This is a genomic window from Micromonospora sp. NPDC051196 (genome assembly GCF_040682415.1).
Taxonomy (GTDB): Bacteria; Actinomycetota; Actinomycetes; order Mycobacteriales; family Micromonosporaceae; genus Micromonospora.
On the sequence record NZ_JBFBAY010000012.1, the window covers coordinates 2,294 to 59,964 of the forward strand.

The 57,671-nt window shown below is 71.3% G+C and carries 43 protein-coding genes and 1 pseudogene (1 of these 44 cut by a window edge); 19 read left to right on the top strand and 25 right to left on the bottom strand.

Features of this window, described 5'->3' with window-relative positions:
• The first annotated feature begins 105 nt into the window (after positions 1–105).
• Entirely contained in the window at positions 106–1,140 is a 1,035-nt protein-coding gene (locus tag AB0M35_RS21675; protein ID WP_363747376.1) for a LacI family DNA-binding transcriptional regulator, read from the top strand.
• 120 nt (positions 1,141–1,260) lie between these two features.
• On the top strand, positions 1,261–2,850 hold the full coding sequence (locus tag AB0M35_RS21680) for an alpha-amylase family glycosyl hydrolase (RefSeq protein ID WP_363747377.1): 1,590 nt from the start codon (positions 1,261–1,263) through the stop codon (positions 2,848–2,850).
• A gap of 128 nt (positions 2,851–2,978) precedes the next feature.
• On the opposite strand, the gene AB0M35_RS21685 is transcribed toward AB0M35_RS21680, so the two are convergent.
• The 3 genes from AB0M35_RS21685 to xylA all read right to left on the bottom strand — a co-directional run bounded on the left by AB0M35_RS21685 (position 2,979) and on the right by xylA (position 7,187).
• Positions 2,979–4,403: an MFS transporter gene (locus AB0M35_RS21685; RefSeq protein WP_363747378.1), complete on the bottom strand. Its 1,425-nt coding sequence runs from the start codon at positions 4,401–4,403 to the stop codon at positions 2,979–2,981.
• Between the two features lie 158 nt (positions 4,404–4,561).
• The gene (gene xylB / locus AB0M35_RS21690) at positions 4,562–5,989 is read right to left on the bottom strand and encodes a xylulokinase (protein ID WP_363747379.1); all 1,428 of its coding nucleotides are present in this window, start codon (positions 5,987–5,989) and stop codon (positions 4,562–4,564) included.
• A 10-nt stretch (positions 5,990–5,999) separates the two neighbouring features.
• The gene (gene xylA / locus AB0M35_RS21695; protein ID WP_363747380.1) at positions 6,000–7,187 is read right to left on the bottom strand and encodes a xylose isomerase; all 1,188 of its coding nucleotides are present in this window, start codon (positions 7,185–7,187) and stop codon (positions 6,000–6,002) included.
• Positions 7,188–7,263: 76 nt separating this feature from the next.
• Between xylA and AB0M35_RS21700 the strand changes: the two genes are divergently transcribed.
• Positions 7,264–8,496 (top strand): ROK family transcriptional regulator, encoded by a 1,233-nt coding sequence (locus AB0M35_RS21700; RefSeq protein WP_363747381.1) that lies wholly within the window; start codon positions 7,264–7,266, stop codon positions 8,494–8,496.
• Between the two features lie 137 nt (positions 8,497–8,633).
• Positions 8,634–10,298 (top strand): PP2C family protein-serine/threonine phosphatase, encoded by a 1,665-nt coding sequence (locus AB0M35_RS21705; protein ID WP_363747382.1) that lies wholly within the window; start codon positions 8,634–8,636, stop codon positions 10,296–10,298.
• Positions 10,299–10,342: 44 nt separating this feature from the next.
• Here the strand turns inward: AB0M35_RS21705 and AB0M35_RS21710 are convergent, their stop codons facing one another.
• Positions 10,343–10,894 carry a MarR family winged helix-turn-helix transcriptional regulator gene (locus AB0M35_RS21710; RefSeq protein ID WP_363747383.1) on the bottom strand — a complete coding sequence of 184 codons (552 nt, stop codon included), beginning with the start codon at positions 10,892–10,894 and terminating at the stop codon, positions 10,343–10,345.
• Between the two features lie 93 nt (positions 10,895–10,987).
• Between AB0M35_RS21710 and AB0M35_RS21715 the strand changes: the two genes are divergently transcribed.
• Positions 10,988–12,115, top strand: coding sequence for a PP2C family protein-serine/threonine phosphatase (locus AB0M35_RS21715; protein WP_363747384.1), 1,128 nt, complete (start codon positions 10,988–10,990; stop codon positions 12,113–12,115).
• 9 nt (positions 12,116–12,124) lie between these two features.
• Here AB0M35_RS21715 and AB0M35_RS21720 read toward each other — a convergent pair whose 3' ends face one another.
• The 7 genes from AB0M35_RS21720 to AB0M35_RS21750 form a co-directional block, all read right to left on the bottom strand.
• On the bottom strand, positions 12,125–13,612 hold the full coding sequence (locus AB0M35_RS21720; protein WP_363747385.1) for a sugar transferase: 1,488 nt from the start codon (positions 13,610–13,612) through the stop codon (positions 12,125–12,127).
• Between the two features lie 206 nt (positions 13,613–13,818).
• Positions 13,819–15,582, bottom strand: a complete 1,764-nt coding sequence (locus tag AB0M35_RS21725; protein ID WP_363747386.1) for a substrate-binding domain-containing protein — start codon at positions 15,580–15,582, stop codon at positions 13,819–13,821.
• Positions 15,583–15,727: 145 nt separating this feature from the next.
• On the bottom strand, positions 15,728–16,765 hold the full coding sequence (locus AB0M35_RS21730) for a lactonase family protein (protein ID WP_363747387.1): 1,038 nt from the start codon (positions 16,763–16,765) through the stop codon (positions 15,728–15,730).
• A gap of 95 nt (positions 16,766–16,860) precedes the next feature.
• Positions 16,861–17,463, bottom strand: a complete 603-nt coding sequence (locus AB0M35_RS21735; RefSeq protein ID WP_363747388.1) for an ATP/GTP-binding protein — start codon at positions 17,461–17,463, stop codon at positions 16,861–16,863.
• Positions 17,444–17,833 (bottom strand): DUF742 domain-containing protein, encoded by a 390-nt coding sequence (locus tag AB0M35_RS21740; RefSeq protein WP_363747389.1) that lies wholly within the window; start codon positions 17,831–17,833, stop codon positions 17,444–17,446. Before AB0M35_RS21740 ends, AB0M35_RS21735 begins: the two co-directional genes overlap by 20 nt.
• A complete protein-coding gene (locus AB0M35_RS21745; protein ID WP_363747390.1) occupies positions 17,823–18,242 on the bottom strand; it encodes a roadblock/LC7 domain-containing protein in 420 nt (139 codons plus the stop codon). The genes AB0M35_RS21740 and AB0M35_RS21745 overlap by 11 nt, the downstream gene beginning before the upstream one ends.
• Complete coding sequence (locus tag AB0M35_RS21750) at positions 18,242–21,061, bottom strand: nitrate- and nitrite sensing domain-containing protein (RefSeq protein ID WP_363747391.1); 2,820 nt, start codon at positions 21,059–21,061, stop codon at positions 18,242–18,244. Before AB0M35_RS21750 ends, AB0M35_RS21745 begins: the two co-directional genes overlap by 1 nt.
• 347 nt (positions 21,062–21,408) lie before the next feature.
• Between AB0M35_RS21750 and AB0M35_RS21755 the strand changes: the two genes are divergently transcribed.
• The 3 genes from AB0M35_RS21755 to AB0M35_RS21765 all read left to right on the top strand — a co-directional run bounded on the left by AB0M35_RS21755 (position 21,409) and on the right by AB0M35_RS21765 (position 23,532).
• A complete protein-coding gene (locus AB0M35_RS21755; protein WP_363747392.1) occupies positions 21,409–21,999 on the top strand; it encodes a hypothetical protein in 591 nt (196 codons plus the stop codon).
• A gap of 10 nt (positions 22,000–22,009) precedes the next feature.
• Complete coding sequence (locus tag AB0M35_RS21760; protein WP_363747393.1) at positions 22,010–22,933, top strand: hypothetical protein; 924 nt, start codon at positions 22,010–22,012, stop codon at positions 22,931–22,933.
• Between the two features lie 215 nt (positions 22,934–23,148).
• The gene (locus AB0M35_RS21765) at positions 23,149–23,532 is read left to right on the top strand and encodes a hypothetical protein (protein ID WP_363747394.1); all 384 of its coding nucleotides are present in this window, start codon (positions 23,149–23,151) and stop codon (positions 23,530–23,532) included.
• A gap of 135 nt (positions 23,533–23,667) precedes the next feature.
• Here AB0M35_RS21765 and AB0M35_RS21770 read toward each other — a convergent pair whose 3' ends face one another.
• Positions 23,668–25,464, bottom strand: coding sequence for a glycoside hydrolase family 6 protein (locus AB0M35_RS21770; RefSeq protein ID WP_363747395.1), 1,797 nt, complete (start codon positions 25,462–25,464; stop codon positions 23,668–23,670).
• Between the two features lie 524 nt (positions 25,465–25,988).
• On the opposite strand from AB0M35_RS21770, the gene AB0M35_RS21775 reads away from it, so the two are divergent.
• Both AB0M35_RS21775 and AB0M35_RS21780 read left to right on the top strand, forming a co-directional pair.
• Positions 25,989–27,053 (top strand): hypothetical protein, encoded by a 1,065-nt coding sequence (locus tag AB0M35_RS21775; RefSeq protein ID WP_363747396.1) that lies wholly within the window; start codon positions 25,989–25,991, stop codon positions 27,051–27,053.
• A 1-nt stretch (position 27,054) separates the two neighbouring features.
• Positions 27,055–27,735 carry a class F sortase gene (locus tag AB0M35_RS21780; RefSeq protein WP_363747593.1) on the top strand — a complete coding sequence of 227 codons (681 nt, stop codon included), beginning with the start codon at positions 27,055–27,057 and terminating at the stop codon, positions 27,733–27,735.
• A gap of 68 nt (positions 27,736–27,803) precedes the next feature.
• Here the strand turns inward: AB0M35_RS21780 and AB0M35_RS21785 are convergent, their stop codons facing one another.
• The gene (locus tag AB0M35_RS21785; protein WP_363747397.1) at positions 27,804–32,858 is read right to left on the bottom strand and encodes an NAD-glutamate dehydrogenase; all 5,055 of its coding nucleotides are present in this window, start codon (positions 32,856–32,858) and stop codon (positions 27,804–27,806) included.
• A gap of 289 nt (positions 32,859–33,147) precedes the next feature.
• On the opposite strand from AB0M35_RS21785, the gene AB0M35_RS21790 reads away from it, so the two are divergent.
• Positions 33,148–35,097, top strand: a complete 1,950-nt coding sequence (locus tag AB0M35_RS21790; RefSeq protein WP_363747398.1) for a penicillin-binding transpeptidase domain-containing protein — start codon at positions 33,148–33,150, stop codon at positions 35,095–35,097.
• 703 nt (positions 35,098–35,800) lie between these two features.
• Here the strand turns inward: AB0M35_RS21790 and AB0M35_RS21795 are convergent.
• The 6 genes and pseudogenes from AB0M35_RS21795 to AB0M35_RS21820 form a co-directional block, all read right to left on the bottom strand.
• Positions 35,801–36,709, bottom strand: a pseudogene (locus AB0M35_RS21795) (arginase family protein); the annotation flags it as partial.
• A gap of 122 nt (positions 36,710–36,831) precedes the next feature.
• The gene (locus AB0M35_RS21800) at positions 36,832–37,761 is read right to left on the bottom strand and encodes a tetratricopeptide repeat protein (RefSeq protein ID WP_363747399.1); all 930 of its coding nucleotides are present in this window, start codon (positions 37,759–37,761) and stop codon (positions 36,832–36,834) included.
• 100 nt (positions 37,762–37,861) lie between these two features.
• Complete coding sequence (locus AB0M35_RS21805; RefSeq protein WP_363747400.1) at positions 37,862–39,550, bottom strand: methylmalonyl-CoA mutase family protein; 1,689 nt, start codon at positions 39,548–39,550, stop codon at positions 37,862–37,864.
• A 98-nt stretch (positions 39,551–39,648) separates the two neighbouring features.
• Positions 39,649–40,053: an Asp23/Gls24 family envelope stress response protein gene (locus AB0M35_RS21810; protein WP_363747401.1), complete on the bottom strand. Its 405-nt coding sequence runs from the start codon at positions 40,051–40,053 to the stop codon at positions 39,649–39,651.
• 225 nt (positions 40,054–40,278) lie between these two features.
• Positions 40,279–41,283, bottom strand: coding sequence for a methylmalonyl Co-A mutase-associated GTPase MeaB (gene meaB / locus AB0M35_RS21815; protein WP_363747402.1), 1,005 nt, complete (start codon positions 41,281–41,283; stop codon positions 40,279–40,281).
• A gap of 173 nt (positions 41,284–41,456) precedes the next feature.
• On the bottom strand, positions 41,457–42,656 hold the full coding sequence (locus AB0M35_RS21820; RefSeq protein ID WP_363747403.1) for an acetyl-CoA C-acetyltransferase: 1,200 nt from the start codon (positions 42,654–42,656) through the stop codon (positions 41,457–41,459).
• A gap of 60 nt (positions 42,657–42,716) precedes the next feature.
• On the opposite strand from AB0M35_RS21820, the gene mce reads away from it, so the two are divergent.
• From mce to AB0M35_RS21835, 3 genes are all read left to right on the top strand, one after another.
• Positions 42,717–43,193 carry a methylmalonyl-CoA epimerase gene (gene mce, locus AB0M35_RS21825; protein ID WP_363747404.1) on the top strand — a complete coding sequence of 159 codons (477 nt, stop codon included), beginning with the start codon at positions 42,717–42,719 and terminating at the stop codon, positions 43,191–43,193.
• 806 nt (positions 43,194–43,999) lie between these two features.
• Positions 44,000–45,262: a DivIVA domain-containing protein gene (locus AB0M35_RS21830; RefSeq protein ID WP_363747405.1), complete on the top strand. Its 1,263-nt coding sequence runs from the start codon at positions 44,000–44,002 to the stop codon at positions 45,260–45,262.
• A 174-nt stretch (positions 45,263–45,436) separates the two neighbouring features.
• Entirely contained in the window at positions 45,437–47,707 is a 2,271-nt protein-coding gene (locus AB0M35_RS21835) for a hypothetical protein (RefSeq protein ID WP_363747406.1), read from the top strand.
• A 368-nt stretch (positions 47,708–48,075) separates the two neighbouring features.
• Here the strand turns inward: AB0M35_RS21835 and AB0M35_RS21840 are convergent, their stop codons facing one another.
• A complete protein-coding gene (locus AB0M35_RS21840; RefSeq protein ID WP_363747407.1) occupies positions 48,076–48,435 on the bottom strand; it encodes a hypothetical protein in 360 nt (119 codons plus the stop codon).
• Between the two features lie 493 nt (positions 48,436–48,928).
• On the opposite strand from AB0M35_RS21840, the gene AB0M35_RS21845 reads away from it, so the two are divergent.
• The 3 genes from AB0M35_RS21845 (at position 48,929) to AB0M35_RS21855 (ending at position 51,242) form a co-directional block, all read left to right on the top strand.
• On the top strand, positions 48,929–49,729 hold the full coding sequence (locus AB0M35_RS21845) for a helix-turn-helix transcriptional regulator (RefSeq protein ID WP_363747408.1): 801 nt from the start codon (positions 48,929–48,931) through the stop codon (positions 49,727–49,729).
• Entirely contained in the window at positions 49,720–49,902 is a 183-nt protein-coding gene (locus tag AB0M35_RS21850; protein WP_363747409.1) for a DUF397 domain-containing protein, read from the top strand. Before AB0M35_RS21845 ends, AB0M35_RS21850 begins: the two co-directional genes overlap by 10 nt.
• 89 nt (positions 49,903–49,991) lie before the next feature.
• Positions 49,992–51,242, top strand: a complete 1,251-nt coding sequence (locus AB0M35_RS21855; RefSeq protein ID WP_363747410.1) for an AI-2E family transporter — start codon at positions 49,992–49,994, stop codon at positions 51,240–51,242.
• 38 nt (positions 51,243–51,280) lie between these two features.
• On the opposite strand, the gene AB0M35_RS21860 is transcribed toward AB0M35_RS21855, so the two are convergent.
• From AB0M35_RS21860 to AB0M35_RS21875, 4 genes are all read right to left on the bottom strand, one after another.
• Positions 51,281–52,090: an alpha/beta hydrolase gene (locus tag AB0M35_RS21860; RefSeq protein WP_363747411.1), complete on the bottom strand. Its 810-nt coding sequence runs from the start codon at positions 52,088–52,090 to the stop codon at positions 51,281–51,283.
• Between the two features lie 79 nt (positions 52,091–52,169).
• Positions 52,170–52,466, bottom strand: a complete 297-nt coding sequence (locus AB0M35_RS21865) for a hypothetical protein (RefSeq protein WP_363747595.1) — start codon at positions 52,464–52,466, stop codon at positions 52,170–52,172.
• Positions 52,467–52,590: 124 nt separating this feature from the next.
• On the bottom strand, positions 52,591–54,225 hold the full coding sequence (locus tag AB0M35_RS21870; RefSeq protein WP_363747412.1) for a 3-hydroxybutyryl-CoA dehydrogenase: 1,635 nt from the start codon (positions 54,223–54,225) through the stop codon (positions 52,591–52,593).
• 130 nt (positions 54,226–54,355) lie between these two features.
• Entirely contained in the window at positions 54,356–54,787 is a 432-nt protein-coding gene (locus AB0M35_RS21875) for an FHA domain-containing protein (protein WP_363747413.1), read from the bottom strand.
• A 252-nt stretch (positions 54,788–55,039) separates the two neighbouring features.
• Between AB0M35_RS21875 and AB0M35_RS21880 the strand changes: the two genes are divergently transcribed.
• Positions 55,040–56,542, top strand: a complete 1,503-nt coding sequence (locus AB0M35_RS21880; RefSeq protein ID WP_363747414.1) for an aldehyde dehydrogenase family protein — start codon at positions 55,040–55,042, stop codon at positions 56,540–56,542.
• Here the strand turns inward: AB0M35_RS21880 and nucS are convergent.
• Positions 56,539–57,198: an endonuclease NucS gene (gene nucS / locus AB0M35_RS21885; protein ID WP_102660226.1), complete on the bottom strand. Its 660-nt coding sequence runs from the start codon at positions 57,196–57,198 to the stop codon at positions 56,539–56,541. The genes AB0M35_RS21880 and nucS overlap by 4 nt on opposite strands.
• A gap of 71 nt (positions 57,199–57,269) precedes the next feature.
• Here nucS and AB0M35_RS21890 point away from each other — a divergent pair, with 71 nt between their 5' ends.
• Positions 57,270–57,671, top strand: partial view of a DUF4126 domain-containing protein gene (locus AB0M35_RS21890; protein ID WP_363747597.1) — the 5' portion only. The gene runs 219 nt beyond the window's last position; 402 of the gene's 621 nt are visible here — the first part of the coding sequence; its start codon is at positions 57,270–57,272; the stop codon falls past the right edge of the window.

The window sequence follows — 57,671 nt, forward strand, 5'->3', positions numbered from 1 at the left end:
GGCGGGGGCGGCGACCCAGGAGATCCGGGTGACCTACAGCGACTACGGCAACGCGACCGCCGCCGCGCAGGCGGCGGCACCACACGGGTCGTGAGCGGGGTTACCGTGACGAGGATCGACGATGTCGCCCGGCTGGCCGGAGTCTCCACGGCCACCGTCTCCCGGGCGCTGCGCGGACTGCCCACCGTGTCGGCGGCGACCCGCCGACGGGTGCTGGCCGCCGCCGAACAGTTGCAGTACGCCGTCTCGCCGAGCGCGTCGCGCCTGGCCGGCGGCCGCACCGGCGCCGTCGCCGTGGTGGTCCCCCGGATCACCCGGTGGTTCTTCGGGGTGGTCGTCGAGGCGGTCGAGGACTTCCTCCACCAATCCGGCTACGACCTGCTGCTGCACAACCTGGGCGGGCGGGAACAGAACCGACAGCGCCTGCTGCACACCGCCAACCTGCACAAGCGGGTGGACGCCGTCATGCTGGTCGCCACTCCGTTGCGGCCCGCCGACCTGAGCGCCCTGGCCGCGTTGGACCTGCCCGGAGTGACCGTCAGCTCCGGCACCGACGTGCCGGACTGGCCCTGCGTACGCATCGACGACGTGGCCGCCGCGCGGACCGCCACCCGGCATCTGCTGGACCTCGGCCATCGACGCATCGCGCACATCTCCGGCGACCCCGACGACGAACTCGCCTTCACCGCGCATCTGGACCGACGACGTGGCTACCAGGAGGCGCTGCGCGCGGCCGGACTGCGACCGGACCCGAGCCTCGACGTGGAGTCCGGGTTCGACATCGCCGGCGGCACCCGGGCCACCGAGGAACTACTGCGTCGAGGTGACCCGCCGACGGCCATCTTCGCCGCCTGCGACGAGATGGCGATGGGCGCGCTGACCGCGCTGCGCGACGCCGGTCTACGCGTACCGCAGGATGTCAGCCTGATCGGCATCGACGACCACGCCCTCTCCGGTGTGCTCGGCCTGAGCACCATCGCCCAGCCGGCGGCCGAGCAGGGCCGGCTGGCCGCCGAGATGCTGCTCGACCCGCTCCTCGGGCGGGCCGGCGCGTCCCGCGGCGGCGCGGCCGGGTCACCGGTGATCCTGCCCACTCGGCTGGTCGTGCGGGACTCGACCGCACCACCGCGGGCAAACTGAACCACGGGTCACCGGCGCCCGCCGCCCACCCCGATCGGACCATGGGAGTACGCCCTGAACGACAACCCGACCCCCCAGACCACGCCCGCCGTAGCGGCCACCGCATGGTGGACCGAAGCGGTGATCTACCAGATTTACCCGCGCTCGTTCGGTGACTGCAACGGCGACGGGATCGGCGACCTGCCCGGCATCACCGCCCGCCTGGATCACCTGCGGGAGTTGGGGGTCGACGCGATCTGGCTCTCCCCGTTCTACCCGTCGCCCCAGGCCGACGCCGGGTACGACGTGGCCGACTACCGGGACGTCGAGCCGCTGTTCGGCACGCTGGCCGACGCCGACGACCTCATCGCCCAGGCACACGCCCGCGGGCTGCGGGTGATCGTCGACCTCGTGCCGAACCACACCTCGTCGGCCCACCGGTGGTTCCAGGACGCCCTGGCCGCCGGGCCGGGCAGCGCCAAGCGACAGCGCTACGTCTTCCGCGACGGCCGGGGACCCGACGGCGCCGAACCGCCGAACGACTGGCAGAGCGTCTTCGGCGGCCCGGCCTGGACCCGCGTCGCCGACGGCCAGTGGTACCTGCACCTGTTCGACACCGCCCAGCCCGACCTGAACTGGGACAACCCCGAGGTGCGCACGGAGTTCCTGGACGTGCTGCGGTTCTGGCTGGACCGTGGCGTCGACGGCTTCCGGGTCGACGTGGCGCACGGCCTGATCAAGCAGGCCGACCTGGCCGACTGGCAGGAGCCGCAGGAGATCCTGTCCGGGCAGGAGGTGGACAAGCCCCGCCCGCCGATGTGGGACCAGGACGGCGTACACGAGGTCTACCGGGACTGGCGGCGGCTGCTGGAGCGCTACCCCGGCGAGCGGATCCTGGTGGCCGAGGCGTGGGTGGAGCCGGCCGAGCGGCTGGCCCGGTACGTCCGCCCCGACGAGATGCACCAGGCCTTCAACTTCGAGTACCTGCTCGCCGCGTGGACGGCCCCGGCCCAGTACGCGGTGATCACCCGATCGTTGGAGGCGACCGACGCGGTCGGCGCTCCCACCACCTGGGTACTGTCCAATCACGACGTGGTGCGCCACGCCTCGCGGCTCGGGCTGCCGATCGGCACCCCCCGCCCCAACGGCATCGGCATCGGCGACCCGCAGCCGGACGCGGCGACCGGTCTGCGCCGGGCCCGCGCCGCCACCCTGTTGATGCTCGCCCTGCCCGGCTCGGCCTACCTCTACCAGGGTGAGGAACTCGGGTTGCCGGAGCACACCACGATGCCCGACGAGGCCCGCCAGGACCCGACCTGGGAACGCAGCGGGCACACCCAGCGCGGCCGGGACGGCTGCCGGGTGCCGATCCCGTGGGAGGCCGACGCGCCCTCGTACGGCTTCGGGCCGACCGACGCGAGTTGGCTGCCACAGCCCGGCGTCTGGGCCGAGTACGCGCTGGACCGCCAGCGTGACGTGCCCGGCTCGACCTACGAGATGTATCGGACGGCGCTGCGTCTGCGGCGTACCCACGGGCTGGGTCGAGGCACGGTGCGGTGGCTCACCTCCGGCGACGAGGTGCTGACCTTCCGCAACGGCGACGTGGTGGTGCTGACCAACTTCGGCGCGACCGGCGTCCCGCTACCCACCGGCGAACTGCTGCACAGCAGCGCGCCGCTGAACGATGACGGCACGGTCCCCACCGACGTCACCGTCTGGGTCCAGGTGTAAGGAAGGGCACCTTATTAACGTCTCCGGTAGAGGAAGGGCCCCTCGTTAACCGTCCTGGACGGCAGGATGCCGGGTCTTGTTAACAGGGGGCCCTTCCTCTACACCAGGCGTTAAAAGGGGGCCCTTCCTTACAGCTTCTCCGCGCGGGTGTGCAGGAGGTGTGCGACGTCGCCGATGTCCTTGGGGGAGGTGCGGGACGCCAGCCAGTACATGATGCCGGTGGGGATGAAGAAGAGCTGGAAGGCGGCCAGCCCGACCGCGTAGTTCAGCGGTGGCGGGAACGCCGCCCGCAGGGCGTGGAAAGCCACCCCGACCAGCCCGTTGCCGGCCGCCCGACCCACCCCGTTGACCAGGTTGCCCAGGCTGTAGACCGTGCCCCGGTGCTCGGGCGGGTTCGCGTCGGCGATCAGGGCGAACCAGTTCGGTGAGTTCGCCGAGGTCAGCGCCAGCGCGAGCAGCGCGGTGAGCAGGCTCAGCCCGACGGTCGGTTCGGTGACGACGCTGCTCAGCACAGCCCGTACCACCGCGCCGGTGCCGGCGCCGTCGGGCACGTCGATGCGGATCGGCACGAAGAAGAGCACCAGGTAGAACGGCAGCGCGGCGAGCACGCCGATCGAGGCGACCATGGCCCGGCCGGAGGGCGTACGCCGTTGCAGCGCGTCGCCGATCAGACCGCCCACGATGGAGAGCACCCCGCCGAGTTGGAACAGGGTGGCGAAGACGCTGCCCACCACGATCGCGGTCGTCATCGAGTAGCCCTGGTCCTGGGCCCGTTCGGCGAACAGCACCGGCAACCAGACCAGCGAACCGAAGGCGGCCTGTGCGGTGAGGCCCTGGAGGATGAGCCACCGGTTGGTCCGGCGACGCAGGATGACGGGCAGGTCGCGGCGGCTGATCCGGTAGTCGTAGTCCGCACCGCCGGCCAGCGCGTCGGCCAGTTCCGGTTCGCTCTGGCCGCGCCGGATGTCGTACGTGAGCAGATAGGCCGCCGTGGCGACCAGGCCGACGACGGTGAGCAGCAGGAACGGACGGCGCCAGTCGGCCGCGCCGAGCAGGCCACCGACCAGGGTGCCGGCCAGTGTGCCGGCGCCCTGGGACAGCCCCCAGAAGCTCATCACCAGGCCTCGCCGACGCGGCGAGATCAGGTCGGTGACCACCGAGAAGCCGACCGAGCCGACCGCGCCCAGCCCCACGGCGGCAAGCAGTTGCGCGGCCAGGAAGGTGGGATAGTCCCCGGCCAGCCCGCTGCCACCGGTCCCGGCGGCCCAGATCAGGGTGCCGATCATGAGCAGCGGCTTGCGGTTGGTGCGGTCGCCGAAATACGCCCAACCGACCGCCGCCACCGCGCTGACCAGGAAGCTGACCGCGGTGACCAGACCGAGCAGGCGCTGCGGCACCGCGAAGGACTCCGCGATCGCGCCATACAGCGGTGGCACCAGGCCGATCGCCACGTTGTCCAGCGAGGCGAGCAGCACGAAGACGACGACGCTGTAGAACCGGTGCGCCGCGCCGCCACCCCATACCCGTCCGGATCCGCCCGTGGTCAAGGTCATGCGGGCAGCCAACCAGGACCGGACAACGCACCGATCACCGACCCACCCCCGCGCCACCACGCCCACCCCGGCCTGACCGTCGTGAGGCCAGCACACCAACCCGGATCGAGTGGCTTCACCCCCTCGCAGAAGCCACTCGATCCGGGGTCACGGGTGGGTCAGCCCTGGGCCAGGCGGTCCAGGTGACGATCCCGCGCCTCGGCGTAGCGCTCCCGGATGGCCGGTACCGGTTCGGCGGCGTACTCCCGGGTGCCGGCGGGCGTCCAGGACGGTGGCTCCTTCGCGCCGAGCGCCAGCCAGGCGGCTTGGCGGGCGGCACCGTCGGCGACGTACTCGCCGGGTGGCGGAACGACCACCGGGCAGCCGAAGACCTGCGCGGCGATCCGGCGTACCGCGGCGGAGCGGGCGCCACCGCCGACCAGGATCACCCGGCGGGCCTGTGCGCCCTGGGCCGCCAGCGCGTCGAACCCGTCGGCGAGCGCGCAGAGCATGCCCTCCACGGCCGCCCGGGCCAGGTGTGCCGGGGTCGAGGTCCGCAGGGTCAACCCGTGCACCGCCCCGGTGGCCAGCGGCCGGTTCGGGGTGCGCTCGCCCTCCAGGTACGGCACCAGCACCAGCCCGTCCGCCCCGGGTGGTGCGGACAGCGCGAGGTCGGCCAACTCGTCCAGCCCGACCCGCAGCATCCCGGCGGCCGCGTCCAGTACCCGCGCCGCGTTGAGCGTGGCGACCAGCGGCAGGAACCGGCCGGTCACGTCGGCGAACCCGGCGACGATGCCGCTCGGGTCGGCGGCCGGGGTGTCCGCGATGCTGAAGACGGTTCCGGAGGTGCCGATCGAGACCAGCACGTCACCGGGACGCGCGCCCACCCCGAATCCGGCGGCCGCGTTGTCGCCCGCGCCGGGACCGAGCAGCGCCTCGGCGGCACCCGGCAGGGCTGCCGGGTCGAGGTGACCGGCGGACTCGGCCGGACCGAGCACGGTGGGTACCCGTACCGCCCGGCCGAACGCCCGTTCCAGCAGGTCGGGGCGGTACTCCCCGGTGGCCGGCGACCAGTAGCCGGTGCCGCTGGCGTCGCTGCGGTCGGTACGCAGCGCGTCCAGCCCGGGAGCGCCGGCCAGCCGCCAGGTCAGCCAGTCGTGCGGCAGGCAGACGGCGGCCACCCGGTCGGCGTTGGCCGGCTCATGCCGGGCCAGCCAGCGCAGCTTGGTGACGGTGAAGCTGGCCACCGGCACACTGCCCACGGCTTCGGCCCAGAAGTGTCCACCGCCGGCCTCCGTCACCAGTTCGGCGGCGGCGTCGGCCGACCGGGTGTCGTTCCACAGCAGGGCCGGCCGGATCACCTGCCCCGCCTCGTCCAGGCAGACCATGCCGTGCTGCTGGCCGGCGACAGCGACCGCGGCGACATCGGCCAGCCCTCCTGCGGCCTCGGCGGCCGTCTGGAGGGCGGACCACCAGGCCGACGGGTCCACCTCGGTGCCGTCGGGGTGCGGCGCCCGACCCTGGCGGACCAGGGCACCGGTCTCCGCATCCCGAACGACCACCTTGCAGGACTGGGTGGAGGAGTCCACCCCCGCGACGAGCGGCATGCCGTCCGCCTCAGCGTGCGCCGAGCACGTGCTCGACGGCGAGTTGGTTGAGCCGGACGAATCCGAAGCCACGGGCGGCGACGGCGTCGACGTCGAACTCCTCGAAGGCGCTGGTGTCGGCGAGCAGACCGGCGTACCCCTCGCCGTCGCCCAGCGTCGGCACGGCCAACTCGGCGACCTTGCTGGCGGCCAGCGCCTCGGCCACCTCCGGGTCGGCCCGGAACGCCGCGGCCCGCTCCTTGAGCAGCAGATAGGTACGCATGTTCGCTTCCGCCGAGGCCCACACCCCGTCGATGTCCTCCGTGCGGGAGGGCTTGTAGTCGAAGTGCCGTGGCCCGTCGTAGGCGGGCGCGCCGGCCGGGCCACCATGCTCCAGCAGGTCGACGAGGGCGAAGGCGTTGAGCAGGTCACCGTGGCCGAAGACCAGGTCCTGGTCGTACTTGACGCCACGCTGACCGTTTAGGTCGATGTGGAACAGCTTGCCCTGCCAGAGCGCCTGGGCGATGCCGTGGGCGAAGTTGAGCCCGGCCATCTGCTCGTGGCCGACCTCCGGGTTCAGTCCGACGCGCTCCGGGTGGGCGAGGGTGGAGATGAACGCCAGGGCGTGCCCGACGGTGGGCAGCAGGATGTCACCGCGCGGCTCGTTCGGCTTGGGCTCCAGAGCGAAGCGCAGGTCGTAGCCACGGTCGATGACGTACTGGCAGAGCACGTCGACCGCTTCGCGGTAGCGCTCCAGAGCCGCCTGGACGTCCTTGGCGACGTCGTACTCGGCGCCTTCCCGGCCGCCCCACATGACGAAGGTCTTGGCGCCCAACTCGGCGGCGAGGTCGATGTTGCGCAGCACCTTGCGCAGCGCGTACCGCCGCACGTCACGGTCGTTGCTGGTGAAGCCGCCGTCCTTGAAGACGGGCTGCTGGAAGAGGTCGGTGGTGACCATCGGCACCACCAGGCCGGTCTCGTCGAGCGCCTTGCGGAACCGGGCGATCTGCGCGTCGCGGGTGGCGGCGTCCGAACCGAAGGGGACGAGGTCGTCGTCGTGGAAGGTCACTCCGTACGCGCCGAGTTCGGCGAGCCGGTGCACCGATTCCACCGGGTCGATGGCGGCACGGGTGGCGTGGCCGAACGGGTCTCGGCCCTGCCAGCCGACCGTCCAGAGCCCGAAGGAGAACTTGTCGGCGGGGGTGGGACGAGGTGCCATGACAGACCTCCGGTGGTGTCGTCCGCTATTTGTTCAGTGGTTGAATTAAATGGCTGTGATGTGGCAGTGTCAAGAGGTGATCCCAACCGCAGCCCCGGCCGGCGCGGTGCGCCAGGGCAGCCTCCGCGAACTGAATCTCGCCCTCGTGCTCGGCCGGATCGCCGCCGCGCCCCGACCGCCGTCGCGGGCCGCGCTGGCGGCCGAGACCGGCCTGACCCGGGCCACCGTGTCCGCCGTGGTGGAAGACCTCGTCGCCGGTCGACTGGTCACCGAGGCTGAGCCGCAACCACGCGCCGGCGCCGGTCGACCGGCCCGTGGTCTGGTGCTCGCCGGTGACGGCCCGGCCGGTCTCGGCCTGGAGGTCAACGTCGACTATCTGGCCGCCTGCGTCGTCGATCTCGCCGGTGAGGTCCGACACCACTCGGTGCACCGCGCCGACCTGCGGCCGGTTACCCCGGCCGACGCACTGGGCCGGCTGGTGCGGCTCGCGGCCGACGCCCGCGCCGCTGCCGATGCGCAGGGTCTCATCCTGGCCGGTGCCGCCCTGGGGGTGCCCGGCCTGGTCGACGACGCCGGGCAGGTTCGCCTCGCGCCGAACCTCGGCTGGCGCGACGTGCCGGTACCCGAACTGCTGGCCGAGCATCCGCCGCTGACCGAGGTGGTCGACGGCGTGCCGGCGCTGGTGGTGGACAACGAGGCCAACCTCGCCGCGCTGAGCGAATTGCACGCGGGCGCCGGTCCGGGCAGCTTCCTGCACATCTCCGGCGAGGTCGGCATCGGTGCCGGGATCGTGCTCGACGGCGCCCTGTACCGGGGCGCCCGAGGCTGGAGCGGGGAGATCGGCCACATACCCGTACGCCCGGACGGGCCGCCCTGCCGGTGCGGCGGCCGGGGCTGCCTGGAACGCTACGCCGGTCAGGAGTCGATCCTCGCGGCGGCCGGCCTGGCCGGGGCGGACCTGCCGGCCGACACAGCGCCGGACCGGTTGGCCGAGCTTGCCGAGGCCGGCGACGAAACCGTGCTGCACGCCCTGCACGAGGCCGGTGTGGCGCTCGGGGTGACCGTGTCCAGCGTGGTCAACCTGCTGGACCTCGACACGGTGGTGCTCGGCGGCGGTTACGCGCCGCTGGCTCCCTGGCTACGGCCACCGATGCTCGCCGAGATCGATCGCCGGGTGCTGACCGCGGCCTGGTCGCCGGTGACCGTCCGCCCGGCGGCCCTCGGGGCGACGGCCGCCGCCGTCGGCGCGGCCGGATCGGTGGTACGCCGAATCATCGCCCGGCCCGTCGGCTGGTTGGCCCGGCTGTAGGAGCAACCACCCCTTCCTCCTCGGCGTCCACTGAGGCACTCGGTACCCTTGCCCGAAGGCAACCATCACCGTGACCCGGAGGAGCGCACCACCGGCATGCCCACAGGTCGACAGCGCAGGACGCACGGCGACCACCGATGACCAGTACCCGCGAAGGCCGAGTCGCCGGCCCCGACCGCAGCGGGGGAACAGGCCACGGCGGATCTCCCCGACCGGCCGTGGCCGAGCGCGTCGACCTGGCCGGTGAACTCCTCGACGGGCTCACCGACGCGCTGCTGACCATCGACGACAACGGGATGGTCGGGCTGGTCAACGCGGCCGCTACCAGGCTGCTCCCCGAGCTTGTTCCCGGCACCGACCTGGCCACATGTGCGGTGCCGGCACTGGCGGCCGCGACCGCCGCCGGGCACGCCCGCTTCGAGGACCAGCACCACTGCCGGCGGCTACGCGGCGTACGGCGGGCGTTGGCCGGGGGCCGGTCCGTCTGGTACGTCCGGGACATCACCGACGAACACGCCCGTTCCGAGGAACTGCTGGCCGAGCGCAGTCGTACCGCCTTCCTGGCCGACGCGGGCCGCCGGCTCGGGTTGGCGTTGCACCGCGACCAGGCCCTGCGCGCCGCTGCCACGCTGCCCGTGCCGTACCTGGCCGACCTTGCCCTGGTGGTGCATCTGCCGCCAGTGCCCGCCGAGCCTCGGCCGCACTGGATCCGTTACGCCGAGCACCAACCCGGTCCGGTGGCCGGGGCGGCCGACTGGACTCTGACCACTGTCATACCCGGGCTCGACGAGGCCCTTGACGGCGAATGCCCGATGCCCCGACCGTGGTCGGTCGCGATCAGCGACGACCTGGACCCGGTCCTTCCGGCCGGCCTCGACCAGGAGGCGACCCTGCTGGTCAGCCCGATGCCCGGCGCCGGCCGGACGGCCGGGGCGCTGGTGCTGCTGCGGCACGCCCAGCGGGCGGGCTTCGACCCCCGCGACGTCGACCTCGCCCGGGAGTTCGCCGCCCGGGCCGGGGCCGCCCTCAGCATGGCCGAGTTGTACGACGAGCAGGCCCACCTGGCCCGGGTGCTGCAGAACAGCCTGTTGCCGCCGGATCTGCCCGGGATCGCCGGGATGGCTGTCGCCGGAGGCTACCGCGCCGCCGGAGACAGCCTGCGCATCGGCGGCGACTTCTACGACGTCCTACCGGCCGACGGCGGCGCGTTGTTCGCCCTCGGTGACGTCAGCGGCAAGGGGGTGGGCGCGGCCGTGCTCACCGGCCGGGTACGTCAGTCGTTGCAGACGCTGCGGCTGGTCGAACAGCAACCGCTGAAACTGCTGCGGCTGCTCGACCGGGCCCTGCTCGACATGCCCGACGCGGCCCGACGCAGCCAGTTCACCACCCTGCTGCTGGGTACGCTGCGCCCGGAGCCCGAGGGCGGCCTGCGGGTTGAGGTCGCGGGTGGTGGGCATCCGGCGCCCCTCGTGGTCGACGGCGATGGCACGGTGACGCCCGTACGGGTGGGCGGGATGCCGGTCGGTGCCCTGCCCGACGCCCGGTTCACCGAGGCCGACCTGCGGCTGCCGCCCGGTTCGGTGCTGTTCGCCCACACCGACGGGGTGACCGAGGCTCGTGGCGGGCCGCACGGTTCGGAGATGTTCGGCGAGCGGCGGCTACGCCAGGCCCTCTCCTCCGGTGCCGGGCTGCCTCCCGCCGCCCTGGTCGACCGGGTGCTGCGCCTGGTCGACGAGTGGTGTGCCGGGCAGCGGCACGACGACGTCGCGATGCTGGCGGTGGCCCCGCTCAAGACTGACTGAGCCTGCCCCGGCAGTACCGGGCCGTCCGGAAGACGGCGGGAGCGTCAGGCCGTCCGGAACACGGCGGCGTCCCCGTTCGACCAGCTCAACGGATTGTCGACGACGTCGCGGAGCTCCGGCAGAGGCTCGGCGTCAGGCCCGTCGGGCTGCGGCACCAGCGGCGACACCGGCCGGACGACCCGCGACCGGGCCGCCTCGTCGAACTCCCGCAGACCACGCAGCAGCGCCGCGCGCCCCTCGGGCGTCATGTCGGCCAGGATCGTGGCCAGGTGCTGACGGCGGTCCTCGCGCAGCTCGGCGAGGAGTCTGCGGGCCTCGGCGGTCAGATGCAGCGAGATCTCCCGCCGGTCCGCCCGGCCCGGCTCACGCTCCAGCATGCCGGCGGCGACGAGGCGGTCGCAGAGCCGGCTGGCCGAGGAGAGCAGCATGTCCAGCCCGGCGGCCAGCCTGCGCAGGTTGATCCCGTCCTGCCGTTCCACGAGCATGACGGCACGAAGCTGGGCGGTGGAGATCCGGTTCGCTGTGCGCTCCCGGGCACCGTCCCAGACAGTCAGCAGGGCGCCCGCCGCGACATCCACCTCGGCAGCCATACTCATCTCGGGTCCTGGTAAACCATGCAGTTCCGCCATCGTGCGCCTGAGCGTACTCCGATTCTGTCGGTCAATGGGCTTGTGATCAAGGAGATACCCATGAGCGAGCCGGTCGAGCAAGCCCGCACCGTGCTCACCACGGCCCCTGCGGATCTCCTGGTGAATCGGATCGGGCAGCTGCTCGACCAGGAACACGGCGTCGTCGACGTCGAACTCCTCCAGGTCGACTACCGGCTGGCCGCGTTGCTGCCGCTCACCGCCGGGGAGGCGGTGACCGAACCCGGGCACCCCGCATGGCGTTGCTTCGACCACCAGAGCCCGGTGTACGTCGACGGCACGGCCTATCTGCCGGTCAGCATGCGCGGCGAACGGCGCGGAGTGCTCCGGGTGTATCCGGTCACGGACGAGGCCCTCCTGACCGACCTGGCCGAGATCGGCACCGCCCTGGCGCACGAACTGACCGCGGTCGACCCCGGAACGGACATCTACCGCACCGCGCGGCGTACCCGGCGCCTCACGCTCGCCGCCGAGATGCAGTGGGAGCAGTTGCCGGGGCGCAGCCGGATCCGGCCGTCCTTCAGCCTGGCCGGGCAGTTGGAACCGGCGTACGCGGTACGCGGCGACAGCTTCGACTGGTCCGACGACGGTGACCGGGTGTGGACCGCCACGATCAACGGGATGGGTGCGGGCGTCACCGCGTCGATGCTCACCACCCTGGCCACCTGCGCGCTGCGCAACGCCCGCCGGGCCGGCATCTCGCTGGCCGACCAGGCCGCACTGGCCGACCAGGCGATCTACGCCCTGCACCGGGGCGAGCAGTACCTCGCCACCCTGCTGGTCGAGGTCGACCTGCACAGTGGGCTGCTCACCGCCGTCGACGCGGGCTCGCCCCGGCTCGTCCTGCTGCGCGACGGCGAGGTCAGCGTGCAACCGCTGGAGGCGCAGTTTCCGCTCGGCATGTTCGAGGGGTCGCACTATCGCGAGCAGCACATCCAACTCGAACCCGCCGATCGCCTCTTCATGATCAGCGACGGGGTGCTCGACGCGACCGGGCAGGACATCCGCTACGGGGAAAGCGCGCTGGATCGGATGCTGCGTCGCACCGCACCGATGAGCCCGCTGGACGCGGTCCGCTCCCTGCTGGGCGACCTGCGGGCGTTCGTCGCCGGCGATCTCACCGACGACGCGGTGGTGGTCTGCCTGGACTGGTACGGCCCGCAGCCCTAGCGGGCCGGGTCAGTACGCGCCCCGGCTGTTGACCACCGCGCCGAAGGTCTTCCAGAGGATCGTCAGGTCGGCCGCCAGCGACCAGTTCTCCACGTAGTAGAGATCCAGCCGGATGCCGTCCTCCCAGCTCAGGTCCGACCGGCCGCTGACCTGCCAGAGGCCGGTCATCCCGGGTTTGACCAGCAGTCGGCGGGCCACGTCGCCGTCGTAGCGGGCCACCTCGGAGGGCAGCGGCGGGCGGGGGCCGACCAGACTCATCTGCCCCAGCAGCACGTTGACCAGTTGCGGCAGCTCGTCCAGCGACCACTTGCGCAGCAGCCGCCCGACACGGGTCACCCGTGGGTCGTCGCGCATCTTGAACATCAGACCATCGGTCTCGTTGCGCGCGGCCAACTCGGTCAGGAGGGCATCGGCGTTGACCACCATGGTGCGGAACTTGAAGACCCCGAACTCCCGACCGCCCTGCCCGACCCGGGTCTGCCGGAACAACACCGGGCCCCGGCTGTCCAGCTTGATGGCCAACGCGATGACCACCAGCAACGGCAGCAGCAGGGCCAGCGCCACGAGTGACATCGACCGGTCGACGAAGCCCTTCACCAGCTTTCGGGTGCCACGGAACTCCGGCGCCTCCACGTGGATCAACGGCAGGCCGGCCACCGGGCGGGTGTGGATACGCGGCCCGGCGACATCCGTCAGCGCCGGGGCCAGCACCAGATCGATCCCGGTGCCCTCCAGCTGCCATCCGAGCCGACGCAGTCGGGCGGCGGTGAGTTCGCCGCTGGCGGTGACGGCGACCGTGTCCGCGCCGATGGCGGCAGCGGCCTCGGGGATGCCCCGGAACGAGCCGACCACCGGAACGTCGCCGAGCCGTTGGGCCACCGGGGCCAGCAGGGCGTCCGGGATGCACGCGCCCACCACCTGATAGCCCGCGTACGGTTCGCGGCGCAGGGTGTGTACCAGTTCCAGCACGTGCGCGGTGTCGCCGACCACCAGCACCCGCCGTGACCAGCCCGTCCCTGCCGAGCGGGACCGGTGCAGGCGCTTACGCGCGACGAACCGGGCAACCTCCAGGCCGACGATGCCGACGGCGAACGAGATCGCCAGGAAGCCCCGGGACACACCGACGTCGGCGACGTAACCGGCGATGGCGATCGCACCGGCCAGTCGGAAGCTGGCCATGCTGACCCGCCGGTACTCGTCCGCGCCGTAGCCGACCACCCGGTCGTCGTAGCAGCGCATCGCCTTCAGCGACAGCAGCCAGACCAGAACGAGCCCGGGGGCGACCAGGACGTACGGCACGTGGGTGCCACGCGGCGCGGCCTCGCCGAAGCGGGCCGCGTAGCCGGCGAGCACCGCCAGGGTCAGGACGGTGGCGTCCAGCACCACCAGTGTTCGCACGTAGGCCCGTTGGGCGCCACGTATCGAGTTACTTGATGACGACGTACCGTCGGGTCGTGTTGAAGATCTGGCGGGGGTCAACAGCGTCGCCGAGGTCACCAGCCCTCCCACTTCGCTCGCCGACGGCACGGGTCCGGCTCGGTGGAGAGCCGGAGCTGCCGATGCACGACGACATCCTCCCCTGAAAACTGTGACGGCCAATTGCTTCGGACGTATTGCCGTCACTTTCCATGCCGGCTAACCGGCCGAAAAGGACCTGTGGTACCGGTTTTCCCGATACCGCAGGTCCGGTACTGATGCACGGATCAGGCCGGCGCCTTCCGCAGGGCGATCGCTCGTAGGAAGATGTCGCCGATCTTAGTCGGGTCGGCGGCGACGAACGCACCACCACCTGCGCTCTGCGCGATGGTGTCCAGTTCCGCCTTGCTGACCTCGGTTCCGATGCCGATGATAATCACCTGGATCGGCTGGTCCGGGTCCTTGATCCGCTTCAGCTCGGCGAGCAACTGCCGCTGCGAGACACCGTCGGCGTCCTCGTTCTTGCCGTCGGTGAAGAGCACGATCGAGTTGACCTTGCCCGGCTCCCAGTTCTGCTGCACGTCCTTGTACGCGGCCAGCAGCGTGTCGTACAGGCCGGTGTTGCCGCTCGACGAGGTGATCGTGTCCAGGCTCCGCTCCAGGGAGCTGCGCTGCCGGGACAACGGGCCGGTCGGCACCACCTCACGGTAGTCACGCGCGCCGTCGAGGTTGGTGGAGAAGACCCACAGGCCGATCGACCAGGAATCGTCGAACAGGTTCAGGCCCCGCCGCGCCGCCTCCGCGGTGACCTGCTGCCGGGTCGCACCGTTGGCGGTCGGCACCGCCTTCTTCATCGAGCCCGAGACGTCGATGATGCAGAGCATCCGACCGGAGAGGGTGGCGATGGACCAACTGGACACGGCCCGCTCCACCGCGTCCGGCGCGAGGCCACCGGCGGCGATGCCGCCCTGGGGAGGCGGCGCCGCGGAGGAATCCCCGCTGGCCGGGCTGGGTGCGCCCTGCGGCGGCTCGAAGCCGCTACCCCAGTTGCCGTCCGGCCCGCGCAGCGCCTGGGTGGCCAGCTTGTCTTTGAACGAGGGCGTGGTGAGCACCTCGAACAGCACCCGCGCGGCGGAGGCCTTGGCCGGTTCGATGCCCGGCAGCACCGCGTAGGGGTAGTCCAGCGGCAGCGGCGAAGGCTTCAGGTAGAGCGCCGCCAGCGGCACCGGCGGCTTCTTGGCGTTGTACTGGATGACGTCCTCTTCGGACAGTGCCGCCGCGCCGAGGGCGCTGGCCAGCGTGGTGCCGTCCGAGGCGGTGGGGAACTTGGCGAGCAGATCCTGGCGCAACGCCGAGGCACCCGAGGCCAGCGCCCGCAGCGCGCCGATGCGGTCCTGCTCGGCGGTCGCGCCGCCGGACGATGCCGCGGCGGTCATCAGCGACAGCAGCCCGGACAGGCCGGCGGCGTCCCGGGTCGGCTCGACGATGCCGGTCTTCAGCGGTCGGTCGCTGTTGACCCGGGCCAGCAGTTCGGTCCAGCCGAGTTCCTTCTGCGGCCAGCCGAGCCGCCCGGCGATCGGCTCGGGCATGGCGACGACCACCGGGCTGCTCGCGATGGATGCGCCGTTGCCCGGCGCGAAGGCCGCCGCACCGCCGGTCTGTAGCCGCAACAACCAGGTGGAGGAGTCCGGGATCCAGACGTCCGGGCTCACTGCGGTACCGCTGGCCTGGCCGACACCGGCCAGGGTGGCACCGTGCTTGGCCGCCACCACCGCGGCCACCTCGACCGCGTCGGCGGCCGCGACGGTCACGTCGATGCAGGTCCCGTCGACCGCGGCACCCTTCTGCTCCCACTCGGAGGCCGCCGCGTCGACCGCCGGCGCGAGTTCGGTCGCAACCGTGACCGACAGCTCGATCTTGCCGGAGCAGTCCGGACCAGCGAGCTGGCGATAGCCCACCCACCCACCGGCGGTGACGACGAGCACGCCGACCGCTGCTGCGGCGGCGGCACCGTGAATACCTGAACGCATGCGATGGCGGCCTGCTGACACGCAGACCATCTTCCGGACCCGAACATGGGACTGCCATGGCCGTTCGGACGAAAGTTACAGAGGAGAAACAGTTTACCGTGATTTAGTAACTTTGAGTGACGACTCAACGGCGCAATGTGGATGTATCAATGTCCAACGCCCACGATCAGGGCAGAACGCAAGTAGGGCTGGGAATCGGCAACGGCTCGCCGACCGCCACCGGCACCCCGGTCTCCCGGTCGACCCGGAAGGTACGCACCATGTCCGCCCGCTCGTCGGCGACGTAGAGGTGTTCCCCGACCAACACGAAGTGCCGGGGCCACTCACCGCCGGTGGCCACCTCCTCGACCAGCTCCGGCAGGCCCGACCCGAGCGCGAACACGGCTATCGTGCCAACCCCCCGGTTGGCCAGGTAGAGGTAGCCGCCCTGCGCGTCGACCGCGATCTCCGATGGTTGGACGTGCCCTGCCCGGTCGCTGGCGTCGACCCGCCCCCGCTGGTGCAACACGCCGTCCTCGGCCAGGTCGTAGGTCAGCACCGACCCGTCCAGCTCTCCCGAGACGTAACAGCGCCGGCCGTCCGGATGCCGGGCCAGGTGCCGGGGGCCGGCTCCGGCGGGCGTACGCACCCGTGGCGCCCGGGGCACCAACCGCCCGGAGGCCGCATCGAGGTCGTACCGGTAGATCGAGTCGGTGCCGAGATCGACCGCGAGCAGCGGCTGGCGACCGGTTCCGGGCGAGACCATGTGCGCGTGGGCCCGCTCCTGGCGCTCGGGATCCGGCCCGTGACCGCCGTGCTCCACCACGTCACTGCGCTCGCCCGGCACCCCGTCGGAGTCGAGCGGGAAGACGGTCACGCTCCCGCCGCCGTAGTTGGCCACGAACAGGAACCGGCCGTCCGGCTCGACCGCGAGATGGCAGGGCTCGGCCCCGCCGGTCGCGCGCGAGCCGATCGCGGTCAGGTCGCCGTCGGGCCCCACCCGCCAGGCGCTGATCTGCCCGTCGGGCAGCTCGTTGACCGCGTACAGCACGGGCAGTTCGGGGTGGCGGGCGAGAAACGACGGCGACGGGGTGACCGCGACCGTGCCCAACGAGGTCAGCTGGCCGGTGTCCGGATCACGCCGCGCGGCGACGATCCCGGTGCCCCGTCCGCCGCTGTGCGCCGTGTACCCGCCGATGTGAACGATCTCGCCTCGCCCTGCCACCAGGTGTCACCTCTCCGCTGGATGCTCCGTCGATCCCACCAGAAACCTTCCCCCGACACCGGCGGGTTAGGCCTGCGGGCCTCGGCCTTCGATGCTCAGGCCGCCGGCACCGGTTCGCCACGCTGCCGGGCCACGTGCTCGACCAGGGAGATCAACACGGATTTTCCGGACTGCCGGTCCCGGGCGTCGCAGAGCACCATCGGCACGTCGTGATCGAGGTCCAGGGCTCGGCGTACGGCCTCCAGGCTGAACCGCTGCGAGCCGTCGAAGCAGTTGACTCCGACGACGAACGGAACGCCGCGCTGCTCGAAGTAGTCGATCGAGGGGAAGCAGTCGGCCAGCCTACGGGTGTCGGCGAGCACCACGGCGCCCAGCGCCCCGAAGGCCAACTCGTCCCAGAGGAACCAGAAGCGGTCCTGTCCCGGCGTACCGAACAGGTACAGCTGGAGATCGTCGTTGATGGTGATGCGTCCGAAGTCCATCGCCACCGTGGTCGTCGACTTGGTCTCCACGCCGGAGATGTCGTCGGTGTCGATGCCGGCCCCGGTCAGGATCTCCTCGGTCTGCAGCGGCCGCACCTCACTCAACGCGCTCACCAGAGTCGTCTTGCCGGCGCCGAAGCCACCGGCGATGAGGATCTTCAGCGCGATCGGGACCCGGTGGCCCCGACGCTCGGCGTCATAACGCACGGAGTCCATCCATGACCGCCTTGAGGATGTCGTTGTCGGGCAGGTACGTGGCACGCGGCGGCTGTTGCACGGCGACCAGCCCCCGGGACAGCAGATCACCAAGTAGCACCCGGACCACCCCCACCGCCAGGTCCAGGTCGGCGGCGAGTTCCACCACCGGCGTGCCCCGGCCCGCCAGTTCCACCAGCAGCCGGTGCTCAGGATGCAGTTCCGGATACGCGCCGAGATCCGGGTTCGGATTGGCCAACACGTACGCGACCAGGTCGAATCCGTCCGCGCAGGAGCGCACCCGGCCACCGGTCAGGGTGTACGGCCGCACCACCGGCCCGGCATCGTCATCGAGCCACTCGTGTCGGTGCCCGGATAAGTCAGTTCGCATCGGTGGCACCCGCCGACGCCCGGACCGGTGCTTGCAGGTTCTCGCCCACCCGGGTCACCAGCATGGCCATCTCGTACGCCACCAGGCCGATGTCCGCGTCCGTGTCGCTCGCCACGGCCAGGCACGCGCCCTGCCCGGCCGCGGTCACGAACAGGTACGCGGACTCCATCTCCACCACCGTCTGCCGGACCGGCCCGCCGTCCAGGTGCCGGCTGGCGCCTCGTGCCAGGCTGGCGAGACCGGAGGCCAGGGCGCACAGATGTTCGGCGTCGGCCCGGTCCAGTTCGGCGGACGAGCCGAGCAGAAGCCCATCCGCCGAGAGCACCACGGCCCGCCGTGCAGCGGGCAGTCGCTCCACCAGATCGTCGAGCAACCAGTCGAGATTGGCAATCTGCCTCGTCGATTGCATCAGGCGTCCCTCTCAGTAGCGGTCAGGGATTCCACAGTGACCGGTCCGCCGGGCGGCGGTCCAGCCTCGTCGGTGGTCGGTTCCTGGTTCGCTGCGGCGACCCCACCCGCCGACCCGGTGCCGGGCTGGGCGGTCGGCTGCCCCGAGCCGGCGCCGGGCAGGGCGGTCGAGCCCGCCCGACCGTCGGTCGGCTCCGGGCCGCCGACGGCCGAGTCCGGGCCGGCGGCGGCCAGCCGGCCCCGCGCGGTACCGGACTGTAGGGCCGACATGAACCGACGGGCCTCCTCCGGGCTGCGGGGCATCGGCTCGCCCAACCTTCCGGCGGCGCCCCGGGCCGCCACCACCGGTTGCCGCAGGGTCGGCCCGTCGATCGCCGCCGATCCGGTCGGTCGGTGGGTCAGCGCGGGCAACTGGACGGTCGGGCTGTCCACCACGGCACGATCGCGGTCGGCCGCCGTCCGCCCCTCGGACGCCACGACGCCCGGGACCGCCTCCGCCACCGTCGGCCCGACGGCGGCCTGCGGGCTGGACCCGGCCGTCTCGACGACAGGTCCGGCGGTCCCAGCGTCGGTCTCGGAGACGGCCGCAGCGGCGGATTCGGAGACGGCCTCGGCGGTGGGTTCGGGAACGGCCGCAGCGGTGGATCTGGCTGGCGGACGCCGACGGATCCGCCGGGGCAACCCGTCGGAATCGGCCGGCCCGACGGTCGAGGCCTGGCGCGGGCCACCGAGGTTCGCGGCAGACCCGCTGGACGGCTGCGGGCTGTCGGACGTCGGCGCCGCACGCGTCGCCGACCGGGAGCGCGGTCGAGGGACGGTCGTGAGTCGGCTGGCCCGAACCAACCGCCGCTGCTCCATCGCGGTGTCGTCACCGCTCTCCGGCTTGTCGGGTGCCGGCAGCGACGAGGGCTCGGCGGTGATCAGTTCGGCGGGGATCAACACCACCGCGGTCAGGCCGGAGCCGTCCGACCGGCGCAGTCGTACCCGGATGCCGTGCCGGCCGGCGAGCCGCGCCACCACGAACAGTCCCAGCCGGGCGGTTTCCGCCGGGTCGAACTCCGGCGCCCGGGCCAGCTTGCGGTTGGCCTCCTCGATGGCCTCTGCGGTCATGCCGAGGCCATGGTCGGAGACGGACAACGCGTACCCGTGTGCGACATGCTCACCGGAGACCTCCACCCGCGACTCCGGCGGGGAGAAGGCGGTCGCGTTCTCGATCAGCTCGGCAAGCAGGTGGATGGCGTCGCCGACCACCCGACCCACCGTGCCGGCGGGCTGCAGAGTGGTGATCTCGACCCGGTCGTACGACTCGACCTCGGAGATCGCCCCACGGATCAGGTCCACCATGGCGACCGGCTCACGCCAGCCTCGCCCGGGTGTGGCCCCGGCCAGGATGACCAGATCCTCCGCGTGTCGGCGCAGCCGGGTGGCGAGGTGGTCGACCCGGAACAGCTCGGCCAGATGGTCCGGATCCTCCGCGTCGCGTTCCAACCGGTCGAGCAGGGCGAGCTGACGGTGCACCAGACCCTGACTGCGGCGCGCGATGTTCAGGAAGACCTCGTTGAGCCCACGGCGCAGGGTGACCTCGACCTGGGCGGCTCGGATGGCGACCTTCTGCACCTCCGTGAAGGCCTGGGCCACCTGGCCGATCTCGTCGGCACCCCGGTCGGCCACCGGCGTCTCCCGGGCGACGTCCACCTGTTCGCCCCGGCGCAGCCGATCGACCACGTCCGGCAGGCGCTTCTCCGCAGTCTCCTTCAACCTCCCGCGCATCAGCGTGAGCCGCTGGGCCAGGGACCGGCCGACCCGCACCGCCACCACCAACGACACCACCACGGCGACCAGTCCGAGCAACCCGGCGCCGGCCAGCCGGGTCAGGATGCTCACCGCCATCGGCACCGACCGGTCGGCCAGTCCGTCGGCCTGGGTCAGTTCGAAGTCCCGCAGCGACTGCTGCACGGTGTCGTAGCCGGCCTGCCAGGCCCGCGCGTCGACGGTGATCCGGGCCGAGGGGCCGGCGGCGATCAGCTCGTCCTGCATCGCGCGCAGCCGCTCGAACCCCTCCTGCTCGGCCAGCCGTTGATACGCGGCCTGCTCCGGCGCGGGTAGGTCGGCCACCGCCGACTGGATGAGAAACCACTGGTTACCGATGCTCTGCACGAGCATCGTGTGCTCCCCCTTGGCGAACCCTCCACCGGTCAACGCCCCGGCCAACAGCGCATCGGTCTGCCCGAGCAGCTCCCGAGAGCGGCCGAGATCCGTCAGAGCCCGCGCCTCCCGGTTGAGATCCTGGTCGGGGAGGTTCGCCAGGGCCTCGAAGGTGTGGAACGCGGCCGAGACCATGTCGCTGTAGAGACCGACGGCGCCGACCCGGTCCAGCTCCCGGCGGTCGATCGACTCGCGTCCCGCCGGCAACGCCTCCAACTTGCCGAGCAACCGGTCCAGTCGGGCTTCGAGCAACTCGCCGGCGGCGTCCCGGAACTTCTCGCCGGAAACCCGGCGGCGCAGCTCCGTCACCGCCGCGTCGGTACGGTCCCGCTGCTCGCGCAGTGCCGGTAACACGCACCCGGCCGACTGCTGGTCACAAACCGTACGGGGCGAGGCGAGGTGTACCACCGAGATACGTCGCTCGCGCTGCAACTCGGCGACCACCGTCTCGCCGGGCCGACCGAGGTCGTACAGGAGCGTCCGGGCGGCCAGCAGGTCGAGCGCCGGCCCGAAAGTGAGCGTGGTCGCGAATATCCACAGCGCGAGCAGCGCGGTCACCGGCACGACGACCAGGGCGGTCAGCTTGGAGCGGATCGGCCAGTCGCGGGTGTTCAATCGGACCTCGCCCGGAAAGGTGGCTGGAAGGGCTCCGGCACGGCCGGGCAGCACCGTTGCCGGGTGCGCCCCAGTTGTCCGCCGGGACGCCGGCTCGGGCGCCTTGGGCAGGATACGTAATCCGCGCTCGCCGCACTACCGTCCGTCGAGACTACCGGTACGTTGACGAACGTTCGGTTGACGCACATCCCGCCCGAATCCGCTCCGAACCAGTTGTTAACGGATCTTCGGCTGCCCGCACGGGCGGCACCGGGGTCGGCACGGGGTCAACTTGGGCGAGGAAAGTGCTCCGGAACGGGATTGGCGATCAGTGGACGGAGGGAATACCTGCAGGCGAAGGAGGAGCCATGTCGCCCACGCAGATAGTCGTCACCGTCCTCATCATCCTGGTCGTCGCCGCCGTCGCCGCAGCGCTGGTCGTGGCCGGTCGCCGCCGGGCACTCCGGCAGCGCTTCGGCCCGGAGTACGACCACGTCATCGCCGAGCAGGACAGCCGTAGCGCGGCCGAGCGGGAGTTGCGGGACCGCGAGCGCCGGCACGCCGAACTCGAACTGGTCCCCCTCGCCCCGGCCGCCCGGGCACGGTACGCCGAGGCCTGGGAGGAACTCCAGGTCCGTTTCATCGACTCCCCCGCCGAAACCGTCGGGCAGGCCGACGAACTCGTCACCCGGCTGATCGCCGAGCGGGGCTACCCCACGGGTGAATTCTCCGACCAGATCGCGCACCTTTCCGTCGAGCATGCCCGCACGCTCAGCCACTACCGGGACGCGCACGAGATCCACCTGCGCAACAGCCGGGGTGAGGCCAGTACGGAGGACCTTCGCCAGGCCGTCGTCCACTACCGGGCCCTCTTCGCCGACCTGCTCGGGGAGGAGCCGGCGACGAGGACGCCGGAACAGCGCCAGCCTGACGCCGCCCACGACGCCACCAACCGCTGAGGAGACCACCATGCGGCAGCAAGAGCAGCAGCTCAACAACGACCACCCCGAGACCGTACGGTCGACCCCGGTTCCGGTCACCGACGACGATCACGTGACCGACGACAGCACTGACGAGTTCGACAACGTGGACGAGCGGGCTGCCCGCGCGGAGTCCGGCGCGGACCGGTCCCGCCCGTGGGACGGTCGACCCGGCGACGACGAGCAGGCCGAGTTCCACGAGCCGGGGCCTGTGCCGACGGCCTTCGGCGCCACCACGGTCGGCGGGGCGGTGGCCGCTTCCGCGCTGGCCAGCCCGCGTCCCGAGGACGAGCCCGACCCGCGCGCGGAGCGCACCGCCCGACCCGGCGACGGTGCCGTCGACGGTGAGCGTGAAGGGCTGCGTGCCGACCCCACGGCCGAGTTCGGCGGACGGCACGACGAAGTCGACCCCGCCGAGGTGGCGGAATCCGATGACGTCGCTCGCGACGCGGGGACGCATCGAGCCGCCGACCGCCCCGACGAGGTCGACGCCGACCGGTCGGCGATGCCCGGGACCGACACCGAGGCGGCGGCGGCCGGCGGGGCTGGTTACGGCAGCGCCACGCCGGCGATGGTCGACCCGGACACCGCGACCGGGGTCACCGACACCGCGCCGAACGGGGCCACCTCCGCCGCACCGGCGGGAGCGGCGACTCTGTTCGACGCCTCGACGGCCCAGGGATTCCGGGACCGCTGGCGCGACGTCCAACTGCGTTTCGTCGACGACCCCCAGGCGGCGGCCGGCGAGGCCCAGACCCTGGTCGACGAGGCCATGCAGGCGCTGTCCGCCGCGTTGACCCAGCACAAGGAGAAGCTCGGGAGCTGGCAGGAGGCCGGCGCTACCGACACCGAGCAGTTGCGGGTCGCGGTACGCGAGTATCGCGACTTCCTGGACCGGGTTCTCGGTCGCTGACCACCACGAGCGGCGGGCGTCCTGCGGGTGCGGGGCGCCCGCCGCTCGCTGTGCCGCCACCGGCCCGCTGATCGCGCCGCCGGGCGACGGGCGTTCCGCACGGTGCGCTGAGGGCCGGGGTCCGACCGGCGGTAGCTGCTCAGGCATGTCCCCTGACCTGGCGGGTACCCCGAGGGGAGCCAGGTGATTCGGCTGCGGACAGGAGGGCGGCAACGATGACGGATCGTGGGCGGGAACGACCGCTGGAGGAGCGCCCCGAGGTGGCCGCAGCGGTCGACGACGACGCCGGGGTGCCCCAGCTGATGACCGGGGGCGGCCCCGATTCGAATACCCCGACCTTCGCCGAGCCAGGCGATCGGGTCGACCGGGACGGACCGACCGACGAGATCATCGGTGATCCGTACGCGGCCGGCACCGGGGCCACCGGAACCGGCACCGGCGCCGCACCGGACAACAGACGCACCGGTGCGGAACAGCCGTGGGATCCCGAGGACCTGGTGGCGGCCCGGGGGCAGGATCCCACCGCGGAGAACATCGAGCGGGCCCGGCGGGAGCTGGCCGAGACCGGTCGGGCGGCGGTCGAGAAGACCGTGCCCTGACCTCACCCCACGGCGGGGATTCCTCGCCGGGAACAGGGGTGGGCCCCTGGTCCGACCGGTGCGGTCGGACCAGGGGCCCGGGTAACCTGCCGCCGCAGTGCCTCACCTACCGCAGGCGGCGGGTGTGCCTGACCGTCAGGACAGCGGCGGGTAGGCGTTCTGCATCAGCTCGGCGAACTGCGCGGCGAACCAGGCGCCCGAGATCGGGGCGTCCGGCAGGGCGCCGCTGCGGCTGTTGCCGTTGCGGTCGTTACCGGTGTAGGTCGGGTCGCACATCCGGTCGAAGCCCTTGCCGTCGTTGTTCGGGATCTCGCGGCTGGAGCCGTCCGACTCGCCCGGGGGCTTGGCCCAGACGTACGCGTCGATACCGGTCGCCGGCGCGGCCTTCGGGCGCTCGCCCATACCGGCACCGGCCTGGTTGCACCAGTTGCCCTTGTGGAAACGACGGTCGACCCGGCCACCGTCGACATAGGCGTCAATGCTGGTCGTCGGGCCCGCACCGGTGGGCCGGTTGGCACCGCCCCAGCCGTTGCGGGAGGTGTCGATCGTCATGCCGATGTTGCTGGGGAAGCCCTGCCGAACCAGCTCCTGCCGGAACGCCTGAGCGAAGCTCTGCTCGTCGTTGTACTGGTTCCAGTCGATCCACTTCGCCTGACGCACGGTCTGCCCGTTCACCGTGTCGCTGATCTTCGCGTACGGCTCGATCAGCGCGGAGTAGTTCGCGGTGTTGGTGATGAACCCGTGCACGTGGTTGACGGTGCTGCCGGAGGCGGTCGCGGCCTGCTTCAGGACCTGGGCGGTCGGGACGAAGTTGCTGTCCCAGCCGAGCCAGCCGTGGTGCCCGGCGTCGACGTAGTTGTAGACGTTCGGGATCGAGCCCAGCGTGGCCAGGGCGTAGCCGACACCGTTCACGTAGGCGCCGTTGGCCTTCACCGTGTCGCACATGACCGTGCCACCCGGGTTGTTCGAGGTGTTGGTGACCAGGTTCGGCAGCGAGTCGACCTCGATGACGTTGATGATCCGGATGTTGCTGTACTTCGTGTCGCGCATGATCGCCGCGATCGGGTCGATGTACTCGGCCTTGTACTTGGGCAGCTCGTTCGGCCCCAGCTCACCGTTGGAGGCGAGCGCCGCGCAGTCACGGCCGGGCAGGTTGTAGATGACGAACTGGATGTAGTCGGCACCCTGCCGCAGCGCCTCGTCCAGGTGGTCCCGAATGCCCATCGGGCCGTTGGACTGGCTGTCCTCGGTACCCTCGATCGCCGCGATCCGGTCGATCCAGACGGCGGTCGAGATGTTGGACACCCGGTTGCCGCCGGGAACCGACTCGGCCCTGGCCTTCCACTCCGGGTTCACGTAGCCCTTGGCGTTCAGGTACGGGTTGTCCACCTTGGTGCCGGGGGGCGGCGGGCTGGTGGGCGGCGGGCTCGTGGGGGGCGGGCTCGTCGGGGGCGGGCTCGTGGGCGGCGGGCTCGTGGGCGGCGGGCTCGTCGGCGGCGGGTTGCCGCCGTTGCAGGTCACGCCGTTGATCGTGAACGAGGTCGGACGCGGGTTGCTGCCGCTCCACGCACCGTTGAAGCCGATGCTGGCGGTGCCACCGGTGGCCAGCGCGCCGTTGTAGGACTCGTTCTGCGCGGTCACGTTGCGACCCGACTGGGACCACCGGGCCGACCAGCCGTTCTGCACACGCTGGTTGGCGTCGGGGAAGGTGAAGCCCAGCGTCCACCCGTTGAGCGGGTCGCCGATGTTCCTGATCGTGATGTTGGCGGTGAATCCGCCTGGCCAGTCGTTGGTCGTGTAGGCCACGTCGCACTGCGTCGCCGCGTACGCAGCCGAGACCGGCAGCGTCACCAAACCGCCCGCGACCAGCGCGCTCGCGCCGGCCAGCGCGACGGCCCGGCGACGGCCGGACAGTTTTCTCCACACGTTCATGCCACTGATCTCCTTGGGCGAGACCGGATCCGCTGTACGGCCCGGCACGTGGCCCCAGGGCGTCCTGCGCGGACGGCCGCCGGTGCCAACGGGATTCTTTTGAGACGCCCGACCCGGACGGGCGTGGTGGTGGTGCGACAACCAGGCTGACCTGGTCGCCCAGCGGGGTGGTCGTCCGGTTTGACCGGCTGCCCTCGACACCCTGACTGCGCGGTGTGGCTCCGTTGACCGCGTGCAGCGATTCTTGCATGGGAGCGCTTCCATGGCAATGGTTCGATACTTCCGGAGCCTAGCGGACAAACCGTCCAAGCTCCCTACATGCACGAACATCCCGGCAGTGGCGAGACGGGCCCGGTCGGGGACAGTGCGGCACGCCGGGGATCAACCATTCACGCAGAGGCCACGAGTCGGACTAATGCCAAAAGACGAATCTTTCCCTGCATATGTCATGAAACGGTCTAACGTCGGTTCTGGCTCGGTTGCCACCGGCCGCAGGACAAATCAGGGATGGAGAGACAGAGGTTATGGCTAAGAAGATGCTCGGGAAGGTCGTGGCGGGCGCTGCCCTCGGTGGGGCTTCCCTGCTGGTGTTCGCGCCGGGAATCGCGTTCGCCGACGGCCAGCCGCACGAGAACGAGGGCAAGGTCTTCGCCAAGCCGCACGCCGCCAAGCCCGGCGAAGAGATCAAGCTGGTGGAAATCTGCGAGCAGCCGCAGGAGCACCCCTTCGTCTGGTCCAAGGTCACCGGCAAGGTCAAGCTCGAGCCGGCCCGCGACGGCGGGAAGTCGGACCGCGGCGGCTGGGGCAGCGAGGACGGCTCCTACGAGCACGGCAAGGACGGCCGAGACTGGCACGGCGACAAGGGCCGGGGGCACGACAAGGACGGCAAGGACTGGCAGCACGACAAGGACGGCAAGGACTGGCAGCACGACAAGGACGGCAAGGACGGCAAGGACTGGGAGCACGGCAAGGACGACAAGGACTGGAAGTCCGGCGAGGAGCACGGCAAGGACTGGAAGTCCGGCGACGAGCGCGGCGAGTGGCAGGGCCGCGAGGCGCCGCAGGACGGTGCCGGCGGGGGTGCTGCCGCCGACGACAAGCACGACTGGAAGAGCGACGAGCACGGCCAGGACGCGAAGGACGAGCGCGACCGGAAGGGCCGCGAGGACGACAAGCACGGCGATAAGTCCGAGCACGGCTGGCAGGACCACGACGAGTACGGCGCGGACAAGCGCGAGTGGAACCGCGAAGAGCACCGCAAGGGTGACGAGCACGGCAAGGGTGACAAGCACGGCAAGGATGGCGAGCACGGCAAGGGTGACCGTTGGGAGCACGAGAAGGACTTCGTCTACTTCGGCGAGGCCCGGATCGCCAAGGACGCCAAGCCCGGCACGTACAAGCTGGAGGGCTCCTGCGGCGAGGGCGAACTGGTCGTCCTGCCGCACGGTGGGGTCGACGGTGGCGACGGCGGCCTGACCGCCGGCACCGACCGTGGCATGGCCACCGCCGGGGCGAGCCTGGTCGGCGCGGCGGCCCTCGGTGGCCTGGTGCTGCTGCGTCGCCGTCGGACTGATGAGTTCGCGGCCTGACGTGTCGACGAGACGGGCCGACGGCCGCCACGGTAACCCGTGGCGCGCCGTCGGCGCCGCCGTCGTCGTCGCACTCGCGATGGTGGGGGCAGGGCTGGTCGGCGCCTCGATGAAGGGCGCCGAGACCGTCCGTCCACCCCAGCCGCTCGCACAGGCGGAAGCCACCCCTTCGGCCGACACTCCCTCTGACGACGCCGACCTCGGCCGCGATCAGGCACCGACCGGGCTGCCCCGCGCAGCGCCCACCACGATCAGCATCCCCCGCATCGGCGTCAACGCGGAGATCATGACGCTGGGCACCAACCCCGACGGCACCGTGCAGGTGCCTCCGTTGGACCAGGCCCTGCTGGCCGGTTGGTACGAACCGGGTCCGAGCCCTGGCGAGGTGGGCAACGCGGTCATCGTCGGTCACGTCGACTCGGCCGCCATCGGCCCCGCCGTCTTCTTCTCCCTCGGCGCCCTGCAACCCGGCGACATCATCACCGTCAACCGCGCGGACGGCCGACCCGCCAGTTTCCAGGTGGATTCGGTGGCCGCCTACCCGAAGGACGCCTTCCCCACCGAGCAGGTCTACGGCCCCAGTGACCGACCCGGACTACGCGTGATCACCTGTGGTGGCCAGTTCAACGAGGCCACCGGCGACTACCCCGACAACGTGGTCGTCTTCGCCTCGGTTCACTGACCCGGCAACCACGTGGCCCGGCGGTTCCCCGCCGGGCCACGTGTCCCGATCACCAGGGCAGGGTCGGATCAGCTGGCGGCGGAGGTACGGACCAGGGTGCGGATCTGCCGCAGTAGAACCGACAGGGCCGCCAGGTCAGCCCGGGACTCGTCGAATTCGCCCATCGCCCGTTCCGCCCGATGGATCGAGGTCGCGTTCGACTGCTCCCACTGCTGCACCCGCTCCAACGGCGGCAGGTCGGCCGGAGTGGAGTCGAGCACCTCGCCGGTCAGCGCGGCCAACGCGGCGTACAGGTCGTAGCGCAGCGCCATCCGGGCCAACGTCTGCCACCGGTCCTCGCGGGGCAGCAGCGAGATCTTCGACAGCAGCGAGTCGACCCGGAACCGGTCGGAGAGCACGAAGTAGACCGAGGCCACCTCGCCCACGTCGCGCCCGGAGGCGGCGGCGGTCTCCACCACGTCGAGCAGACCGAAGCTGTACATCAGACGGGTGCTCTGCTCGGCCAGCTCACGCGGCAGGCCACGCTCGGTCATCGCGTCGATGTGCGCCGCGATCGCCTCCCGCTCGGTGCCGTAGAACAGCGTCTCCAGCTGCGGCAGCAACCGGGCCACGCCGCCACGCAGCCGATCGATCTCGGCGCGTACGTCGATCGGCGACCGGCGGTTGGTCACCAGCCACCGCACCGCCCGGTCGAGCAGCCGTCGGGTGTCCAGGTAGACGTCGGTCTGCAACTCCGGGTCGACCTTGTTGTCCAGCGCCTCGACCGCGTCCCAGAGCGCACGCAGCCCGAAGACCTCACGGACCACCACGTACGCCCGGATCACGTCCGCGGCCGGGGCCGCGGTCTCCTCGACCACCCGGAAGATGAACGAGATGCCGCCCCGGTTGACCGCCTCGTTGACCAGCACGGTGGTCACGATGTCGCGGCGCAGCCGGTGCCGGCCCATCCGCTCGGCGAACCGCTCACGCATCGGCGTCGGGAAGTAGTTGACCAACACCTCGTTGGTCCACTCCTCGTCGGCCAACCCGTCGGTGAGGGTCTCCTTCTCCAAGGCGATCTTCACGTACGCGAGCAGCACCGCGAACTCCGGAGCGGTCAGCCCCGACTCGGTGCGTACCGCCAGTTCCTCGTCCGACGGCAGCGCCTCCAGGGCCCGGTTCAACGTGCCGGACCGCTCCAGCTCGGTGATCATCCGGCGGTGCACCGGCAACAGCGAGGCGGCCTGCGCCTGCGAGTTGTTGATCGCCCGGGCCTGGTCGTAGTTGTCCCGCAACACCAGCTGGCCGACCTCGTCGGTCATCGCGGCGAGCAGCTCGTCCCGCTCGGGAACGGTCAGTTCACCGTCGGCGACCGCGGTGTTCAGCAGGATCTTGATGTTCACCTCGTGGTCGGAGCAGTCCACCCCGGCCGCGTTGTCGATGAAGTCGGTGTAGATCCGACCACCCGTCTGGGCGTACTCGATCCGACCGTGCTGGGTGAAGCCCAGGTTGCCGCCCTCGCCGACCACCCGGCAGCGCAGGTCCTTGCCGTTGACCCGGATGGCGTCGTTGGACTTGTCGCCCACCTCGGCGTTGCTCTGCGTGGACGCCTTGACGTAGGTGCCGATGCCGCCGTTCCAGAACAGATCCACCGGTGCGGTGAGGATCGCCTTCATCAGCTCCTGCGGGCTCATCTGCTCGACGTCGTCGTCCAGCCCGAGCACCGCGCGCACCTGCGGCGTGATCGGCACCGACTTCGCCGTACGCGAGTGGACCCCACCGCCGGCCGAGATCAGCTCGGCGTTGTAGTCCTCCCAGGTCGAACGGGACAGCTCGAACAGCCGCCTGCGCTCGACGTACGACGACGCCGCGTCCGGATCCGGGTCCAGGAAGATGTGCCGGTGGTCGAAGGCGGCCACCAGCCGGATGTGCTCCGACAGCAGCATGCCGTTGCCGAACACGTCACCGGACATGTCGCCGACACCGACCACGGTGAAGTCCTGGCTCTGGGTGTCGTGGCCCATCTCGCGGAAGTGCCGCTTGACCGACTCCCAGGCGCCCCGGGCGGTGATGCCCATCTTCTTGTGGTCGTACCCGGCCGAGCCACCCGAGGCGAAGGCGTCACCCAGCCAGAACTTGTGCGCGACGGAGACCTCGTTGGCGATGTCGGAGAAGGTCGCCGTGCCCTTGTCGGCCGCCACCACCATGTACGGGTCGTCGCCGTCGTGCCGGACCACGTCGTCGGGCGGCACGATCTCACCGGCCACGATGTTGTCGGTGACGTCGAGCAGCGCGCCGACGAACTCCTTGTAACAGGCCACCGCCTCGTCCCGGTCGCCCGGCTTCTGCTTGAGCACGAAGCCGCCCTTGGCACCCACCGGCACGATCACGGCGTTCTTCACCATCTGCGCCTTGACCAGGCCGAGCACCTCGGTACGGAAGTCCTCCCGCCGGTCCGACCAGCGCAGACCACCACGGGCCACCGGGCCGTACCGCAGGTGCACGCCCTCGAAGCGCGGCGAGTACACGAAGACCTCGAACTTCGGCCGAGGCGCGGGCAGGTCCGGGATCGCCTGCGGATCCAGCTTGAACGCCACGTACGCCTTCGGGCGCCCGTTGCCCGGCTTCTGGTAGAAGCTGGTCCGCAGGGTGGCCTGGATCAGGGTCAGGTACGCCCGCAGGATGCGGTCCTGATCGAGGCTGGCCACGTCGTCGAGCGCGGCCCCCAGCTCGGCGACCAGCTCCGCACTGCGCTTATCGCGCTGCTCGGCGGTGAGCGTGCCCGGCTCGAACCGCGTCTCGAACAACTGCACCAGCAGCCGAGCCAGGTGCGGGTACGCGATGAACGTCAACTCCATGTAGTCCTGGGAGAAGACGGTCCCGGTCTGGCGCAGGTACTTCGCGTAGGCGCGCAGCACCACGACCTGCCGCCAGGTGAGCCCGGCGCGCAGCACCAACTCGTTGAAGCCGTCCACCTCGGCCTCGCCGCGCCACGCCGCCGCGAAGGCGTTCTCCACGTGCGGACGCACCTCGGCCAGGTCCTGGTGGCCCTCGGGCAGTTGCAGCCCGAAGTCGTACAGCCAGATCCGCCCGTCGACCCGCTCCACCTCGTACGGGTGCTCGTCGACCACCCGCACGCCGAGCGAGTGCAGCACCGGCAGCACCGCCGAGAGCATCATCGGCTCGCCGTACCGGTAGACCTTGAACCGGACGTCCATGGTGTCGTCGACGTCCGCGCCCCGGGCGACCGCGCGCGGCAGCGGCTGCTTGCGGAACAGGTGCATCTCCAGCTGGCCGGGCTCCTCCAGCAGCTCCAGCTTCGCCAGATCCTTCATCGCCTCGTACGGCGTGTGCCCGTCCTTGTAGCCCTCCGGGAAGGCGTCGGCGTACCGGACGAACAGGTGCTTGGCCTGCTCGTCCCCGAGCTTGCGCTCCAGCACCAGCCGGTAGTCGTCGTCCCACAGCCGGGTGGCGTCGGCCAACTCCTCGGCGAGCAGGTCGGCGTCGATCTCCCCGGGCGGGTTGCTCGGGTCGGTACGCACGATGAAGTGCACCCGAGCCAGCATCGACTCGGTCACCCGGGTGGTGTAGTCCACCCCGACACCGTTGAGCTCCCGCAGCAGGATGTCCTGCATACGCAGCCGGTTCTGGGTGGTGAAGCGGTCCCGGGGCAGGTAGATCAGGCAGGAGATGAATCGCCCGTACGCGTCCCGGCGCAGGAATACCCGCAACTGCCGGCGACCCGCCATCCGCAGCACGCCGATCACCGCGTGGTACAGGTCGTCGGTCTTGATCTGGAACAGCTCGTCGCGCGGGTACGTCTCCAGGATCTGCAACAGGTCCTTGCCGGAGTGGCTGCGCTGGCTCAGGCCGGAGCGGTCCAGCACCTCGGCGACCTTACGGCGGACCACCGGCAGTTCCTGCACGCTGGTCCGGTACGCGGCGGTGGAGAACAGGCCGAGGAACCGCCGCTCCCCGACCACCTCCCCGTCGGCGTCGAAGATCTTGAAACCGATGTAGTCCAGGTACGCCGAGCGGTGCACGGTGGCCCGCGAGTTCGCCTTCGTGATGATCAACAGGCGCTTCTCGGTGACCTTCTCGTGCGCCTCGGGCGTCATCGACGACAACGCCCGCGCCTCCGGCGAGTCCTGCCGCAGGATGCCCAGCCCGGTGCCGAGCACGGCTTCCAGCGCCGGCCCGCCCTTGTCCGAGTCCGGCACCAGCCGGTATTCCCGGTAGCCCAGGAAGGTGAAGTGATCGTGGGCCAACCAGCGCAGCAGCTCGACCGAGTCGGTAATGTCCTTCTCCGGCACCGGTGGCCGGTTGTCGCTGGTCCGCGCGGCGGCCAACTCGTCGGCGAGGGAGAGCGCCTGCTGGCGCATCTTGGGCCAGTCCTCGACGGCCTCCCGCACATCGGTGAGCACCCGCTGCAACTCGCGGCGCAGCCGGTCCCGCTCCGCCGGGTCGCGGACCGGATCGATCTCGATGTGCATCCAGCTCTCGACCAGGTCACCGGCGATCGCGTCGTCCGGCTCCACGTCGGCGGCCACCTCGACCAGCCGGCCCAACGGCTCCCGACGCACCACCACCAGCGGGTGCACCAGCAGATGCACGTCGAGGTGGTGACTGTTGAGCAGCGCGGTCACCGAGTCGACCAGGAACGGCATGTCGTCGGTGACGATCTCGATGACGCTGTGGTGCTGCTCCGCATCGGGTGAGTGGATCCGCAGCTTCAACTCGCCCGGCACCCGCTGCTCGGCCAACTCCCGGTGCTCCCGAGCGGCGTCGAGCATCTCCTCGGCGGTGAAGCCGATCAGCTCCTCGTCCGGCGCGAACCGCCAGAAACGCCCCACCAGGGTCGCCGCGTCATGGTCGTCCCCGGCCAGTGCGACCGCCTGCGCCACCAGCCGTTCGGCGTTGGGTACCGGCTCGTCGAGCTCGGCATCCTCCACGTCGTCCGCCAGCGCCTCTGGTGGCAGACCCAGATCGTAGAGGGTGTCGAGACTCGAACCGGTCATGCCGGTCACTCCTGAGTCGAGCCGGCCGAAGCCGTCTCCGTCGGTCGCCGTGTCGAAGCTGTCGTCCCGGCTGGTGTCAGCCTGCCGGAGGTCGGGTCCCGGTTTTATCGCCGGACGCCGGTCCATCGGTGCCACTCCCCTCGACCCACCGCGTTGTGGGTCACTCTTCCGCCAAGCCTAGGCCGACCGACCGGTTCATCCGTCGGCGGACCTACAGCTGGCCATCCGGATCTTGGACGGTCGTCCTTTCACCCGTTGCGGTACGAGGTTCGGCCGGATCAGGAGTACCCCGGCTGATGTTGTTCATCACACCGTCACGGGCCTGTCTTTCGCCCTGCCCCGGCCGACCGGGGCAGTGCGGGCCGCCTGGACGTACTACCGTGCAGGGCAGCCTGACCAGGAGGAACCAGCTCTGATGCACCGGTCGCACCGACACCGCCACAATTGGTCACGACTCGCCGCCACGGTCGCCTGCCTGGTCGCCTCGGCGGGCCTGGTCGCCTGCTCCGGCGAGGACGGCCCGGAAGGCACCGTCGACGCCTTCCTCAAGGGGTGGCGCTCAGGCGACCTGAACGCGATCGGCTTCGTCGACCCGACCGGCGCGAAGGTGCCCGCCGCCAACGTCGTCCAGGAGATCCGGGAGCTCTCCGGCGAGCTGGTCGACGCCCCGCTCACGCTGACCCGGCAGGGCGAAACGGCAGTGGTCCAGCGCACCGCCACCGCGACCGTACGCGTGGAGTGGACGCTGCCGGGCGAGACCAACTGGGCGTACGACCGGCCGGTGCGACTCACCCAGGGCCGCGACGACCAGTGGCAGGTGATCTGGGAGCCGCAGATCGTGCAGGAACAGCTCACCCGGGGTGACCGGCTGGGGCTGCGGCGGGAACGCGCCCCGCGCGCCACCGTGCTCGACAGTGCCGGTGAGCCGATCGTGGCGCCGCGCGACGTGGTCCGGGTCGGGCTGCAACCCAGTGAGGTCACCGACGTCAAGGCCATGACCCGCGAGTTGGACGCCGCCTTCCGCGCGATCCGCCCGGCGATCACTCCACCCGTCGACCTGTCGAACCTGGCGAAGCGGTTGGACGAGGCGAAACCGGACGCTTTCGTCGAGGTGGTCACCCTGCGCGACGAGGCGTACCGGCAGATCAGGTCACGGATCTACGACCTGCCGGGGACGAAGTTCCAGAGCGACAAGCTGGACCTCGCGCCGACCCGGGAGTTCGCCCGGGCGGTGCTGGGCACCGTCGATCCCGCGCATGCCGAGGATCTGGCCAAGCACCCCGACCGCTACTCCCCCGGCGACCTCGTCGGCCACGGCGGGTTGCAGGGCCGATGGGACGAGCAACTGCGCGGCGTACCCGGCCTGACCGTGATCATCAAACGGCCGAGGCAGGACGGGACGCTGGAGCCGACCGGCACCGAGGTGTTCCAGCGTGAGCCGCAGCCCGGTCAACCCGTCAAGACCAGTCTCGACGTCGCCACCCAGCAGGCGGCCGACCAGGCGTTGCGCAGCGAGCGACGGCGCTCCGCCCTGGTCGCCGTACGGATCAGCGACGGCGCGGTCCTCGCTGCGGCGAACGGCCCCGGTGCCGCCGGGGAGAACCTGGCTTTCACCGCCCAGGTGCCGCCGGGCTCCACGTTCAAGATGGTCAGCGCACTCGGGCTGATGGAACGCGACGCGGTCACCCCGGACACTGTCGTGGACTGCCCGAAGACCCTCGTCGTCGACGGCCGCTCGTTCAAGAACTCCAACAATTTCGAGCTCGGCAAGGTGCCGTTCCGCACCAACTTCGCCAAGTCCTGCAACACGGCCTTTGCTGCCCTGGCACCCCAACTCGGTGCCGACGGGCTCGCCGCCACCGGCCGGAGCCTGGGCCTGGAGGGTCAGTGGCAGGCGGGGCTCGACGCGTTCACCGGAAAGGTGTCGGCGGGCGGCGGTGCCACCGAGCAGGCCGCCGCCGCGATCGGCCAGGGCACCACCGTGGTCAGCCCACTGGCCATGGCCGCGGCGACCGCAGCGGTGGCCAAGGGTGCGTTCACCCCACCGAAGCTGGTCCTCGACCCGGCGCCGGAGCCGGCCGGTGAGCCGGGCCCGGAGCTGAAGCCCGAGGCGGTGACGGCCGTCCGGGAGATGATGCGTGCGGTGGTCACCGACGGCACCGGCACGGCCTTGAAGGACGCACCGGGCGAGCCGGTGCACGGCAAGACCGGCACCGCCGAGTACGACAACAACCCGAAGAACACGCACGCCTGGTTCGTCGGCTGGCAGGGCGACGTGGCCTTCGCCGTCTTCGTCGAGAAGGGCGGCTCCGGCAGCGGCACCGCCGCACCGATCGCCGAACGTTTCCTACGCGCCCTGTCGTGATCGACTCCTGCGCGCCCTGTCCTGACCGACTCCTGCGCGCTGTCGTGATCGACTCCGTTTCGGCGGAACGGCGTGATCAAAGCTCGCGGATTACCGCCATTCCGCCGTAACCGAGTCGATCATCATGCTCGGCCTGCCCCTGGTCCTTACCGTCGGCAGTTTCCTCGGCCACATCGGTGGTCGGGTTGTCGGAGATGGCGGCCGGGCTGTCGGAGGTAGCGGCCGGATCAGCGGTCGCTGGGCGCAGACCGCCCGCATCCGGATCGCCCGGCTCGTCCCCCGCCGACCCGTCACGGTCGTCCACCGGAGTCCGGTCACCCACCGCCGATCGGCGCAGGGAACCAGCCCCGACCGCCCCATCGCCCGCCGCCGACCCGCGCGAGAAGCCCGACCCGACCAAACCATCGTCGGCCCCAGGCCGCCGCAGAGAACCCGACCCGGCCAAACCGTCGTCAGCGCCAGGCCGGTGCAGAGAACCCGACCCGGCCGTACCGTCGTCGACACCGGGCCGGCGCAGAGAACCCGGGCCGACGGAGAAGCCGGCATCGCGTGGATCCGGCACGGCGACCAGACCCGACGCGCGACCGGCCGAGGTAGGCCCGCGCTCGATAAGGCCCGAACCACGCTCGGTGGTCCGGCGTGGGGTGGGTGTGATCCGTTCTATCCGCTCGGTAGCCGACCGGGTCAGCACCGGCGCGGGTGCGGTGACCGGGCGCAGTCCCGCCACCACGGTGTTGACGATCTCGGCGGCGTACGCGCCGTCCGGGTCGTAGTCGGGGTCGAAGACGGTCACCTCGACGCCGAGGCAGTGCGGGGTGTCGACCAGGCCGGCGAGCAGGATCTCCAGCTCGGCGAAGGCGATGCCCCCGGGATCAGGGGCGTCGACCGCCGGCATCACGGCGGGGTCGAGCACGTCCACGTCGACGTGCACCCAGTAGCCGGCGCAGTCGGCCAACTGCTCGTGCGCCCACTGGGCGGTCCGTGCCGCGCCCTCGGCGCGCAGCGCCGGCACCGGACGGGTGATGATCCCGGCGGCCTGTAGGTCGAGCCGGTACTCGTCCTGGGCGCGAATGCCGAGCACCACCACGTCGATGTCCCGGAAGTAGGGGCGTCGCCCCTCCATGGCCGCCAGGTCGGCCTGGCCCCGCCCGGTGACCAGGGCGAGATCCTCGCCGGCCGCCGCGCCCACGTACGAGGCGTTGCCGGGGTGCCGGAAGTCGGAGTGACCGTCGACGAAGACCAGGCCGATCCGGCCGCCGACCGCCTCGCCGAGGCGGTGCATGGCCAGGGCCGAGCCGAGCAGGATCGAACAGTCGCCGCCGAGAACCACCGGGAACTCGCCCCGGTCGATGATCGCGCCGATCCGGTCGGCCAGCGCCGCCGAGTAGTCGGCGATCTCCCGCGCATGGCACACCCCGTCGCCCGGTCGCCAGTCACCGGCGTCGTAGCGGGGCGGGGTCAGGCAGCCGGCGTCGCGGGCCCGCAGCCGGGGCAGCAGGCCCTGGTCGCGTAGCGCGCCGGGTGCCTTTGCGCAGCCCGGGACCGACGTGGACGTGGGTGGGCGCAGGCCGAGGTTGCTCGGCGCGTCGAGGACGGCGATCCGGCGCATCATGGGCCGCTGTCGTTCGCGACTGCGGGGCTCGCAAGCTCACTCCTCGCGCTCACCTGGGCTCCCGTCCTGTGGTGTCGAGGCGGGCCGGCGCTACGCCGGCCCGCGCTGGCGTGGCTGAACGTTCAGAACAGGGCGCTGGCCAGGGCGCGGCGGGCCGCGGCGACCGCCGGGTCCTCCGGGCCGGCGATGGTGAACAGGCCGACGAGGTGCTGGCGTACCTTCTCCCGATCGTCGCCCGCAGTGCGCCGGACCAGTCCGACGAGGCGCTGGTAGGCCTGCTCGGCCAGACCGCTGAGCATCTCGATGTCGGCGGCCAGCAGTTGGGCGTCGACATCGTCGGGGTCGGCCGCCGCAGCGGCGAGCGCGGTCTGCGGGTCGGCACCGGACACCCGGCGGGCGAGGCCGACCTGGGCCAGGCCCGCCTGGGCCGCAGCGTCGTTGGGGGTCTCGGCCAGGATCTTCCGGTACGCCTGCTCGGCGGCGTCCAGGTCACCGTCCATCAGGGCGTCGTCGGCCTCGTCGAGTCGGGGGTCCTCCGGCTCGGCCACGGAGACTCCACCGGCCTTGAGGACCGCCTGGATCCACTGACGCAGCTGCGGCTCGGGCACCACGCCGGAGAAGGCGTCGACCGGCTGGCCACCGACCACCGCGTACACCATCGGGATGCCCTGCACCCGGAACATCTGCGCGAGCCGGGGGTTGGCGTCGACGTCCACCTTGGCGAGCACCCAGGCGCCGCCGCTCTCCACCGCCAGCCGTTCCAGCACCGGGGAGAGCTGCTTGCAGGGCTGGCACCACTCGGCCCAGAAGTCCACCACCACGGGTGTGGTCAGGGAGCGCTCCAGCACCTCCGACTGGAAGGTCGCCTCGGTCACGTCGATGACGGTGACGCCACCGGCAGACCCGCCGGGCACTCCGGCGGGGATGCCAGTGGGGGGACCGGCCTGGGCCGGTGCCGGTGCCGGGGCGGGACTGGGTGCGGGGGTGCGCAGCGCGCTGAGGTCGACCGCGCCGCGGGTAAAGATCGACGAGGTGATCCGTGGGTCGCTCATGGTTACCTAGTCTCGCACGCGACGCGCCGAACTCAGATCAACCGTGGCCGGAGACAGTTGCCACTGTCGCCCCTGCCCAGCCGCCCTTTCGCGGGGGATGTCAGAACCGGGCAGGCTCGCGGTAAACGCCCCATTCCGCGCGCAGCGCATCGCAGATCTCGCCGAGGGTGGCTTCGGCGCGTACGGCGTCGAGCATCGCGGGGATCATGTTCTCCCCGGTACGGCTGACCGCCACCATCTTCTCGACCGCCGAGCGCACAACCGCCTCGTCCCGACCCTTCTTGCGTTCGGCCAGCATCCGGCGCTGCTCCAACTCGACCTCGTGCGAGATGCGCAGGATCTCCAGATCCTTGGCGACCGTGGCGGTGTGGCAGTTGACCCCGACGATCTTCTTGTCGCCCTTCTCCAGCGCCTGCTGGTAGACGAACGCCGACTCGGCGATGTGCCCGGTGAACCAGCCGTCCTCGATGCCGCGCAGGATGCCGGAGGTCATCGGGCCGATGGCGTGCGGGCCCTCACCGCCCAGCGCACGGATCCGGGCGAAGATCTCCTCCGCCTCGGCCTCGATCCGGTCGGTCAGCGCCTCGACGTACCACGATCCGCCGAGCGGGTCGGCCACGTTGGTCACCCCGGTCTCCTCCATCAGCACCTGCTGGGTACGCAGGGCGATCTCGGCGGATTCGTCGGTCGGCAGGGCCAGGGTCTCGTCCAGGGCGTTGGTGTGCAGCGAGTTGGTGCCGCCGAGCACCGCGGCCAGCGCCTCCACGGCGGTGCGCACCACGTTGTTGACCGGTTGCTGGGCGGTCAGCGACACCCCGGCGGTCTGCGTGTGGAACCGCAACCAGAGCGCCTTCTCACTGGTCGCGCCGTAGACGTCGCGCAGCCAGCGGGCCCAGATCCGGCGGGCGGCGCGGAACTTGGCGATCTCCTCGAAGAAGTCGACGTGCGAATCGAAGAAGAAGCTCAACCCGGGGGCGAAGACATTGACGTCCAGGCCGCGCGACAGCCCCAGTTCGACGTAGCCGAAGCCGTCGGCGAGGGTGTACGCCAACTCCTGCGCGGCGGTCGAGCCGGCCTCGCGGATGTGGTACCCGGAAACCGACAGCGGCTTGTAGCGGGGGATCTCGGCGGCGCAGTACTCCATCAGGTCGCCGATCAGGCGCAGGTGCGGCTCGGGGTCGAACAGCCACTCCTTCTGTGCGATGTACTCCTTGAAGATGTCGGTCTGCAACGTGCCGTCGAGCTTCGACAGGTCGGCGCCCTGCCGCTCGGCGGCGACCAGGTACATGCAGAACACCGGCACCGCCGGCCCGGAGATGGTCATGCTGGTGGTGACTGCGGCCAGGTCGATGCCGCCGAAGAGCACCTCCATGTCGGCGGCGCTGTCCACCGCCACCCCGCAGTGGCCGACCTCGCCGAGGGACTGCGGGTCGTCGGAGTCGCGGCCCATCAGGGTGGGCATGTCGAAGGCGACCGACAGCCCGCCGCCACCGGCGCCGAGGATCATCTTGTAGCGCTCGTTGGTCTGCCGGGCGTTGCCGAACCCGGCGAACTGCCGGATGGTCCAGGTCCGTCCCCGATAGCCGGTCGGATACAACCCCCGGGTGTACGGGAACTCGCCCGGCCAGCCGATCCGGTCGAATCCCGGGTACGCGACACCCTCCGGGGGCCCGTAGACCGGCTCGACGGGCATCCCGGAGAGCGTGGTGAAGTCCGCGTCCCGCTTGCGCGCGGCGTCGTAGCGGGCCTGCCAGCGGGCCCGTCCGGCAGCGATCTCGTCGGCGTTCATCTTCCGGGCTCCTCCTCGAGTCCTTAAGACTGCACGTCGAGTGTAGAGCCCTTCCTGAACGATCGATAAGGAAGTTTGTACCGGGTGGTAACCGAGCCTCAGGCCGCCGGGCCCTCGATGGCCACGTCGTCCACCCGGATGTTGATCTCGTCAACCCGCAGCCCGTACGCCTCGATCGCCTGGGTGACCCCGGCCCGCACCGCCGTCGTCACCTCGGGCACCGGATACCCGGCGTCGGTCACGATGACCAGGTTGATCACGGCGCCGCCGTTGGTGACGTGGGCCGAGCAGCCACGCCGGGCGTCACCCACCTGGTCGAGCCCCACCCGGTCGAGCACCGCGTTGAAGAACCGGGCGATATCCCCGCCCAACTCGACCACGCCCGGCACGGCCTTCGCCGCAGCCACCGCGATCTTCTCCACCACCTCGTCCGAGATGTCCGTACGACCACCTGCCACCGCGTCCGGCGTCATCGGCAACTCCTGCGTCATCTCGTGATCCACGCTCACTCCCGGCGCTCGCACCGCCCCCGCACAATGCGGGCCGGTCCGAGCCTAACCGCCCGCATCGCTCCGCAGTGGACACATCAGCCGGGACACCCCATCCACCGTCGATCTTGCAGTTCCGGTCGCCGGAAAGTCGCTTTCACGCCTTATGCCGAGGCAGAAAGTGCATGATCGACGGCGACATCGGGCGGGGGCGGGGTGCTGGGTGGATGTTGTGGCGGTCTAACGGGCTAGTTGGGTTAGCAGGATGTCGGCGGCGGCGTACGGGTCGGTGGTGCCGGCGGCCACGTCGGCGGCCAGCGCCGGCAACTGCGTACCGTCGCGCAGCGAGCCGATCCGGGCGCGCAGCGTGCCCAGCGCGATGGCCTCGATCTCGGCGGCGGCCCGCGCCTCCCGGCGGCGGCGCAGCTCGTCGTGCTCGACCAGCCAGCCCCGGTGCTTGTCGATCGCCGCGGCGATGTCGTCGATCCCTTCGCCCCGGGCGGCCACCGCACGCACCACCTGCGGGCGCCACCCTCCGGGCCCGCGCTCGCCGAGGGCGATCATGCCCTGGATGTCCCGGACGGTGGCGTCAGCGCCGTCCCGATCGGCCTTGTTGACCACGAAGACGTCGGCGATCTCCAGGATGCCGGCCTTCACCGCCTGGATCGCGTCGCCCATACCGGGCGCGAGCAGCACCAACGTGGTGTCGGCCAGCGAGGCCACATCGACCTCGGCCTGCCCGACGCCGACGGTCTCCACCAGCACCACGTCGCAGCCGGCACCCTCCAGCACCCGGACCGCCTGCGGAGTGGCCGCCGACAGCCCGCCGAGGTGCCCCCGGCTGGACATCGAGCGGATGTAGACCCCCGGATCGGTGGCGTGGTCCTGCATCCGCACCCGGTCGCCGAGGATCGCCCCACCGGTGAACGGGCTGGACGGGTCGATGGCGAGCACTCCGACCCGGTGGCCCCGGGCACGCAGGGCGCGTACCAACTCGTTGGTGGTGGTCGACTTGCCCACCCCGGGCGAACCGGTCAGGCCGACCACCTGGGCCTGGCCGCCGTACGGGGCCAGCGCCGCGGCGACCGCCGGCAGCGTCTCGTCGCCCGACTCCACCAACGTGATCAACCGGGCCACCGCGCGGTGGTCACCCGCTCGGGCCCGGTCGACCAGCATCGGTACGTCCCGACTACGGCGCACCGACCCGGTGACCGCAGCCGAAACACGATCGATCGACTCGCTCACGGCGTAACCCGAGTTCGCGACTGCGGGGCTCGCAGAACCGGCTCACTCCTCGCGCTCACTGAGCCACCTCGGATCGCGACTGCGGGGCTCGCAAAAACGGCTCACTCCTCGCGCTCACGAAACCACCTCGGATCGCGACTGCGGGGCTCGCAAAAACGGCTCACTCCTCGCGCTCACTGACCACCCTCGGACGGCGCGGGGACGTGGATGATCAACGCGTCGCCCTGGCCGCCACCGCCGCAGAGCGCCGCCGCTCCGGTACCACCGCCGCGCCGCTTGAGCTCCAGCGCGAGGGTGAGCACCAGGCGGGCCCCGGACATGCCGATCGGGTGACCCAGCGCGATCGCACCGCCGTTGACGTTGACCTTGGTGGGGCTGACCCCGAGGTCACGGATGGACTGGATGCCGACCTGCGCGAACGCCTCGTTGATCTCGATCAGGTCGAGGTCGGAAACGGTCAGCCCGCCCTTGCGCAGGGCGTGCTGGATAGCGTTGGACGGCTGCGAGTGCAGCGAGTTGTCCGGACCGGCCACGTTGCCGTGCGCCCCGATCTCCGCCAGCCAGGTCAGGCCGAGTTCCTTGGCCTTGGCCTTGCTCATCACGACCACTGCGGCGGCACCGTCGGAGATCGGCGACGAACTGCCCGCGGTGATGGTGCCGTCCTTCGCGAACGCCGGGCGCAGCTTCGCCAGCGACTCAGCGGTGGTGTCCGGCCGGATGCCCTCGTCCTCGCTGATCACCAGCGGGTCGCCCTTGCGCTGCGGGATGACCACCGGAGTGATCTCGTCGGCGAAGTGACCGTTCTTCTGGGCGGCTGCGGCGCGCTGGTGGCTGGTCGCGGCGAACTCGTCCTGCTCCTGCCGGGTGATGCCACGCGTACTGCCGTGCCGCTCGGTCGACTCACCCATCGCGCAGCAGTCCCAGGCATCGGTCAGCCCGTCGAGCGCCATGTGGTCCTTGAGCGTGACGTCGCCGTACTTGTAGCCGCCACGCTGGCCGAGCAGCAGGTGCGGGGCGTTGGTCATCGACTCCATGCCGCCGGCCACCACGATGTCGAACTCGCCGGCCCGGATCAGCTGGTCGGCCAGGGCGATCGCGTCCAGGCCGGAGAGGCAGACCTTGTTGATGTTCAGCGCCGGCACGGACATCGGGATGCCCGCCTCGACGGCCGCCTGGCGCGCCGGCATCTGCCCGGCACCGGCCTGGAGCACCTGGCCCATGATCACGTACTGCACCTGGTCGGGGGTGACCCCGGCCCGCTCCAGGGCGGCCGCGATGGCGATGCCGCCGAGCTTCGTCGCCGGTAGGTCCTTGAGGTTGCCCAGCAGGCGCCCCATCGGGGTTCGCGCGCCGCTGACGATCACCGAAGCCATACCTGCCTCCGAGGGGTGCCGACCTGTACGCCTTAACGATTGTTCGGTCAGACTAGCGTCATGTCTGAGAACTCCCCCGTCGAGCCCGGTGCCGACTATGTCACAGACCTCGGCCTGCGCCGCATAGACCACGTCGGGGTCGCGGTGGCTGATCTCGACGCGGCGATCGACTTCTACACCCGGACGTTCGGCATGCGTTGCGTACACACCGAGACGAACATCGAGCAGGGCGTACGGGAGGCGATGCTGGCGGTCGGGCCGACCACGGAGGGCGGCTGCCTGCAACTGCTCGCCCCGCTGACCCCCGAATCGACCATCGCCAAGTTCCTCGACCGCAACGGTCCGGGCGTGCAGCAGGTGGCGTACACCGTGACCGACGTCGACGCGGCCTGCGCGGCACTGCGCGAACGCGGCCTGCGGCTGCTGTACGACACGCCCCGGCGGGGCACTGCCGGCTCGCGGATCAATTTCGTCCACCCCAAGGACGCCGGCGGGGTCCTGGTCGAACTCGTCGAACCCGCCCCGCAACCCGACTGACCCGACCGCGCCGCCGCCCATTCCACCAACGCGTGACCTCCATCGCCCTGCGGGCCAGGCCGGTCACACCCGAGCGGGCCGAGCCCGCCGATCGGGCCAATCACACCCCGACGGGCCGAGCCCGCCGATCGGACCAGTCACACCCGACGGGCCGAGCCCGCTCAGGCCAGTCACACCCCGACGGGCCGACCACCCAGGCCGACGAAGGCAAGATCACGCTCGATCTGGGATCGAGTGGCCTCACACCCCACTCAAGACCCCTCGATCCCAGATCGAGTGGCCACCACACCCGGCTGAGAACAGATCGAGTGGGCCACCACACCCGGCTGAGAACAGATCGAGTGGGCCACCACACCCGGCCCAGGACGAATCGAGTAGCCACCACACCCCGGCCCAGGACGAGTAAGCCACCGCACCCGTAGCCAGAGTCACCTGATCCGGGATCGGAGGGTCTGCAGCGACTCGCCGCCGCATTCATCGACGGACGTGACGTGATCGACTGGTTCCGCGGACCTCGGCCTGACGGACGAGCCGTCGATGGCCTTTCGGTGAACGCGCAATGGTTTTCCCCGTCCCGGCCCGGCGCCCATTCGCGCGGGGCGCAAGCGCCCGGAAAGAAAAGCAGTGGGCGGATACCTGCGACGCTTTTTCACGTCACGCTGCGTACCGTCGGGCTCCTCCCCGAACTGGCAAGATCGCCCGTCGGCGCAGGGTTCCGGTGACGCTACGAGTTGACCATGTAAAGAGGACGGCAAAGGGCGACCCACTCTTGCGAAGCACCCCGGGGGGTCTGCCAGTATGTCCCAATGCCCCAGCAGCAGTCCTCCCCTCTCGCGTTCTTCGATAACGCGAACTCGCAGCCAGATTTCACGGTTGGCCTGCGCGGATACAACACCGGCCAGGTCGACGACTTCATCGGCCGACTGAACGCCGCGCTGAGTCAGGCCAACAAGGACCGCGCCGACGCCGAGCAGGCGCTCAACGACGCCCAGCGCCGGCTCCGCCAGTCCGAGCAGCGGCTCACCGCCCTGGAGCAGAAGCTCACCGACACCAGCAAGCAGCTTGAGGAGAACAGCCGCCCCACGCTGTCCGGCCTCGGCACCCGGGTCGAGCAGATCCTCCGGCTCGCCGAGGAGCAGGCCAACGATCACCGCAACGAGGCCAAGCGCGAGTCGGAGGGCATCCTCTCCGCCGCCCGCCTGGAGGCGCGGGAGATCACCGACAAGGCGAGGGCCGAGGCGGCTGCGATGAAGGCCACCGCCGAGCGGGAGGCCGGCAACCTGCGCACCGCCGCCGAGCGGGAGGCGGCCGAGGTCCGCGTCCAGGCTCGTCGCGAGGCCGACACGCTGCGTGCCGACGCGGATCGGGAGACCAAGCAGCTGCGTACGGTCACCGCCCACGAGGTGGCCGAGCTGAAGTCGACGGTCGAGCGGGAGGTGGCCACCCTGCGGGCCACCGCCGAGCGCGAGATCACCCAGCAGCGGGCCAAGGCCGCCCGCGAGGCCGAGGAGAAGCGTGCCGAGGCGACCAAGCTGCTGACCGACGCCCGCGACAAGCGCGACAAGGACCTCCAGGCTCTGGAGCTGCAACTCGCCGAGCGGCGGGAGAAGGCCGAGCGCGAGGAGTCGGAGCGGCACGCCGCCCAGGTCGCGCAGACCCAGAAGCTGGTCGGCGAGGCCGAGCAGCGGGCCCGGGCCGCACAGGAGCGGGCCAAGGAGATCGAGCAGCGCGCCGAGGCCCGGCGGGTGGAGTCGGAGCGCAACGCGACCGAAACGATCGAGAAGGCCAAGGCGTTGGCCGAGCGGACGCGCAACGAGGCCCAGGCCGAGTCCCAGCGCCTGCTCAACGAGGCCCGCACCGAGGCTGAGCTGACCACCCAGGCGGCTCGCCGCGAGGTCGAGGACCTCACCCGGCAGAAGGACGCGGTCACCTCGCAGCTCGGGCAGATGCTCTCCGGCCTGGCCGGCATCGTCCCGGGTGTGCCCAACAACGCCGCCGCAGCCGACAAGCCGGCGGCCAAGACGGCGGACGGAGCCGAGGAGAAGGTGGCCGCGGAAACCTCCAGCTGACGACGACCACCGGGGCATGATCCACGACGCGGGGTGACACCGGGTGACCGGCGACACCCCGCGTCGCCCTGCCTTCAGGGCAGTGCGCCACCGCCCGTCCGGGCGGGTGAAGTAGCTCCCAACAGGGGCGTCCGTATCGCCCCAGGAGGGCCCGATGCGTGTGAGGATGGGAGCATGTCGCACGGCGAGGAACTGTTCGCTCTCGGCGGGGATGTGACCACGGAGCCCAGCTTCGAGTCCGCCCTGCGGGGGTACGACAAACGACAGGTCGAGAAATACGTTGCTCGTGCGGAGCACGAGATCTCGGCGTTGGAGGCCGAACGGGAGCAGGCCTTCGCCCAGATCCACAAGCTGGCGGGCCAGGTGGAGGTGCTCCAGCGCGATCTGGCCGCGGTGCGCAAGCAGTCCGCCGTGGTGGACCGGGCCGCTTTCCGGCACCTCGGCCCACGGGTCGAGCAGATCCTCGCGCTGGCCGAGGAGCAGGCCGAGGACATCCTCGCCGTCGCGAACGAGGAGATCGAGGCCCGTCGGGCCGCCGCCGAGCACATCATCGACGAGGCCCGGGCCGAGGCCGCCGAGGCGCTCAAGGACTTCGAGATCGCCCTGGCCGCCCGTCGGGCCGAGGAGGAGCGGCAGGCCGCAGCCCGCCGAGCGGAGTCCGAGGCGGCCAGCAAGGCGGCCAAGGAGGAGGCCGCCCGGCTACGCAAGAGCGCCCAGGAGGCGCTGGCCAAGGCCGAGCAGGAGGCCACGCAGCTGCGGGATACCGCCAGGGAGATCCACCAGCGGGCCCAGCAGGAGGCGACCAAGCTGCGCGAGGCGGCCAAGGAGGTGCACGCCAAGGCCCAGCAGGAGGCGACTCAGCTGCGCGAGGCGGCCAAGGAGGTGCACGCCAAGGCCCAGCAGGAGGCCAAGCGCTTGGTCGATCAGGCCACCGAGGCCGGTCGGGCCACCCACGCCAAGGCCCGGCAGGAGGCCAAACAGATCATCGACGACGCCGCCGAGGCCGGCCGGGCCGCCCGCAACAAGGCCCGCCAGGAGGCCGAGCGGATGACCACCCAGGCCACCGAGGCGGCCAAGCGCACCCGGGCCGAGACCGAGGCGTACGCCCAACGCATGCGCAACGAGACCGAGGCGTACGTGCAGCACACCCGGGCACAGGCGCAGCAGGAGCTGGGTGCCTGGCGGGCCGGGGTGGAGAAGGAGGTCAACGGCCGACGCGAGGCGGCGGACCGGGAGCTGGCGCAGCGCAAGGCGACCGCCGAACGCGAGTTCGCCAGCCGCCGCGACGAGTTGGAGCAGCAGCACAAGGCCCGCACCGCCGAGTTGGAGCAGCGATTCGGTGCTCGTACCGCCGAGCTTGAGGAGCAGATCCGCACCCGTACCGCCGAGCTGAAGTCCGGGTTCGAGACCCGCCGCGCGCAGCTGGAGTCGGAGTACACCGCGCGCAAGAACGAGATCGAGCAGGGCGCGGACCAGGTCCGCCAGGCCGCCGAGCAGGAGGCCGCCGCCGTTCGTGCACGGGCCGAGGAGCAGGCCGGCGAGCTGCTGCGTCAGGCCGAGACCGACACGGCCGAGCAGCGCCGCGCGGCGGAGGAGCACGCCACCACCACCCGGCGTGAAGCCGAGGAGTTCGCCACCACCACCCGCCGCGAGGCAGACGAGCACGTCGCCTCCTCCCGTCGGCAGTTCGAGGAGTACGCGGCCACCACCCAGCAGCACCTGGCCACCACGCAGCAGCACCTGGCCGCGACGCAGCAGGAGGCGGCGTCGAGTCGGCAGCAGCTCGCCCAGGTGATGTTGGACATTGCCAAGGCTCAGCAGCAGCTCGCCGACCTGCGCCAGGAGACCTGGAAGTCGCGGCAGGAGTCCGACGAGTTGCAACGCAAGCTGCTGGAACTGCGGCTGGAGGCGGCCACGACGTCCGACGGCCCGACCTCACCGGCACCCGCCGGCTCGTCCTCGCCCGCTGCCGCGCCGTCCCCCGCCGCCGTCGCCCGTACGGTGGACGGCCCGTCGGTCAACGGCGGGTCTCCCGCCAACGGCACCCCGGTCGCCGTGCCCGCCGACGCGCCGGTCAACGGCCACCGACCTGCCCTGGAGACGGCCGGCGTCACGGCCGACGGCGGCGATCCGACCGCCGACGGCGCAGGCTCGATGACACCGGCCGCCGATGGCGCGGGCCCGGTGACGAAGCCGGCCGCCGAGCCGGTGACCACCGTGGACGATTCGCCCACGGCGAAGCCGGCGGTCGAGCCGGCCACCGTCGACGGCGGCACGGCCAGCGCGGGTGTGGACGGCGAACCCACGGTTGCCGCAGTGCCCGGCACGGGCGGTCGGGGCGCCACCCCGACGAAGATCACCAGCACCGGCGAGGGTGGCAAGCGCCCCAGCAAGCCGACCACCGACGAGCGCAGCGCCAAGCCCAGCAAGATCACCTCCGACTGACACCACGCCGGGCAGCGAGCCACCGAACCAGACCAGCCAGCCGCGCTGCACCATCGCACCACGCCCGCCCGGCCGCCCGACCAGATCCGCGCCGGGCGGCCGGGCGATGGCACGCCGGGCGGCCGGGCGATGGCACGCCGGACCAGGCCACCCCGCCACGCCATCGCGCCACTCCCACCCCACCCCACCCCGTGACCAGGGCCGCGCCGGGCGGCGGGTGATGGCATGTCGGACCACCGGACCAGGTGCCACCCCGCCGCACCGCGCCAATCGCGCCACTCCGCCCATCGCTTGACCAGGGCCGCGTAGGGCGGCGGGCGATGGCATGCCGGGCTGGCAGCTAGGCGGGTCGTGCTGGTCGGTGGTGGTCAGGCAGGTCGGGTTGGTCGGTGGTCAGGAGGGTGCTCGGGCGACGGGCGGCGGCGTGGGCCCCACGCGAGGAAGCGGGCGAACAGTGCGGCAGGTTCCGGCCCGTCGTATGGGTTGAGTCGGTAGAGGTCGCGCATCGCCTCGTACATCAGGCCGGCGAGATAGATCGACAGACCGACCGGGTTCTGGTCGTACTCCGCGCGCAGCAGGAGCCGGGCCTGTGCGCAGGGCCAGGGCTGGCCGTCGGCGCGACAGCACCACATCGGTCGCAGCGGGGTGTGTGGCGGGTCGCCGCCGGTCGCGCGGGGTCGCTCGGCGCGGGGGCCACGGCCCGGGGCCGGCAGCCGGGTGCTGATCACGGCCGTTCCCCCGCCGCTCGCGCTCGCCGCCAACAGACGGCCCGCCCTCGCCGCGAGCAGACCGGTCGACCGAGGACCGCGAGCAGCGGGTTGTCGGGCAGCGGCGACCCGGCGGCTGGGCGCGCGGGCCGCCGGCACGGCAGGAGCTTCGGGTGCTGGTAGCGGCGAACACGCACGTCGACCTCCGTGACGGCAGGTTTGGGTGCGTTTCTTGCTGCTCCAGCGACAACAAACGTACCCAAAGTGGTTGAAGGAGGGGCCGCCCACCCGGGGGGATGGGTGGGCGGCCCTGGGTGCCCACCGGGGGTGTCGGGGCGACCCGGCCAGGGCCCGCCCGCGCCCTGCTGGCAACGAGCGTGTCCGGCATGGCTGACAGTCTGCTGACCGGAGCACTACTGTCGGAAGTCATCGAGCGTGGTCGTAACGGGCCTGCGTAACCACCGCACCACCGGCACCTGATGAGCGATTCTCGGTACGCGATTGTGGAGGCACTGTGGAGGAGTCGAGCGCTGACCTGATCCGATCCCAGTTACGTCGGCTGCGCACCGCCGCCGGGCTGAGCCAGGAGGAGTTCGGCAAACTGGTGCACTACTCACCGTCGATGGTCTCCGCCGTCGAGACCGGCAGCCGACCGTACGACCGGCAGTTGCTGGCCCGCGCCGACGAGGTGCTGCGTTCCGGCGGGCTGTTGGTGGCGCTGCTGCGGATCGCCGAGCGCGAGGGGCAGCCGTCCTGGTTCCTGCCCTGGCTGGACGCCGAACGCCTGGCCAGCCAGCTACGGATCTTCCAACCCACACTGATCCCGGCGTTGCTCCAGACCGAGGGTTACGCCCGAGCGGTGATCCGTTGCGATGACCTGCTCAGCGACGAGGAGGTGGAGAAGCGGGTCGCGGCCCGGCTGGACCGGCAGACCATCCTCACCCGACCGGATCCGCCGCAGCTCATCGCGGTCATCGACGAGGCGATTCTGCACCGCCGGGAGGAGCGCTTCCACACGCTGATGATCCACCAGGTCGAGCACCTGATCGCCTGCGCCGAGCGGCCGAACGTGAGCATCCACGTCATCCCGCTCAGCGTCGGACTGCACGTCGGGCTGTCCGGGCCGTTCTCGCTGGCCCGGGGCGCGGAAGGCGGCTGGGTAGCGAGCCAGGAGGCCCAGCTGACCGCCCGACCGACCGACAGCGAGGCCGATGTGGCTACCCTGTTGGCGCGATGGGAGACGGTGCGCAACGAGGCGCTGTCCCGCCAGCAGTCGATCGAACTCCTCAAGGAAGTGGCGAAGTCATGGGCCTGACCGGCGCGATCTGGCGCACCGCCACCCGCAGCGGGAACACCGACTGCGTCGAGGTGGCCGACAACCTGCCCGCCGTGGTGGCGGTCCGCGACAGCAAGGACCGGCAGGGGCCGGTGCTCGCCTTCACCCCGCGGACCTGGCAGGCCTTCGTCAGCCACGTCAAGCGGCGGTAACCACACCTCGACAACCCGCATCGAGTCGACAGCAGCCGGCCGGCGTCGACAACCGACGCATGTACGTCGGAGCTTGGACGGGAGACCGGATGGCGCACGACGGGCCGAACCAGTCGGGACCGGAGCAGTCGGGACCGGAGCAGTCCGAACCGCAGGAGTCCGGGCCGGTGACGGCGGGCAGCGGGGCCGGCGAGGGCGGCACCGCACCCGAGATGCCCTCCGGCGGTCGGTCGGCACCGCACAAGACGACGGCTTCGTCCGCTCCGGCACCGGGTACCGCGAGCGGAGACGCCGGTCGGTTCGGCACTCCGGGGCGCCCGCTGCGGCGCAACAGCTTCCTCGTCGGCTTCACCGGAGCGCTCGGCGTGCTGTCCGCGTACGCCGTCTATCTGGGCTTGCGGAACGCGGCGGGGATCCTGGTCCTGGTGGTCATCGCGCTGTTCCTCGCGGTGGGCCTGCACCCGGCGGTGGTCCGGCTGTGTGCCTGGGGGCTGCCTCGCGGGGTGGCCGTGGCGGCGGTGACGCTGACCGTGTTGGCGCTGCTCAGCGCCGGTGTGCTGGCCCTGGTGCCGCCGATCGTGACCCAGTCCGGACAATTCCTCGACCAGTTGCCGAGCTACCTGGACACGCTGCGGCGCAACGAGGCCGTCAACGACCTCGTGGTGCGGTTCGACCTGATGCGCCGGGCGCAGGAGGCGGCCAACGCCGACGTGGTCGGCCGGGCGCTGGGCGGGGTGCTCGGCGGGGCCCAGTTGGTCTTCGGCACGGTCTTCCGGGTGCTGACCGTGCTCGTGCTGACCATCTACTTCCTGGTCCACTTCGACCGGATGCGCAATCTCGGTTACGCGCTGGTGCCGCGTTCCCGTCGCGAGCGGGTGCAGCTCATCGGTGACGAGATCCTGACCAAGGTCGGCGCGTACATGGTCGGCGCGCTGTCCATCGCGGTGCTGGCCGGGGTGACCACGTTCGTGTTCGCGCTGGTCGTCGGCCTGCCGTACCCGTTCGCGCTCGCCGTCGTGGTCGCGGTGACCGACCTGATCCCGCAGATCGGCGCGACCCTCGGCGCGGTGATCGTCAGCCTGGTCGGCTTCGCCACCGATCCGTCCGTCGGGATCGCCTGCGTGGTCTTCTTCGTCGTGTACCAGCAGATCGAGAACTACCTCATCTATCCCAAGATCATGCGCCGGTCGGTGCACGTCAACGAGGTCGCCGCGCTGGTCGCGGCGCTGCTCGGGGTGTCCCTGCTGGGGGTGATCGGGGCGCTCATCGCCATCCCGACCGTGGCCGCCGCCCAACTGATCCTGCGCGAGGTGGTGCTCCCTCGCCAGGACGTCCGCTGACCCGGTCCTCGGCCTCGCGTTGCTGTGGGAGAGCCGACTCAGTCGGCCTGGCGCTGTTGCGGGCCCGGCACCGGGGTGTCGGCGAAGGCGGCCACCGTGCGGTCGGCGTACGCGCTGGCGTCGCCGGTCTCCATCGGACCGTCCCAGGTGGTCGGCAATGGTACGGACACGGCCGGGTTGACCCGCCGGACCACCTCGTCGAGCACGGTCTCGGCGTCACCGACCCACAGGTGCTTCGCCCCCGGCACCCCGACCACCTCGGCCTGCGGTATCGCCGCGAACCGCTCACGGGCCTGTTCGGGGCGGAGGTAGTCGTCGAACTCCGGCACCAGCGCGGTAAGCGGTTTGCCCGACTCGGCCCACTGGGCCAGGTCGGCCGGCTCGGAGAAGCGCAGCGGCGGCGAGAGCAGGATCGCGCCGGTCACCGCCGGGTCGCAGCCGTACTTCAGGGCCAGGTCGGTACCGAACGACCAGCCGAGCAGCCAGATGTCGGGCAGCTCGTGGAACTCGGCGTACTCGATGGCGGCGGCCACGTCGTAGCGCTCGCCGACGGCCGAGTCGAACGTCCCCTCGCTGGTGCCGCGCACACTGCTGGTGCCGCGCGTGTTGAACCGGAGCACCGCCACGTCGGCCAGGGCGGGCAGGCGCCACGCCGCCTTGCGGAACACGTGGCTGTCCATCATCCCGCCGTGGGTGGGCAACGGGTGCAGGCAGACCAGGGTGGCCGCCGGTGGCCGGTCGACCGGGAGCGCCAGCTCACCGACCAGGCACAGCCCGTCCGCGGTGTGCAGCTCGATGTCTTCCCGGCGCCCGGGCAGGATCGACGATGCGCGGATCGATGCACTCACCCCGCCATCCTCCCGCCCCACCGCCCGCGCCGCCGCCCGAGGTGACAAAGATCGCCCCGGCGGAGCCGCCGCGCTGGCGTCAGCCGTGGCGGGGGGCGCTGCGCCCGCGCTGGATGACCGGCGCCCGGCGGTCCCGAGCCCGCCAACACCCGCTGTGCCAGTGCCGCCGATCGGTCAGGTCGCCCCGGCCGTCGGCCGGCCACGCGACCAGGTGCGCCACACCGGGCCGGATCTCCTGGTCACAACCGGGACAGCGGTACGTCTTCGCCGACGAGCCGCCACTGATCCCACGTACCTGCCAGTCGCCGTCACGCCACTGCTGCACCGATGCGACGCCCTGCCGGGCGCGCTCGGCGTCCAGGCGCTCGGCGTCCAGGCGCTCGGCGTCGTCACGGCGGGGACGGTTACGACGAGGACTCACAACATCCAGCGTACGGCCGAGCTGGAGTCACCTCCCGTACGGGAGATGGCGCCGGCGGCGTTGACAAGGGAGCCCTTCCTTACACCTGGAAGCGGCGGCCGGCGGTTACCAGTTGTTCCAGCAGGGGTGCCGGGGCGAGGCCGGGTTCACGCGATTCGCGGTACAACGCCCGTTGCACGGCCAGCGACACGTCCAGCCCGATCGCGTCGAGCAGTTCGAACGGGCCCGTCGGGTAGCCGCAGCCCAGCTTCATGGCGTTGTCGATGTCGCCGGTGGTGGAGTAGTTGGCCTCCAGCATCCGCACCGCGTCGTTGAGGTACGGGAACAGCAACGCGTTGACGATGAAACCGGCCCGGTCCCCGCAGACCACCCCGGTCTTGCCGAGGGCGGCGGCGACCGCACGGGCGGTGTCGGTGGCCTCCGCCGAGGTACGGATCGTCCGGACGATCTCCACCAGCGGCGTCGCCGGGTTGGCGAAGTGCAGGCCCACCACGTCGGCCGGGCGCCCGGTGGCCATCGCCAGCTCGATCACCGGCAGGGCGGAGGTGGTGGTGGCCAGCACCACGCCCGGCTTGCAGACCTCGCCCAGGCCGACGAACAGCGCCTTCTTCACGCTCAGATCGTCGGGCACCGCCTCGACCACCAGGTCGACGTCGCCCAGTTGCCCCAACCCTGTCGACGGGTCGACCGGGACGACCTCGTATCCGGCCGTGGTGAAGGCCGCGACGAAACCGGCGGCCAACTCTCCGGAGCCGACCACACCGACCTTGGTGACGGCTCGCGCACCGTCGGCGGGCGCCAACGCGGCCGGATCCGGGGTCAGCTCGTCCGGTACGAGTTTGCCGGAGCCCGGACGCTCGTAGGTGTAGAAGCCACGGCCGGACTTACGACCGAGCAACCCGGCGGTCACCATCTGCCGGAGCAGCGGCACCGGGGAGTGCCGGCGGTCCCGCCCACCGCGCCGGTACATCGTGTCGAGGATCTCGTACGCGGTGTCCAGGCCGATCAGGTCCAGCAGGGCCAGCGGGCCCAGCGGCAGGCCGCAGCCGAGCTTCATCGCGGCGTCGATGTCCTCGCGGGTGGCGTAGCGGGCCTCGAACATCCCGATCGCCTGGTTGAGGTACCCGAACAGCAGGGCGTTGGCGATGAACCCGGCCCGGTCGTTGATCGTCACGTCGACCTTGCCGAGGCGTACGCAGAGCGCCTCCACGTCCGCCACCACGTCGGCCGAGGTGACCACCGTACGCACGACCTCGACCAGCTTCATCACCGGCGCCGGGTTGAAGAAGTGGATGCCGATCACCTGGTCGGGCCGGGTGGTGGCCACCGAGATCTCGGTGACGCTCAACGACGAGGTGTTGGTGGCGAGGATGGCCTCCGGCTTGCACACCCGGTCCAGTTCGGCGAAGAGCCGCTGCTTGATGTCGAGTCGCTCGGGGACCGCCTCGATCACCAGGTCCACCGAGTCCAGGGCGGCCAGCCCGACGGCGAAGGTGACCCGGCCGAGCAGGGCGTCCCGGTCTGCCTCGGCGAGCTTGCCCCGGGCCACCGCCCGGTCGGTGGAGCCGGTCAGGTTGGCCCGCCCGCGTTCCAGGGCGGCGTCGGAGATCTCCACGGCGACCACGTCGATGCCGTTGCGGGCGAACACCTCGACGATGCCGGCACCCATGGTGCCCAGCCCCACCACGCCCACCCTGGTGAACTCGCGCGCCATGACCCCGGCCTCCCTTGTCCGCTCCGCGCGGCCGGATTTGAACGGCCGCTAAGGCTTTGGCCGCGAGTCTGCCACGCGGCGGGCCGCTGACGGAGCGCGGGGCAGCGCGCGAACAGTTCCGCCGAACCGGCTACGGCGCCGCCGGAGCGGACGCGATCTGCCCCGGCGTGCCGGTGGGCAGCACCAACGTGGTGCGCCGTTCCTGGCGGGGCACGCCGAAGCTCAGGCCCACCGGGTCGGTCCGCGCCAGCGCGGGGTCGAAGAAGCGTAGTTCGGTGCGGCCGATCAGGATCATGTCGCCGTCGGTGAGGCGAACCACCCCGCTGCTGCGTAGCCCGTTCACCCAGGTGCCGTTCGTGGAGCCGAGATCCAGCAGGGAGACGCCCTCGCCGGTGAGCCGGATCTCAGCGTGCCGGCGACTGAGGTGCGGATCGTGCACGACGATGTCCGCCGCCGCGTCCCGGCCGATCACCATCGGCTGATGACGCAGCCGGAAACTGAGCCCGCGCATCGGGCCGGCGGCCACCGTCAACAGCGGCAACAGTTGCGGATGCTGCTCCATGGGCCGTCAGACCTCCATGCCGTGCGCCATCCCGGATCAGCCTGCCATCACCACCCGGCCACCTGCACCGCCCATCCGGCCATCGCCCAGTAACCGGCAAGCCACCTCCCGTTCGCCACTTCCACGACCGGCGGTACGGCGTTCACCCAGGCCGGGCGCCGTACCGTAGCGGCCACCCGACCCGGTGGGTACGCGTCGCGCCTGGCCGGGCGCGACCTACCGACGAGTAGGTCTCGGGTCTAGACTTCCGCCATGACGGCTGTGCATCTGCCCGGCACCCCCGTGATCGAGGGCGATCACCTGATCTCGACCAGCCCGGCGACCGGTGCAGAGGCCGGGCGACTCCCGCTCGCCACCGCCGACGACATCGCGCAGGCCGTCGAGCGGGCCCGTGCCGCCGGCCAGTGGTGGGCCGGGCTCGGCTTCGACGCACGACGCGACCGGCTGCTGCGCTGGCGGCGGCTGCTCGCCCAGCGGATGGAACAGCTGGCGGAACTGGTGCACACCGAGGGCGGCAAGCCCGTCGCGGACGCCATCGTCGAGATCGTCAGCGCGGTCGAGCACGTCGACTGGGCGGCCCGTAACGCCCGCCGGGTGCTCGGCCCCCGCAAGGTCCGGTCCCGGCTCGTCCTGGCGGAGTTCTCCGCCCACCTGGAGTACCAGCCACACGGGGTGATCGGCGTCATCGGCCCCTGGAACTATCCGGTCTTCACCCCGATCGGCTCCGCCGCGTACGCGATGGCCGCCGGCAACGCGGTGGTGTTCAAGCCGAGCGAGTACACCCCGCTCGTCGGGCAGTGGCTGGTCGACACCTTCGCCGAGGTGGTGCCGGAGCAGCCCGTCTTCACCGCGGTGCACGGGCTCGGCGACATCGGTGCCGCGCTGTGCCGCAGCGGGGTCGACAAGGTGGCCTTCACCGGCTCCACGGCGACCGCGAAGAAGGTCATGGCGGCCTGCGCCGAGTCACTGACTCCCGTGCTGCTGGAGGCCGGCGGCAAGGACGCGATGATCGTGGACGCCGACGCCGACCTCGATGCCGCCGCCGAGGCGTGCGTCTGGGGTGCGATGACCAACGCCGGGCAGACCTGCATCGGCATCGAGCGGGTCTACGTGGTGGAGCCGGTCTTCGACGCCTTCGTGGCCAAGGTGGTCGAGCGGGCCGGTCGGCTCACCGTCGGTGCCGACGGCGCGGACGTCGGCCCGATCACCATGCCGAGTCAGCTCGACGTCATCCGTCGGCACATCTCCGACGCGCTGGCCCGGGGCGGACGCGCCGCACTCGGCGGAGCGGATTCGGTACGGCCGCCGTACGCCCATCCGACCGTGCTGGTGGACGTGCCGGAGGACTCCGACGCCGTACGCGAGGAGACCTTCGGGCCCACCGTGACCATCAACCGGGTCCGCGACGCCGACGAGGCGCTCTCGCGGGCCAACGCCCTGCCGTACGGCCTGGGGGGTTCGGTCTTCGGTCAACGGCGCGCGGTGGCGATCGCGCGGCGACTGCGCTCCGGCATGGCTTCCATCAACTCGACTCTCACCTTCGCCGGGATGTCCACCCTGCCGTTCGGCGGGGTGGGCGAGTCGGGCTTCGGCCGCATTCACGGCGAGGACGGGCTGCGGGAGTTCGGTCGGGCCAAGTCGATCACCCGCCGCCGGGCCCGCTCGCTGCTGCCGTCCACCACCTTCGAGCGCACCCCGGCCGACGTCGACCGCCTGGTCAAGGCGGTGAAACTGCTGTACGGCCGGAAGCTCTAGAAGAGCGTCAGCTCGTCGCGTTCGATGCCGCGCAGCCGGTCGTAGTTCACCGCGACGCAACGGATCCCCCGGTCCGTGGCGAGCACCCGGGCCTGCGGCTTGATCTCCTGCGCGGCGAAGACCCCGGTCACCGGGGCGAGCAGCGGGTCACGGTTGAGCAGTTCGAGGTACCGGGTGAGCTGCTCAACCCCGTCGATCTCGCCGCGCCGCTTCACCTCGACGGCGACGGTGCCTCCGTTGGCGTCCCGACAGAGCAGGTCCACCGGGCCGATCGCGGTCATGTACTCCCGGCGGATCAGCGTGAACCCCTCGCCGAGGGTCTCCGGGTTGGCCGCCAGCAACTCCTGAAGGTGCGCCTCGACACCGTCCTTGCGCAGCCCCGGGTCGACGCCCAGCTCGTACGAGGTGTCCTGGAAGATCTCCTCCAGGGTGATCCGCAGCTCCTCGCCGGCCTTGTTGACCACCCGCCACACGCCGGGGGCCTCCTCCAGCCGGCAGGGCGGGCTCATCCAGTTCAGAGGCTTGTACGCCCGGTCGTCGGCGTGGATCGACACCGACCCGTCCGCCTTCACCATCAACAGCCGCGTGGCCGGCGGCAGGTGGGCCGAGAGCCGTCCGACATAGTCAACCGAGCATTTCGCAATCACCAACCGCACCCGACGAGGGTAGCGGAGGCACCGGGCATCGCCGCCGAGCGCCACTGGCGTGCCGGTGCCATGCTGAAATGGTGCTCGAATTGCTCACCGGTACCGGACTGGCCGCCTCGGCGGGGTTGAACGCGTACATCCCGCTGCTGGTGATGGGGGTGCTGGCCCGCTACACCAGCGTGATCGACCTGCCCGGCGGCTGGCAGTGGCTGGGCAACGGCTGGGTGCTCGCGATCCTCACCGCACTGCTGGTCGTCGAGTTCGTCGCGGACAAGGTGCCGGTGGTGGACCACGTCAACGACGTGGTCCAGACGGTGGTCCGGCCGACGGCGGGCGGCCTGGCCTTCGGTGCAGGCTCGGCCGCCGAGACGGTGACGGTCAGCGATCCCGACAGCTTCTTCGCCAGTGGTGGCCAGTGGTGGCCGGTGCTGGTCGGGGTGGTCATCGCCCTCGGCATCCACCTGCTCAAGTCCGCCGCCCGG

Coding starts and splice junctions, on each gene's coding strand:
- AB0M35_RS21685 (WP_363747378.1), bottom strand. CDS start 4,403: ATGACCTTGACCACGGGCGGATCCGGACGGGTATGGGGTGGCGGCGCG.
- xylB (WP_363747379.1), bottom strand. CDS start 5,989: ATGCCGCTCGTCGCGGGGGTGGACTCCTCCACCCAGTCCTGCAAGGTG.
- xylA (WP_363747380.1), bottom strand. CDS start 7,187: ATGGCACCTCGTCCCACCCCCGCCGACAAGTTCTCCTTCGGGCTCTGG.
- AB0M35_RS21705 (WP_363747382.1), top strand. CDS start 8,634: ATGACCAGTACCCGCGAAGGCCGAGTCGCCGGCCCCGACCGCAGCGGG.
- AB0M35_RS21710 (WP_363747383.1), bottom strand. CDS start 10,894: ATGAGTATGGCTGCCGAGGTGGATGTCGCGGCGGGCGCCCTGCTGACT.
- AB0M35_RS21715 (WP_363747384.1), top strand. CDS start 10,988: ATGAGCGAGCCGGTCGAGCAAGCCCGCACCGTGCTCACCACGGCCCCT.
- AB0M35_RS21735 (WP_363747388.1), bottom strand. CDS start 17,463: ATGGACTCCGTGCGTTATGACGCCGAGCGTCGGGGCCACCGGGTCCCG.
- AB0M35_RS21740 (WP_363747389.1), bottom strand. CDS start 17,833: ATGCGAACTGACTTATCCGGGCACCGACACGAGTGGCTCGATGACGAT.
- AB0M35_RS21745 (WP_363747390.1), bottom strand. CDS start 18,242: ATGCAATCGACGAGGCAGATTGCCAATCTCGACTGGTTGCTCGACGAT.
- AB0M35_RS21755 (WP_363747392.1), top strand. CDS start 21,409: ATGTCGCCCACGCAGATAGTCGTCACCGTCCTCATCATCCTGGTCGTC.
- AB0M35_RS21760 (WP_363747393.1), top strand. CDS start 22,010: ATGCGGCAGCAAGAGCAGCAGCTCAACAACGACCACCCCGAGACCGTA.
- AB0M35_RS21765 (WP_363747394.1), top strand. CDS start 23,149: ATGACGGATCGTGGGCGGGAACGACCGCTGGAGGAGCGCCCCGAGGTG.
- AB0M35_RS21770 (WP_363747395.1), bottom strand. CDS start 25,464: ATGAACGTGTGGAGAAAACTGTCCGGCCGTCGCCGGGCCGTCGCGCTG.
- AB0M35_RS21775 (WP_363747396.1), top strand. CDS start 25,989: ATGGCTAAGAAGATGCTCGGGAAGGTCGTGGCGGGCGCTGCCCTCGGT.
- AB0M35_RS21785 (WP_363747397.1), bottom strand. CDS start 32,858: ATGGACCGGCGTCCGGCGATAAAACCGGGACCCGACCTCCGGCAGGCT.
- AB0M35_RS21790 (WP_363747398.1), top strand. CDS start 33,148: ATGCACCGGTCGCACCGACACCGCCACAATTGGTCACGACTCGCCGCC.
- AB0M35_RS21800 (WP_363747399.1), bottom strand. CDS start 37,761: ATGAGCGACCCACGGATCACCTCGTCGATCTTTACCCGCGGCGCGGTC.
- AB0M35_RS21805 (WP_363747400.1), bottom strand. CDS start 39,550: ATGAACGCCGACGAGATCGCTGCCGGACGGGCCCGCTGGCAGGCCCGC.
- AB0M35_RS21820 (WP_363747403.1), bottom strand. CDS start 42,656: ATGGCTTCGGTGATCGTCAGCGGCGCGCGAACCCCGATGGGGCGCCTG.
- mce (WP_363747404.1), top strand. CDS start 42,717: ATGTCTGAGAACTCCCCCGTCGAGCCCGGTGCCGACTATGTCACAGAC.
- AB0M35_RS21830 (WP_363747405.1), top strand. CDS start 44,000: ATGCCCCAGCAGCAGTCCTCCCCTCTCGCGTTCTTCGATAACGCGAAC.
- AB0M35_RS21835 (WP_363747406.1), top strand. CDS start 45,437: ATGTCGCACGGCGAGGAACTGTTCGCTCTCGGCGGGGATGTGACCACG.
- AB0M35_RS21850 (WP_363747409.1), top strand. CDS start 49,720: ATGGGCCTGACCGGCGCGATCTGGCGCACCGCCACCCGCAGCGGGAAC.
- AB0M35_RS21855 (WP_363747410.1), top strand. CDS start 49,992: ATGGCGCACGACGGGCCGAACCAGTCGGGACCGGAGCAGTCGGGACCG.
- AB0M35_RS21870 (WP_363747412.1), bottom strand. CDS start 54,225: ATGGCGCGCGAGTTCACCAGGGTGGGCGTGGTGGGGCTGGGCACCATG.
- AB0M35_RS21875 (WP_363747413.1), bottom strand. CDS start 54,787: ATGGAGCAGCATCCGCAACTGTTGCCGCTGTTGACGGTGGCCGCCGGC.
- AB0M35_RS21880 (WP_363747414.1), top strand. CDS start 55,040: ATGACGGCTGTGCATCTGCCCGGCACCCCCGTGATCGAGGGCGATCAC.